We start from the raw sequence: 57,671 nt of genomic DNA, 5'->3' as shown, positions 1-57,671 counted from the left end.
GACACGGCAAAGGGACCGTGCTGCTTGGATGGGAAAACTCCTGTCGTCACTTGGACCAGTCCGGGCCCGACGAGCGATCGACTGAAAGAGTAGGCGGAAGTCCTCCAGGTCGACAAACACTCGGCTGGCTGCTTCAATTGCCCACTCCCATTTCCATTCCCGGTGGTTGCACTCTGTCTGTAGAATATTTCGGATATAGGCCACAATGCCAGGGGGAGTAGCAGCGTACAGCCATGCCGCCCGCGTGAATAGTTTGTTCAGCAGGTTTCTGCGCCTCTCCAACTGAAGAAGCTGAAAATCGCTCAAGAATTTGGAAGCTATACGATGAATGATCTCATTACCCAGCGAGCTGCAGGCCCGACCGTTTTGATCTACCGCCCCAAGATACAGCCGAAGGCCCGCAACCATTTTTACAGTAGTTCCTTTGATCACCTTGTCGCGCAATTCGTCCACAAGGCATATATAGTCACGGGCTATTGGTGTCGCCTTTTCAAAAGCTTCAACTATCCTTATCCCATCACGAAGGACACCATCGTCAGGATCGACAACGATCTCCTCAATACGCGGCCAGCCGCGCATGCGACTGGGAAGCTTCGATACAAAACGCATGGTGGAATAATTGAGTAGAACCCTATCGCCTTGGAGAAAAGAAGTATCCTCGGGCAGGATTTCTATTTTTGCCAAACCGCTGGCAGGACGGATACGCACTTCGATGTTCAATACCGTGTCCTGCTTGGGAGTGGACGGGAAATCGAAAATAGCACGTCGAAGCGGAGTCCGAGCCATCTCTGCAGGAGTAGGTTCCTGAGTGCCGGCTTGCCCTCCAGGGTGGGTTGAGAAAAGTTCTTCAGCGAAGCGATGTGCATAGCGGGCTTCCGGAGTTTCAGTGTGAGAGAATGCATGGCGATGCACGGCTTCTACGCTCCCGAGTCGTCGCACAACTTCTCGCACCAGTCGTGCCCGGCACGGAGTCACACCCTCCAATGGAATCGATCGAGAATCGTAAGGATCTTGGGTATTCTTGGGCGCCTCAGTTACGGACCCCTTGTAGAGATAGACGTGGAGATTTCGCTTGCCGGAATCCAGTTGGAACCGCCGCATTACTCTATCCCTGTGCTCCTCTCCTCCCAAAACCTCATGAGCCTTCAGTAGTGGAACCCATGAGAACCGTCCTCCTTCCTGGGCAAGAATGGAGATCTGCGGCATAGTATCAAGATAGGAAGGAATCTCAGCAAGTCTTTTTTGGCCGTAAATCAAGGCACCTTCCGAAATGGGATCATCGCAACTCGAGCTGAGCCAAAGGCGGCCGACCTCGGGCTCTAAGTGATTTCCTTCGATGTTCAGCCCACGGGATACCAGTGATTCCAAATTAGAGCCGAGCCAGGCGGGAATGGTGCGTGGTGCAAGCGAGCCGCAGACGATCATCCCGCGCAGCCGGCCTCCAGGGAAACGTTGAGCCATGTCGTGCACTTCCTGGGAAAGTATCTCTCCGATAGAGCCAGCCGTCGGCCTGCAGGAACTCAGATCGTAAGATTTCCTAAGGATCCGACGCAGTAAAGCGCACGATTCGCCCCTGATTTCATAGATACGCCGACAAAGATCGGGAGGTGGATTCCAAAGCGTCCAGCTGTGGCTTCGATTCCATGGCCGTGGAAGATCACTTGGATTCCACTGTGTCTCCGCTAAAGCTTGCCATATCTCAGGAAATTGAATGAAAGCCTGCCAGAAGGCACCTTCATCGATCTTTTCAAAATACTGTTCGATAAGTCCTCCCGCCCAGTCCATACCGGCCAGTGGCAGTGAGCCCCCTGGCCTGTCCCTCAGGGGTAGGACATAGTATCGATTCTGGTGCTCTCTTACACGCAGACGAAATGTAGTGAACTCGAGGGCGTCAGGCCCCAAATAGATCACATGGATATGGTCGTTTTGACCCATGTGCCATCGATCAGCCCTCGGTGGATAGACTTTAGCTAACCAGGCCAGGGCGGCAGCTACCGGACGCCACACCAGCATGGCCTCCGAACATTCCAGGGCGGCAAGCTCCCGCAGTAAAAGCTCCTGGCCAAATTCGTCCAGGTGGTTAGGGATTGCGATTACTGATGTCGGGAACTTTGCTTCGTCGCCTCCATGCTCTAATCGCTGCTCTCTGGGAAGACTGCCTGCTATCAATACCTTGATGTGGCTAGCAAGAATACGAGCCAGAGAAAAAGATACGCCGCGACCGGCATCCCAGCGGGTCATGCGGTCCCCCGCTTCAACCAGAGCCTTCCACACAACACATATGGGAGATCGCCGAATGGGCTCGCCGGGAACGATCCGCGCTTCAGCTGGCCACTCCAGACCTGCGTGTGTCCTTTCTCTGTATGCCTCTTCACCAGTAAGAATCCGACCAAAAGGATTCATCGGCAGTATGGCGCTTGTGGGATAGAATCCCAGTTCGCGGCAGCGCGCGTCGGGCAGGGCTAGGCAGTCCTGGAGGCCGAAAGCCGAAACGCCTACCACAGTTTTCATAAGACGCTCTCCAGAATGTCCTCGATCACAAGCATGATACCGTTCAGAGCCTCACTCCAGTACCGTTGGTCGATTGCTACCTGAACGAGATGAAGATCCCCGTTCATACCCGGATGCAGATCCGCTGCCATGGAATCCATGTCGCTTGCAACTACAAATCCGCGAAGAAGCGGAAACAGGGGGTCTCCCAGTTCATCGAGGATACGGAAATGCGCTTGCAGGGCATTCCCGGCAGAGAGGCCGATTTCCTTCCACGATGGGTGATCCTTTGCTGCCGCCGTGTGTACCGCCCAAATGATGAGAACCAGTCGTCGTCCACCATCGAGCGGAGTCAGAACGAAGTACAGGTGCCCACCTGTCCTTCCGAGCAATCGGGTGGCAGGGTGCTCTCCGGCATGCTCCGGATGTACAACCTCCAGAATAGACGCTCGGCTCCGAGGCCTGCTCCGCAGACCAACGAGAAAAGGTCCGGGTTCGGATCCGGCCAGAATGCGGCATCCCAAGCGTTGTTCAGCAACCAGGTTCACCGCCGATGCCAGCTGTTCTTCAACAAAAAGCTTGCGCTGTACCTCACACGACAAAGAGAACAGTGCCGCACATACCAAGAAGCGACAGACATCCGCCCAAGTTCGTGCCTGCCAATCCCACAGGCAATCCTCTTCTTCCTCTCGTTTCAATAATCGCACATAATGGTGCCAGATCGCTCGATAGCGGAGATCATTCTGAAGCACGTAATTGGGTTGTGGTACAGGGGGTGGAGCAGCAACGCCATCGAAAAGCGCCATTCGACTGAGCTCAGCGCAAAGATTCTGGTACTGGCGCACTGTGCATGCTCTTTGAGATTGTCTCAGCCCCGGGTTATCACCCACTTCCGTCCTATCATAGCGACGACCTTCCATGGCACACCGGACTATGAAATCCTTGAGCACCCTGTTTTCAAGCGTATCGAAGGACTCGCGCCGTGCTATCCCGAGTAATCTCTGGCGATTCGCTGCCGCTTTGAGAGCCATCGTATCTCCCGGTTGGCGTACCATCCATCGTAGACAGGCGGTGTCCGTTTCAGCTATGCGACCAGCAGGAAGCATAAGCCGTTCACGATAAAGAATTCTCCGGGCCGCAGCAACGATACTGGGTAAGCGGCTACGCATACGCTCGGCAATATCTACGATCAGCGCCTTGCGCGGCTGCTTAGCATCTTCAGCAACATCGAATATACTCTTGATCGCCTCTGCCCAAGAAAGTCGATTTTCGCCACCTGCCTTCTTTGCTTTGTCTAAGAGGTCATCGAAGAACTGTGACCAATCGATCACTATACTGGCGAGGCGTGTCCCCTCGTTCTCTTGATCCCCACCGTATTGCGAGGGAATGCGCTTAGCGCCTTGAGGTCTAAGGCGTATTGACTCCCGCAATGTCCCAATATGCACGCGAATCTCTGCTGTGGAATCTGTTGTCTCTGTGTTTCCTGCAGCCAATACTCCGTGGGGAGTCTCGTAAAGAAGGTATTCACCTGCACGTGTATCGAATGGGGGGCCGAAGGGGAGGAACCTCTCATGGCGCCGGGGAAGATAGAGTGTGGCTCTCCTCGACAAAGAGACCACAGGGCTACCCCAGAACTTGAAGGGACAGGAAAGGTCAGGTGTCTCTTCCCTGATCCCCCTAGACCATGGCCACAGATGGAGTTGGACGTCAATGGGCATATCTTGGGGCATCCTCCTCTTCTCTGCGAGTGACGCCCCGCCATTGAAACATCCCAACCATTCTGCTTTCATTTCGAGCCGATGAAAAGGTATCGCTGAGATCACGGTCGCCAAGTTCAGCGATAATCGCCTCCACCTCGCTCAGACATTCATTGGCATTATCAGTACTCAAGTCTATGCCCCGAATCTTGGGGATGATCTTCTGTTCGACCTGATCAGCGAAGGCAAGTTTGAACCTCTCACCGTCTTCTACACGAGGATAGTTTGCCACATAATGCCCGATTGCTTGTAGGACCCGAAAGCCGAAGGGGCGGCCCACTCGATTCAGTGCAGCATTGAGCCGGGTCGTCCAGTTGGAAACCTGTTCAGCCCATTCGTCGTTTCCCTTGAATTCTCGCAGCCATCCGCGCCATTGTTTGTAAGAAAGATACTTTTCACTTGCACCATGATTTCCATTGCCCTGCCTGACGACCCTGGCATTTTCATCCGGCTTTCCGAAACGAAGCACATTAGCACGATCGAGAACCTTATCGGACAGGGTCTGAGTCGTCTCATCTTCGTTCATAGTGCCCACGAAGAAGACATTGTGTGCCACCCACAGCCGGAAGCGTTGCTCTCCTGGACCTGCATCAAGTTCAATTTCGGCCTCGCTCCGCTTGGTGGATAAGGATGGGTCCTTCACCGCACGCCGCAACTCGAGCCGTGATAAAAACTCGCTGAAGTAGTATTCTGTTCGGGCAAGATTCATCTCATCAATGAGCACGAGCAAGAGTCGATCCCATGTCCATTTGCAGTCAAGCATAGGGAATTGATCTGCCGGGTAGTTGTAAGGATCCATACGCACCAGAGCACGGGAGAGCTCGGTTGCCTTATACTCCTTCTCAAGGTAGTTATAGAAACCGAACATATCCTGGGGCGAATCCCACCGAGGCTGAACAGCCATTACTAACCGGTGCATCCCCATGAGCTCCGCGTAGCGAACCGGTAATAAGGTCTTGCCGGTCCCCGATACTCCGGCCAATACCGTAATTGGATTGATATCATGGCACTTTAGAGATGTGTGAAATGCATCAATGATACGCGAAGGAAATACCAGCCCTTCATTTCTGAGTGCATTCCTGACCTGGTGAAGAAAGGTCGACTCATCCTGGTCATCTCTTATTCCCGTGAATACTTCCCTCTTGAGACATAGAGGTTCCTTTCTGAGAAGATCTGCATATGCACCAAGAGGATCTTCACCATCTCCCGACCCTGAACCCAGCTTTCCTTCCAGACGAAGGATTTCCTGTTCGAGAATGGCCTTCCGAGCATTCAATCCATCCACCTCGGTTTCGATGTGTTGCTGGTCTTTATGTAAGCTCGCAAGTTCACGGCTGACTCGCTCCGCTTCAGCCGTTGCTTGCCGAGCTTGCAGGGCTTGCTTTTCCACCTCCTTCTGGGCACTACGCGCTGATGCCTTGAGGTCTTCAATTTTTTGTTCCAAGCGTTCAGTAGAATGCTCGAGCGCATGCTGCTCCTGACGCAATGTATCTACAATCACACCCAGTTCAGCTTTTTCCTTTCGGACAAGCATAAGTTCCCGCGCGATTTGATCGGCTTCGATACGGCTCTGTCCAACTTCCTCTTTCAGGCGGTTTGCCTCAGCACGAGCTAACGCCGATTCACTTTCGAGATCGGCGATGGTTCTTTCCATTGCAGATTTTTCATTGGCGAGGCTGTTGAGCTTGACTTCCAATTCAGCCAGGTTCCGAAGGGTCTGTTGAGCATCTTCCAGGCGAGATTTTAATTCGGCCAACCGAGACTCTATGCTTTCTGCCTCGGCTCGCTTCGCATCCAGATCACCAATCTCTCGCTGCATCTTTTCCAGGCTTTGAGCAAGATGATGGCGTTGGTTTTCCAGTTCGCCCACTTCGTTGCGCAATGTCTGATTCTCCTGGTTCTTTATTGCACACTGCTGCTCAAGGTCGGCAAGGACGGATCGGATGCGCTCCTGGTCTTCTCGTTCCGTCTTGAGGCGTTCAAGTTCGGTCTTCTGACTTTGAATCCATTCTCGAAGAGCCTCTACGTCTTTTTCAAGTGCCAGCTTCCTCGCCTTCAGCGATGCCAGGTCTGAACCCGTTTCAGCCAAATCTCTCGCCCATATCTTCCAGGCGACATAGAACCCGAAAACTACCAACAAAATCAGGATCGTCATCGCTCCAGCCAGGATCCATAGGCTCGTGGGAAGGTAAGGTATGCTCACGCCATCCATATCATTTTCCTCTCTTTCTCACTCCTCACAGGTGCCATATTCGTCATACTACTGGTTTTTCCCACCGTTTTGTTCCTGCTTGATACGCTGATCGAGGCCCTTGAGAGTATCCTCCGTTGTCTGCAGACGGGACAAGAGGTCTTTCAACACAGCTATTTCGTTGGCAAGATCGGCGCGAGTTCTCGAAAAGTCTTCCACAGTTCGCCCCGCTTCGGTCGATTTTTCAGAAAATTTCGAGATAGCCCCATCGATCTTCGAAAGCTTGTCCTGCAGAGATCCAATATTTCCATCTAATGTTCCAACCGATTTATCAAGATTGTTTGCACCCTTGCCGAGAGAAGAAACGCTGTTCTCAAGACTGCTTGTTGAACTATCTACTGCCTGAGATAGGCGCTGGAGCCCTTTATCCACTCCAGCCGCTATTCTTTCGATCTGGCCTACGGACTCGGTCAGGGTCACATTGGCTTTTTGAAGCTCCTCTGATGTCTGCTGGGCGCTTCTTGCGGTACCCTGCAACTCTTTAATAGTCTTTGTCAGGCTTCCCGAATCACTTGAAAGGCCTTGGGCTTGTTTGGAGAAGTTTTGGGCTTCCTTCTGCAGACTCTCGATGCCCTGACTCAGGGATTTGCCTTGAGTTTTCAAGCTATCGACAGCGCTGTTCGCTTCTTTGCGAGATGCTTCGAGAGCGTCTGCAATAGTCCCGAAGCGTGTGGAGAGCGACTGGAGAGCGCCTGCGTCTTGACTCATCTGGTCAAGTATCTGCTTCTTATTCTGTTTCTGCTGTTCAAGTCCCGCAACGTCGGCCTGGAGCTTTGATATTTCCTGTTGCAGTTGGTCCCGCTGAGTCCTGAGCGTTTGTTCTTCCTTCCTTAGCGCTCCGACCTTCTGCTCAAGACTCTGCAACTCAGGTCGCTTTATCTGGATTTCCGTTTGAATGCTCGCGTAGGTATCTCGGGCATTTTTAGCTGCTTCCTGAGCTTCGCTGCTCGAAGCTTTGGCCTTGTCCAAGTCAGAGCGAGCGGCATCTCTTTGAGCGGTCAGGCTTTCAAAAACGGTCCGCGAGCTCTGGACCTTTCCCTCCAGTTCACTGATTTCAACCATCAGATTCTGGCGCCGGTCTTCGAGAGTAGGGAGCTCCTCCTGTATTTTTGAATAGGCCAGTCGGTCCCGCTCCAAAAGTCTTCGATCGGCATCGATCTGAGCACGTTCCTTCTCCAGATTCACTATTTTCCAGCCTGACAAGACCATCATCAGGACGACCACAAAAACCGCAGTGCCCATCAAAGCAACGGACGGAAAGGTTAGTATGTTCGTTCTCTTCTGCTCCGATCCAACTGCCGCTTGAGGCTGAACCTGGTTCGTCTGTCCATACATCGTTTCACTCATTTTCGCTCCATGCCTTTTGGATTTGTTCCACGCAACCCCGCATATCCTCTCGGAGCCTGTAGGTCCAGAACCTCATTACTTTCCAGCCCATACCGTGGAGTTGGAGATCGCGCCAGAGGTCATCCATCTTGCGGGTTCCATCGGGATTTCGGTGGCAGTCGCCATCCACCTCAATGTCGATCTTGAGCGGCCTTTCGCCCTGACGGATTAGAGCAAGATCCAGTCGCCTTCCGGACACCGGGAACTGAGGCCGAGGTTCAAGCCCCGCTTCAACGAGCGCCCGATAGAGTTTTTCTTCCCAAGGTGACTCATGGGGATGCCAGGGCCCGCTTTGGGCTATCCCAGGTGACCGTTCCCGCGGTGACGCCAGATCTTCAATATGCTGAATGCCACACTGTCTTGCCCATTCCCGGTTGCCCACAATATGCAACACGGCTCGAGCACGACTCACAGCCACGTTGAAAAGATTACCGGTTTCGCGCAGAAAGGATCTGGATCCTATCGGCATTTCGGGTCCTGCACAAAGACTGAATATGATGATGTCTCGTTCATCACCCTGGAAACCGTGGGCGGTATCCACATGGACTTTGGCCCGGAGGAGGGCCTCGTAGAGTCTGGGATCATCCTCAAAAAGAGCATCCCTCAAACGGTTTGCCTGCTGCCGAAAAGGGGTTACGACTCCGGCAGTTCCCAAGAAGTTGTTTTCCAGAAGCAGGGTTCGCATGATCTGCACAACTTCGCTCACCTCTTCACGGCAGGTACAGCCACTACCACCTCCGCTGCGTATTTCACCGTTTACCTCCGTCCAGTGGATTCCCGTGGACATACCTCGGGGTGGAGTGAGGCGCTGTTCTTCAGTGGCCACTCTCAGTCTGCCGTTGTAAAAGGTACGACTGGAGTAGTTGGCAATCTGCTCGGTGCTGCGATAGGTCTCACTGAGGAATACCGGTTCCACACCGTTTGTACCGGCAAAAAGGTCATAGAGAGAGCTTTCGGTGTAGGCAAATCGCATATCTTCTACTCGCTTGAGCCCCGCCTTCCTTCGAAGCATCGTGTCCCTGGCCGTGGTCAGGCGGGAGGCATAAGTTAGCTGGAAAGGGTCACCCACAACCCCTGCTCTTCGGGCTCGATAAAGAATGGGGATAGCGGATGGAATATCCGATTGGCTTGCTTCATCTACAATGGCCAGATCAAACAACCCGGCTATCAAAGGAATACGCGATCCGGCCGAGAGGCTTGTCACCGCCCAACAAGGAAACGCCTTGAGGATGTGAACTGCTCGTTCTTCAAGAACCCTTATAGTCTCCTGGCGGATAAACCCTTCGTCAAGCCCTGTGCGCATCGCATTCAATGCGGCACGCAAGCCATCCAACTGTTCACGGTTGATTGAACCGTCAAGGTTACATCGGCTGTCCAAGTCGAGAGGTATTGCCCGAAGCGCAATTTCTTCAATGCGTTTCGAGAGGCTGCCGACTTCAGCGGTTGTAGCCTCCGCCTGGGGCAATTCGCTCAGTCTTGCTTCAAATGGAATGCACTCGATCCTGAGGCGGACGTACTCCAAAGCTTTTTCCAAAAGAGACAGCTCGGGAGTCAGGCCCCTGAGGACCGATGGTCCGGGAAAAGCAGGCAGTGGTGAAACCTTCGGGATACCGCGCAGCTTACGACGGGCCACCCTGTACCAGGGGAAGATCATGCAGCCATGAAGCAAAAGACTGAACTTGGCTGAAAGAGTGTCTTCCTGTGACCGTGCATGCAGAGTCCGGACAGCCCGCATTACCTTCTGCATGGCTTTTGCGGGAAATTGTTCAGGTTCGGTATCGAGAAATAGAGCCATTTCTTGAGGGAGGCTTTTGGCAATATAGCTTCTTCGCTCTTCCAATTCCCCCAGGGTCATTGCAGTCTCCGCCGTCCGGCGAGCCACACCCACTTTTCTACCACGTTCGTCGAGCAGTGCGAGCAAATCTTCTCTAATCCGCTTAAATCGCTCACCGATCTCAGGTCGAGGTGGTGCATCAAGCATCTCACGAATGGCATCTGAAAAGGTATAATTCAAGCTGGGATCATCTTTAGAGTTGGTACGCACTATGAGCGGTCGCCCCTCGGAGTCGGAAAGCCGTCCGATCACCGCATCAATGGCCTTATGATTTCTGCTTGCAAATAGAACTGTCTGATCCCGTAGTCGGGCATTGGCCACAGTGCTACTGACTACTTGACTCTTGCCGGTGCCTGGAGGACCGGTAACAACGGTCACGTTTCTAACGAGGAGTGAGGCTGTTGCCAGCCGCTGCTCGGCGTTAAGGGTGCTGGTATCTGCAACGATAGCCTCATGAAGGAGATCTTCAATCGTCTCCTGAATACGGTCGGTGGCGAAAACATAACGAAGCGCCGTACGGTCCAGAACATCATCCGGGGCACGTTCAATGGCTGCGAGTTCTTTAAGCAGAGTGGCTGTGAACTTCGTCCTCTTGGCCAGCATCAGCACGGCTCGGTTATAGATGCCTGACGGAAAAGGCTCGGTGAGCGGATAGTCCGGCACGCTTTCGATGTGCAATGGTTCTCGAACTTTTTCAGTCATGAACGCCGACAGGGCAGCGACCAAGTTTTTAAGGCCAGGGATTCGCTCAACTCGTTCCAGAGCAGGCGGTTCATCGATGGGCCTACCCCGATTGAGAAAGCCACACGCAGAAAGGAAGCTTCGCTGTCGTTCCAGATTGCGGGCAAAGGCAAATTCAAGCCATCCCAGGTTCACCTCAGGACGGGGCTCATCGCAACTGACTATCAGGCCGTCCTGCGTGACAGTGGTCTCCACTGTGAAAAAGAAAATGGGGCGAATGACAGCAACACCCGGTTCACCCTCTCTTTCCTTGTAATACGCCTGAACAGGATAGCCGACCACCAAAGCATGATCCTCACTTCCCCCAGGCAAGGCGTTGAGTAGAGGCGCTAGATGTGGTCCCAGCGGGATAATGGTCTGCCATGGAATGCCAGGTTTTGGATGCCACCATCCGAGCCTACGAAGGTAGAGAAAACGTTTACCCAGCTCATTTTGAAATGCAGAAGCATCTGCACCCTCTTCATGGCAAATGCATTGGCGATAATAGGCAACCAACCTGCGAAAAGTGTCCCATCGTCCGGAAAAAACATAAGTGTGGTCTGTATCTGAATCAGGCTCGGTTTCTGATATAGTAGCCGAAGGGATAGCGCCTGCCGATCCATAGGATTTCCAGTCCAAGAGGTCAAGTGTCTCCTTGCTCAACGGCGGTAGAGCAGCAGGAGCTGAAGGCGGAACTGCTTCAGTAGTAGGATTTGCTGCCCAGCGGCCTCCTAAGAACTTCACTTTACCTTCGTTCAGCAAGCCACGAAGGATACTTCCGATTTCGTGGTCTGGAATGCGAAAACGGTGAGACCTCAGTCGAGCTCCCAGGTCTCTGGTGGAGAGGGGAAATGAAGAAGCATTTAGAACGCTTAGGAGTTTCTCTGTTGTGGAATACCTCAAGAAGTCCGTCATGTATCCTTTCATTCTTGATCCAGTAAAGACAAAATCCCCAATGTAATTTAGCCCAGCTCACTTTCGAGGATGAAGATGCCGGGTGAGGACGTTAAGCTGGAAACATTGAGTGAGGCCGTTATGTGCCAGCTCTTCGTTACCCCTATGCTGGGCTGATGAAAATCAGCCGCTACACAGACATGTGTTTGATCCGGTTTTTATGCCCTGAAAGGGCTCACATAGAACAATCTCGGGGTAAACATCTCGGGATAGGGAGATATAGAAAAGATACACTGAAAGGGTTACATAAAAGAAGATCAAATCATGGCCAGGTTTCTGTCGAAAGTCGAGAATCCTTTTATATAAACCTTCCAGGGTACGTTTTGCTCATAATCTTCTAACCCGGGGTGTGGCGCTCCCGCTGACTCCGGGCTATCCCATGCAGCTCTTACAGGGCATAAAAACCGGAAGAACCAATCCCCTCAATTCGACTTTATATTTTTCAATTGTTTGCATCACCCCGCTGCTCAAGTGGCGGCAGAAAAGACCGTACAAACAGCCAGAGTACGTTTTTTTACGATGCTTGACAATACTCTATCGAAGAACAATCAACCTGGACCTCTCTACAGGATCCGTCAGCATGTCATGAAAAAGCTCTGCAAACGTGCCGGCGTGAAGGCTTTCGGTTGGCATGCGATCAGGCATTTAACCGCCGTAATCCTGTACAAATCGGGAGAACCGGTGAGTAAGATCCAGAAGATCTTGAGGCACCAGCACCGACGACTACGGAACGGTATTTGGCGAGTCTCGGGATTTGGAACGGAGCAGATGAAGGAGGCTTTGGAGGTTCTTGGAAACCGTGGGCCAGCAAAGGAGATTCCCTTGCATCAAAAAGAAAAAGCCCTATGAGAGAGGGCTCACAGGGCTCAGGATATCCACTTGGGATATCCACCAGATCTCTTAAGGCTACTTCATGCAACAACCTGTTGTTTTCGTTTGGCGTCCCCAACCGGATTTGAACCGGTGTTGCCGGCGTGAAAGGCCGGTGTCCTGGACCGGGCTAGACGATGGGGACGTAAAGTGAGGATGCTTTTATCGAACCTCCCCTCACTTGTCAAGTCTTTTGTTTGGTGGGCCGTGCTGGATTCGAACCGGCGACTCTCTGCTTAAAAGGCAGATACTCTACCTGCTGAGTTAACGGCCCAATGTGATAATCACCCAAACAGAAGCTCGCTTTTAGCATTCTCATTTTCTTGTGTCAAGAAGGAAATGCTGATTTTTTTACCAGGCGGAAAACCCAACCATTGAAGACTGGGGAACTCAGGTTGACTTATCCTCAGATTTACAATAAGTTGAACGCATTGAAACTTGGAAATACCCAACAATAGTTCTCCAGAGAACTCAATCGGCTTTGCCGGGGTTTAGTATCGATACCGGGATCATTTTTTCGAAAAAGAGGAGGATTTACGAATGAAAAAAGTCACCTTGGGACCGCAAACGTTGCTCTACCCCATGCCTGCTTTTCTGATCGGTTCGAATATTGACGGGAAACCAAACTTCATGACGGCTGCCTGGAGCGGCATAGCGAACAGCAATCCGCCCATGGTGAGTGTGGCCCTCCAACATCATCGGCACACTTACAAAGGGATCAAGGAAAACGGTACTTTCTCCGTCAATGTTCCTTCTGCGGCTCTGGTGAAGGAAACCGATTATTGCGGAATCGTTTCGGGAACAAAAGAAGACAAAACAGCCGATTGCAACTTCAATGTTTTTTACGGCAAGTTGGGGAATGCGCCTCTCATCGAACAATGCCCGGTGAACCTTGAATGCAAGGTGGTCCATATTCTCAATCTCGGCAGCCATGCTTTCATCATCGGCCAGATCGAAGAGGTGCATGTTTCGGAAAACTGCCTCACGGACGGCCAACCCGATGTCTCGAAGATTGATCCCGTCGTCTTCTGCACGGGAGGAAGGAAAACCTACCGCGGACTGGGCGGAGAACTGGCAGCCGCTTTCAGCGTGGGAATGGAAATAAAGAAGTCCAAAGGTTAGAGGGCAAACCCAGGCAGGACGGCCACCGAGTCGCCCTGCCGCTCCCGGACCCGGCGGATTCAAACAAGATCATCGGAGTCCCTTTTGTATCGGGACGAGAAACCGCATGGTCCGCCGGCCATTGACCGGCAAAGCCATCTTTTCACCAAAAGATCAACCGGACCCTTTCTCACTCGAAGTTTCGCCCCAATCTTCTGCGTTCCCGCCCTCAACTCACGAGTTTTTCTCCTGCAGCCAGGCTTTCCAATGCGCTCCTGTCCAATATTTGGATCCTTCGTCCATCCACCTGAATGAATTCTTGCTGGCTCATTTTCGCCAGGATGCGCGACAGGGTCTCCGGGATTGTTCCCAGGAGACTCGCCAATTGTCCCTTGGTGATATCGAGATCGAAGGTGTCTGACGCGCGATTGCGTTCACTCAAACACAGCAGGTATGCGGCCAGCCTTCCCGGCACCTCTTTGAGGGAGAGATCTTCGATGAGATGAGTAAACTGCCTCAGGCGCTGTGCCAGTATCGCCAGCATGTTGGTCGCAAGCGACGGTTCCTTTCGAATCAGATCCATGAAGGCATCCCGGGGGAAAAACAGGACCCTTGACGGCTCGAGAGTTTCAGCGTGGGCAGGATACCGGCCTCCGGCAAATACGGGAACTTCCCCGAAGAATTCTCCTTTTCCGAAAATATGGAGGATCTGTTCCTTGCCTTCCAAAGAAAGTTTATAGACCTTGACCTTTCCGGAAACGATAACGTAGAAACCGGTGGCCCCGGCTCCTTCGGAAAAGAGCGTCTTCCCTTTTCTGCACTCCTGATCCACGCAAATATTCACCAGTTCATGGAGCTGTTCTCTCGGCAGGCCTTCAAAAAGGGGGATTCTTGCTACATGTTCCACCAACTCCATGAGTTTGTCTCCTTTTCCGCTGAAAAAAATTTTCGCCGATTTGACTCAAGTCAATGTGAAACCGCGCCTTCCGGATTATTTTCATAGTCAAGGGGAAGGAATTACAAAAAGGGTATGATTCTTTTCGTAATCGAGCGGACGCTCAACCCAAATGGATGAACGGAAGCATCGGCAACGCTCATCATACTCTTCCCGATAAAAATAAACTTCTTGATTTAGATCAAGGAACATTTGGAAACAGACCGGTACAATACTTCAAAAAATGAAGCAAGTGATGAATACGTTGAAGATGAGTTTTTAACCTCACAAATGACGGATAGAAAGGAGAAACACCATGTTTTGTTACCAATGTGAACAAGCGGCAAAAGGCGAAGGATGCACCAGGATAGGCGTATGCGGAAAACAACCCGATGTGGCTGCATTGCAGGACCTCCTGATTCATGCTCTCAAGGGTTTGTCTCTCTACGCCGTGGAAGGGCGCAAGGTGGGAGTGGAAGATCACGAGGCGGACGTTTTCACCTGCCAGGCGCTTTTTTCCACCTTGACCAACGTGAATTTCGATCCTGAAAGCCTGGTCAAGTTGGTCACACAAGCGGTTGAACTCAGAGACGCGCTTAAAGCGAAAGTAAAGGCCGCCGGCGGCAAAACGGATTTTTCCCAGGATGCAGCCAATTTCAAACCAGCTGACAATCTCGAAGGATTGCTGGCACAAGCGGAGAAAGTGGGACTCAAATCCGATCCCACCATCGACCCCGATATCCTCTCTTTGCAGCACACGTTGCTCTTTGGCATCAAGGGCATTGCAGCCTACGCCGACCACGCCCAGATCCTTGGACAGGAGGACAACTCGGTTTATGCTTTCCTGCACGAAGGATTGGCTGCAACCCTCAATAAGGAACTGGGATTGAACGACTGGCTCGGCCTGGTTCTCAAATGCGGCGAAGTGAACCTGCGGACCATGGAACTCCTGGATGCCGGAAATACAGGTACCTATGGCCATCCGGTTCCGACCAGGGTCCCCCTCGGCCCCAAAAAGGGAAAAGCCATTCTCGTTTCCGGTCACGATCTGAAAGACATGGCGGAACTTCTCAAACAGACCGAGGGCAAAGGGATCAACATCTACACACATGGTGAAATGCTTCCCACCCACGGGTACCCGGAACTCAAGAAGTACCCGCACTTTTATGGCCATTACGGGACGGCTTGGCAAAATCAACAAAAAGAGTTCGCCCAGTTTCCCGGTGCGATCCTTATGACCACCAACTGTATTCAGAAACCTCAAGGTTCTTACATCGACAATATCTTCACCACGGGGTTGGTGGAATGGCCGGGTGTGCCGCATGTGACCAACAAGGATTTTTCTGCGGTGATCAAGCGAGCTCTCGAACTTCCCGGTTTCCCTGAAGACGTGCCGGGCAAGGAAGTCATGGTCGGCTTCGGCAGAAACACCATCCTGGGGGTCGCCGACAAGGTGATCGAAGCGGTGAAAAACAAGGACATTCGCCATTTCTTCCTGGTGGCAGGCTGCGACGGGGCCAAACCGGGTCGAAACTACTACACCGAATTCGTGGAAAAAGTTCCCAAGGATTGTGTAGTCTTGACGCTGGCGTGTGGAAAATTCCGTTTCTTCGACAAGGACCTCGGCACGATATCCGGCTTGCCCCGCCTCATGGATGTCGGACAGTGCAACGACGCCTACTCCGCCATACAGGTGGCCATCGCCCTCTCCAAGGCCTTCAATGTCGGAGTGAATGAACTGCCGTTGTCCATGATCCTTTCCTGGTACGAACAAAAGGCCGTCGCCATTCTGCTGACGCTGCTCCACCTGGGAATCAAGGATATCCGCCTCGGACCTTCACTCCCGGCATTCACGACCCCCAACGTGCTGGATATCCTCGTGAAGAATTTTGACATCAAACCCATTTCTACTCCGGATCAAGACCTCAAGGCGATCCTGGGTTAAACAGAAAAAAGGGAGTGGGCCCGCAAGGTCCCACTCCTCTCGAGAACGAAGGCCGACGACTGGGAGCCTGTAAGGAGGAAAAAATGAAATGTCCTGGACAAGATAGCCGTTATTGGGAACCGGGCGCCATTTTCGAGGCGGAATGCCCCCAGTGTGGCCATCCCGTTGAATTCTTCAAAGATGAAGCCACCCGTAAGTGCAAGAACTGCGGACACAAATTCGCCAACCCCAAAATGGACTTCGGCTGTGCCTCCTACTGTAAATTTGCAGCCCAATGCCTTGGAAATCTTCCTCCGGAACTCATGGCACAGAGGGAGAACCTCCTGAAAGATCGTGTGGCATTGGAGATGAAACGCTATTTCAAAAAGGATTTCAAACGCATCGGCCATGCCAGCAAAGTGGCTCAATACGCGGAACGCATCGTCAGGGAAGAGCAGGGAGATCCAGCGGTGGTGCTCACCGCCGCCTATCTCCACGACATCGGCATCAAGGAAGCGGAACGCAAGTACAACAGCACGGCCGCAAGGTATCAGGAAGAAGAAGGTCCCCCCATCGCCCGAGATATTCTCACCCAATTGGGGGCGCGGGAAGAACTGATCCGGGAGGTGTGCGACATTGTCGCCCATCACCACCATCCCAGGGAGAAAGAGACAGTAAATTTCAAGTGCCTCTACGATGCGGACCTCATTGTCAACCTGGAGGAAAACCGCAAGGAAAAACCCATCGAACCGGAAAGATTGGCCCGATTGATTGAAAAGAGTTTTCTCACAAAGGCCGGCAGGAAACTGGCGGAAGAAGTGTTATCCCGGTGAGAGAGAAAGATGCCTTAACCCTTTCGGGCCGGCTGAAAACAGAGAACATTCATTCCTCGATCCCAAGAGGAATTTCAACATATAGAAAAGTCACTGGAGCAAGAAAATGAAAACGGTAAGAAAAATAATCCAAATCGACGAAGAATTGTGCGACGGCTGCGGAAAGTGTGTCCTTTCCTGTGCAGAGGGCGCCATTGAAGTCATCGACGGAAAAGCAAAGATAGTCAAGGATTCCTACTGCGACGGTCTGGGAGCCTGCCTGGGAGAATGCCCTCAGGGTGCACTCAAAATCATTGAACGTGAAGCAGACGAATTCGATCCCGAAGCGGTTGAACATTATCTGGAGGAGAAAGAAAAACAGGCAAAGGCAGGAACATTCGGCATGGCATCGGGCTGTCCATCCCGCAATGTCCAGATGTTTCCCGCATCCTGCGAGGAAGCCAACCGCCCCGTGGTCCAGGCGGGTGATTCCTCGGCCCTTTCGCACTGGCCCGTCCAGATCCGGTTGGTGCCTCCCAGCGCCCCTTTCCTGCAGAGGGCGGATCTTTTGGTGGCAGCGGGTTGTACCCCTCTGGCATATCCCAACTTCCACCGCGATTTTCTTAAAGGGAAAGCGGTAATGGTCGGATGTCCCAAATTTGACGACTCTCAGGAATATGTGAAGAAATTTGCCGATATCTTTCGCGCAGCCAACATACAAAGCATTACTGTAGTGGACATGGAAGTGCCCTGTTGCTCGGCGCTCCCCAACATCGTCAAGAAAGCCATGGATGAAGCGGGAAAAGAAATTCCTCTGGAAGAAATCGTTATCAGTGTCCGAGGAGAAATTCTGCGAAAAGAGAAACAGGTTGCATGATGAACCGCCGGTTCAGAATGTTTTGATGATATGAAAATAAACCGGGAGGAGGAAAATGAGAGTTCCCCCCTCTTCCCCCTTCCTATCAAATACTGCATACATCTCCCGGATGATGCACACACCGACGGTTCCTCGGTTCCAACCAGCGATTCTCATTTTGGATGTCTCTCATGATATTGGCATTTCCGACATCCCCCTCAATCCCTTTTCAAAAGGGGGAAGACTCTATCTTAAAAATTCCCCCCTCGAGGAGGACAGGGTGGTGTAGGTTTTTCAAAATGAGAATCGCTGAGTTCCAATGGATCAAATATTGCGTCCGGTCTCAAGCCCTCAACTTCTGAACCCGGGGAAAATCGTTTTCCAATTTCATTCTTGCAAAAGAACAAAAGATCATTATTATTTGAATCGATCATCCTTGCTTTTTTACCCTCTCACCCGATTGTGATCCCTATGCAAAATTTGATTTTTCTCAATTCATTCCAAAGGATTACAGGATTTTTAATCATACTGGGCATGGTTTTCACAACGCAGGCGTGCAGCAGGCAATCCTGTTATGCTCCCCCCCCGACGGCATCCTCCATTTCCGCCACTCCGGTCAAGCCCTCCGTCACACCTTCTGCGCCTTTACCCGAAAGCGCAACCTGCCCCCCCTCAGGAGCCTGGGTAGCCGAGAAATGCCTCACCAATCTCGATTCGCCAAGAACAGTGGTCCATGAAGTAGGGCCGCTTGAAACGATCTGGCGCTTGTCGAAAATGTACAATGTCCCCGCCGAATCTATTTATTCCGCAAATCATCTCAGGCCGGGCGAATCCATCCACATCGGTCAGAAACTGACTATTCCCAATGCCAAGATGCTGAGGAATGTGATTTCACTTTATCCCAACAACAAGTGGAAATATATCATCATACACCACACCGCAACGGACATCGGCAAAGCCTCGCTCATCAACCGGAACCATCAGGACCGTGGCTTCTGGAACGGGCTCGGGTATCATTTTTTGATCGACAACGGCACACTTGGAAAGGGGGATGGCCAGATAGAAGTCGCACCCCGCTGGATCAAACAGCAAAACGGGGCGCACTGCAAAGCGGGTGGAATGAACGAAAAAGGGATCGGTATCGCTCTTGTGGGCAACTTCAGCCAGGACGTCCCAACCCCCAGCCAGATGGATTCCCTGGTGTATCTCTTAAAAACACTCTGCAATTACTATAAAATTCCAGCATACCATGTCAAAGGACACAGAGACGTGGATGGTGCGAACACCGAGTGCCCGGGCAGCCGTTTTCCCTGGTACAGCGTCCGTCAGTGCCTCTCCACGTTTTAAATGCTTTCGGGTCTACAGAAGTCTTCCTGCCTTCTTGTGTGGCAGCAGTTCATCTTCAATTGCAGATCCCCAAGATGGCGCAGATGCCGCCCCATGGAGAAGAGAGGCGATTTTTGAACTCTCCATATTTTTGTATTTTCCAGGCGTTCTTTGCAATGAACGATAACCTTGCAGGAACCTTCAGCACATCGAGATCCATTCTAAGCGCTGCATTTCCTTCGGCTTTGAAGCCGCGCAGGCTCTTGCCTTGCAGCAGACTTTGCATTAGTATTGCTCTTTCGCTTATTTTTCTCTATACTTAACTAAAATTTGTTCATATTACTTTTATATGCTCATGTCAGAATGACTTGTAAAATCAATGAGGAGGATCCCATGAATGAGCTCTTGGCTCCGGGTGGGAGTTTAGAGATGGTCGAAGCGGTTTTCTCTCGGGGCGCCAATTCAGTTTATGTAGGTTCTAAGGGTTTCAGCCGCCGAAAATGTGCCTGGGAAATGGAAGATTCTCAGATCAAGGAAGCCATTGAGATCGCCAAACCCTACGAGGGGAAAGTACGCATAGCCCTCAATGCCGAGATTCCTCCCGAAAAGCAGATGGTTCTTCTTGGAAAAATCTCCAAATATGCATCCTGGGGTGCAGAGGGTGTGATTGTCAAGACCCCTGCCGTCATGCAGATGGTGAAAAAGAATTTTCCTGAGCTGCTCATTCACGCCAGTGTGGGATGTAATATCCAAACACCAGCCCAGATGAAGGAATATATGGGCTATGGGGCGACTCAGATCGTGGCCAGCACGGAAATCAACACATTGGAGAAGCTCAGGACGTTCAAGGAAGCGGCGGATGCTCTCGGTGTGGCTGTGGAAGTCCTCGTTCACGGCAATCGCTGTGTGGGCGGTGTCGGCAATTGCGCTTTTCATGAACTGATCAGCGACTCCTATATCAAACACGTTTATACGGATGAAGACGGCAATGAAATCGTGGAATATGAAGGCTGGCCCGACAGAAGCGGGAGCTGTTTCCGGCTGTGTCTGCTCACAGACGAACAAAGGCGTAAAGTGCTGAAGCAGCGGGGACGAAAGGATGGAGAAATCGAAGCCATCAATGACCGCATTCGCCGCCACCCCAATGTGGCATTTGTCATCAACGGCAAGGAGCTGTGGGACTATATGGACCTCGGGCTCAATACGCTGAAGGTCCAGGGGAGGGAATACGCTGTGAGTCTCATCAGCCGCATGGTATTCATCTACCGGTCCTTGATCGACGCCCACGGGAGAGGGGCAAGACATGATCAGCCCGACCTGATCCCTCTGCAGCAGGAACTGGAAGAAATCTGTCTCGACCGAGACCGGGTCCGCATGGAAAAGACCCGAGAATTGCACCGGAATATCAAAGGCCTTTATGCCTGACGGATGCCCTGTCTCCGGTAGAGACCTCCCGGTCTCCGCTGGAGATCGTTCTGCTCAACCTCCCCGTCTTCATGCCCCCGGCACTCACACAGAAGGTGAGTGCCCAAAACGACCTAAAGTGTTTTCAGCAAGGGCAATGACGCTCGAAACTCCTCGGTTCCCGCACGCCCAAGCAATTCAAAGATCACCATTTCCGTGGAGCTGATCACTGCCCCTGCCTTTTCCAGACGCCGCAATCCGATTTCCCGGTCGAAATCGCTTCGTGAAGCCACGGCATCTGCAGCAACATGCACCTTGTACCCCAAACGCAGAGCGTTCGCTCCCGTGTGGAAAATACAAACATGGGCCTCGATGCCTGCCAGAAGCAGTGTTCTACGTCCCGTTTCGGCAATGGCCCGGGCCATGGCTTCGTTTTCAAAACAACTGAATGCCAATTTATTCAGGATCTTGGGTTCGTTCACCTTTTGCAGGAGTTGAGGCAGAACCCCACCCAATTTGTCCGCATTGTGTACAGAAAAGAATACCGGAATATTCAGGAGATCCGAGATCTTCAAGAGGGCTGGAACATTCTTCAAAAGGCGGTCTTTGCCTTCGCAGGGGTTCAGCATCACTTTCTGAATATCCACGAGAAACAAAATGCAATCATCCCGATCCAAAAATTCTGCGTAACTATTCATCGGTTTCCCTTTTTTGTTCATACCGCCGGATGCCGTCCAGGGGGAAACGGCCTTCAAATCCGTTTCGCCAGCCAGCGGGCGATGTAAGAGCTGGAACCGGTGTGTGCGGCACAAAAATCCATGGCTGCGGCCTTCACGCGATCCCGTGCCCCCCTATCCATCAGCCATGCGTCCAATGCAGTCTCCAACTCTTTAAGCGAGAAGACCTTCTGTCCACATCCCGCACGCACGAGGCTCGCTTCCATTTCCCGAAAATTGGACAGGTGCGCCCCCCAGAGGGTCGGTTTTCCGCAGGCGACCGCCTCAAGGGGATTATGGCCTCCGAACGGAACGAGACTCCCTCCGATAAAAGCCACGTCCGCCAAGGCATAAAATATGCTCAGTTCTCCCAGTGTATCAAGAAGATAAACCTGCCTTTCTCTTGCCGATTCTCCCCGGGAACGCAAGGATGCCTCCAATCCATGCTTGCGGCAAAGGACAAGCAAATGGGGAATTCTTTCGATATGGCGTGGCGCCAAAACGAGCAGCAGATCAGGGTAGCGCACTCTCAACCGGGCATGGATTTCCAGGAGGATTTCCTCCTCCCCTTCATGAGTGCTCCCCGCAATCCAGGTGAGTCGCTGCCCATCTATTCCTGAACTCCTTCTCAAAAAAGAGAGATCCTCTTCAGAATGGTTTCTCAAAACGGAATCAAATTTGAGGTTTCCAGCGGCATGCACCTGTTCCGGAGCCACTCCCAGGACTTCGTATCGAAATTTATCGTCCAAAGATTGAGCGAAAATGAAGTCAAAACATCTGAAAAGCACGCGGACAAAAGGCGCCAGGCTTTTCAATCGACGGAAAGACTTCTGAGAAATCCTGCCGTTGACAAGCACGGTGAGAACACCCCGACGTTTCAAAGCATGGAGCAGGTTCGGCCAGATATCGGTTTCCACGAGCACAAAAAGATCCGGCTTGAGGTGGTCCACCAGGGAATGCATGCTCCATGGGAAATCGTGGGGAAGCGTAAAGAAAGCATTCACGGTGGGGCCAAGGCGGGCCCGGCCCATTTTGAGTCCCGTTTCGGTCGCGGCTGAAAAGAGGATCTCCAGATCCGGCCTTTCCCTTTTGATCGCATGCACAAGGGGGACGACCGAAAGCGTTTCTCCCACTGAAAGGGCATGAACCCACACTCGCCGTGGCCCATGGGGAAGGAACGGCGGACGCATTCCCAGGCGTGCCGGATAATTATCACGGTATTTGCCGTCTGTATGGACCCTCAGAAAATAGTAGAAAAATAAAACGGGCCAGAGAAGCGTGATGAAAATATTGTATAGATGATACCAGAGCCTTCTCTGCAATGGGGAAAGATGGGATGAATGGGAAGCGTGATCTAGCATGGCTGGTCTTTCAGCTTTTCAGTTTTCATGAGCATCACCAAGCCGGCTACACGCGCCCCCACACCCGGTTCGCCCAAATGGCTTCGAATTTTTGCCAGTTCCTGCCGTTGTGCATCCAGTTTTTTCGGATCCAGAAGCATTTCCAAGGCTTCTGCTGCAATGCGTTCGGCAGTGGCTTCGTGCTGAAGCAGCTCGGGAACGATGCCCCGCCCCGCAATCAGATTGGGAAGTCCCACATGTTTGACCTTGATCAGGTGTCGTCCCAAATAATAACTGAAGTGGGATACCTTGTAGACGATGATCATGGGAACGCCCAGGATGGCCGTCTCGAGTGTCACCGTCCCGGAGGCCGTTATGACCAGGTCGCAGCCGCGGATTACGCCATAGGTGTCCCCTTCCACCAGCCGGACGGGCAAACCCGAACGCAGTACTTCCCTTTCAAATGCCCGGCTATCCAGTGTGGGAGCAACGGGCAGAAGAAAAGAGATCTCGGGCAAGCGTCGAATCAGGAGGGAAGCCGTTTTCAGCATTTCGGGGAGAAGCGACCGGATTTCGGAATGTCGGCTGCCTGGAAGAAGCCCCACAAAAGGACCGGTTGAACGGGTTCGATAACGGCCTTCTCTCTCCTCCCGCGCAGCTTCCACAACGTCCAAAAGGGGATGGCCGAGAAAGTGCGCCTGCACCCCGTAGCGCCGGTAGAATTCCTCCTCGAAAGGCAGGATCACCACCATCTCGTCCACAAGGCGTTTCAGGGTATGCACCCTCCCCCTTCTCCATGCCCAGATCTGGGGGGGTATATAGTAGAGGACTTTGATCCCCAGCCGGTGCGCCTGGCGGGCAAGCAGGAAATTGAAGTCGGGAAAATCAATGAGAATCAGGAGATCGGGTCGCTCCTGAACGAGATGACGTTTGATCTTTCGCCACGCACACCAGATGACTTTGGCGTGTCGAAAAACTTCAAAGAGGCCGACCACGGCCATGTCTCGGTTGTCCACCAGAACGGAAGCCCCCGCCTGCTTCAGTTGAGGGCCTCCCAGGCATGTGATCTTCGAGGACGGTGCAATGGACTTGATGGCACGGACAAGCCCGGCGGCGTGCAGGTCTCCGGATGCCTCCCCAGCGCTCAGGAAGATTTTGATGGATGGTTTTTGGGAGAATGCCATTTTCCACGCATCTGTTCTTCGATTTGATGAGATATATCCAATGCCACGGCAAGGGCTCTCAGCCCCTGGACGCCGTCCACGAAAGGCTTCTCCCCCGTCCGCACGGACCTCAGAAAAGAGCTGATTTCTTCCTCGAGAGCGTCTTTTGCTTCGATTTCCAGCTCTTCGACGGAAATCTGCGGGTACCCCGCATCATCGGATTCCTCTTCCTTGTAAACGGCGTAAGCTCTTTTGTTGGCGTAATCAGCCGAAAGATAGCAGTCTTCCTGAAAAACCCTGAGCTTTCGCATATTTTTGAGGGACATCCGGCTCGCCGTGAGATTGGCCACGGCGCCGTTGACGAATTCCAGCCGGACACTGGCGATATCCGGCAGGGGGGTCAGGACCGATACGCCCGCAGCGTGAATGCGTTCCAGGGGGGATTGGATGATATGGAGCGCGATGTCGATATCATGAATCATGAGATCGAGGATAACATCCACCTCGAGGCCGCGTTCGTTGAACAAAGCCAGTCGGTGGGCCTCGATGAACATGGGGTTCCTGAGGCGCGGGTACAAGGCGACAAAGGAGGAATTGAAACGCTCCAGATGGCCCACCTGCAGAATACATCCCTTCTCCCGGGCCAATCGAATGAGCTGCTCCCCTTCTTCCAGGGTATGGGTCATGGGCTTTTCCAGCAGCACATGGACACCGGCAGCCAGGAATTCCCTGGCCACATCGTAATGATGAACGGTGGGGGTCACAATGCTCACGGCATCGACACGACCCAAAAGCCGGCGGTAGTCACTTACACCTTCCGTCTGCACTTCTGCCGCCACTTTTTTGGCCTGGGCTTCATTGATATCTGCAACAGCGACGAGATCGGCCTCCGGAAGGCGCGCGTATTTTTGCGCGTGAAACCGCCCCAAGTATCCCACGCCGATTACCCCCACCCGCAGAGCATCCGGTTTGGGCTTCCGGATGAACACTGCGCTCTGAACCTTCCGGGGGGGAACCTCACCCCTGCCAATCGTGTCCCGGGGGTGCACCACCGCCACATTTCGGGAATCGGCATCCTCGGAAATCTCTTCTTCATCTCTTCGAACCAGAAAAGTGATTCCAGCCGCATCGGCGACATCGATCATTCGATCAAGATCGAAAACCAGCGTTTTTCCTGCTTCGACCACCAGAACGCGAGCCCCTACACGTTTCATGGTTTCGATAGTGTCCAGGCCCACGGCCGGAACGTCAAATCGCAGATCCTGAATCGGCTTGCTCACCTTGACGACCACCGCTCCGCCACGGCACAAGCGTCCTCCACGAAGGATGGTCGCATCGGTGCCGTCGATGCCCTCAACAGCCAGGACCGCCTGGTTCTTGACCACCATGCACTGCCCGATATCCAGGTGCCCCACTGCTTTGGCCATGCGCCACCCGAAGGAAATATCGGCCAGTTCGCGGCGGTTGGGTTTGCGGCGGGTCAAGATGCCTTCGGGAGCCAGAAGGGATGGCAGAAACAGGGTCGAAGACTCGATGTATATCCCCTCCGATTCCAGTTCTTCGGCCAAGGCTCTCAGGAGGAAATCGTCCTTTTTGTTCAGGACCCGGTTCAACAGCTTGACTGCACGCCAATCCGGGCGTATGCGGGCATAAAGCTTCGTTTTGTTGATGGCCCCGGCCATGGCGGCATGAGAAATGCTGGTCTTCTTGAAAACCTTGATCAGGCGGTTGAGCTGCCCGAGCTTCAACAGGTGGAACTCGGTGACGTATTTTGCCAGCATGGGGTCGGTTTCACCTTCAAATCCCACAGCGACGACCTCAACACCGGCCTGGCTGGCTGCATGAGCAAAAAGGAGCGGAAATTGACCGCTCCCTGCAATGAGTCCCACCCGGCTATACGCTATATTCGGAGTATCCGTTTCTCTACCGCTCATACCGTGAATTTTGTAACCCCCCGTTTGGAATGCTCTTCCATGAACCGCACAAGGGTCTCGACTTCCGGAAGAAAATCAACCTCCTCGCGAACCTTCTCCACAGCATCTTTCAAGCTCAGGCCGGACCGGAAAAGGATCTTGTAACTCTTTTTCAAAGCATGAATGGCGTCTTTTGAAAAATGATTGCGGCGGAGCCCCACGAGATTGGGTCCGTAGAGCTTTGCAGGGGCACCAAATGCCAGCATATAGGGCGGCATATCCATGCGCAGGCCCGACTTGCCCCCGATGAATGCATGGGTTCCAATACGCACGAACTGATGGATTGCCACCAACCCCCCCAGAGTCGCATGATCATCCACCTGCACATGCCCTCCCAGAGTCGCGGCATTGGCCATTACCACATTGTCCCCAATGATACAGTCGTGCGCCACATGGGAATACGCCATGAAATAGCTCTGATTCCCAATGCGCGTACAACTCCTGCCATTGCAGGTACCACGGTGGACGGTCACGTTTTCGCGAAAGATGTTCCCATCCCCGATGATCACCTGAGTTTCTTCACCTTTATAGCTGATATCCTGGGGAGCACATCCGATGGAAACAAAAGGATAAACCTGGTTCCGTTCCCCGATTGTCGTCCATCCGTCGATGACCGCATGGGGGCCCACCACGGTGCCAGAGCCGATCGTGACGTTCGGCCCGATAACGCTGAAGGCTTGTATCGTCACATCCTCCGCCAACTGAGCCTTGGGGGACACGATGGCAGTGGGATGAATTTCCATAGCGTACTTCTCTCCTTGTAAATCGATTGAATGGTGGCTTGAGGATGAACACCCGCTTGTTTCAGCCGGCTTCACTCACTCTTTTCCGGCTTTCCCTGATCAATAGTCGCCATGAGCTCCGCCTCCGCCACAAGCTGATTGTCGACGTAGGCTTCCCCCTGCATCTTGAAAACGACTCCACGCTGTTTGAGCATTTTCAGCTTCAAAATCAACTGATCGCCGGGACGCACGGGTTTGCGGAACCGCACCTTGTCCATTCCCATGAAATAGACCGCATTGGATTTCAGTTCCGGCAGTTTTTCAAAAGCGAGAATTCCCCCCGCCTGGGCCAGCGCTTCCACGATGAGAACACCGGGCATAATGGGTTGAACGGGAAAATGGCCCTGAAAAAAGGGTTCGTTGATCGTTACATTCTTGAGCGCCACCAATTCTTCGGATGTGCTTTCCAGCACACGGTCCACCAGCAAAAATGGATAGCGGTGAGGTAAAATTTTAAGAATTTCCAGAATATCCATGATCATTCCCTGTGCAAAGATGCTTCGAGTTCAGCGATCTTCTTCTTGAGGTCCATGAGTTCATCCTTGTATTGTGGAAGGCGCCTCAAATTTCCCATGACCCTAAGCCATTCCCTGTGGGGCAGAGCAGGAATTCCCGCCACATCCTGGCCGGCCTTGATCGAACGGCTCACTCCCGCCTTGGCTCCAATGCGAACTCCATCGCCGATTTCTATGTGCCCGACGACTCCCACCTGGCCTGCCAAAATCACATGTTTTCCGAGGCGAGTGCTTCCGGAGATTCCAACCTGGGACACGATGATGGAATGCTCTCCCACCACGACATTGTGTGCCAGCATGACCAGATTGTCTATTTTCGTTCCCCGCTGCACCCATGTCCGCCCGAAAGTGGCCCGGTCGATGGTGCAGTTGGCACCAATTTCCACATCATCATCGATCTGAACGATCCCCACCTGGGGAATTTTCACGTGATGCCCCTCTTCATCCTGCGCGAATCCAAATCCGTCCGCTCCAATGACTGTCCCCGAGTGTATGGTGACCCGGTTTCCGATGCGACACCCATCCAAAATGGTTACACCCGGGTAAATGAGACAATCCTGCCCCAGGCTGACTCCGGCCCCGATATAGGCTCCCCCGTAAATACGGGTACCACGGCCGATCTCAGAATGATTCCCGATTTGCACTAGGGGACCGACGCGAACATCCTCCCCCAACTGAATGTTTTCTCCGAGGCAGACGCTATCATGAATTCCAGGGGGGAGAAAAGGCGGCTCCACGAAAAGCTGCCCAACCCTGGCCAGAGCAAGATAGGGCTGCTTGCATACCAGAAGGGGAAAATCGATGTCTTGAAGGGCTGGGGACACGATCAAAGCAGATGCTTTGGTTTGGGATAAAAGGGATAGGTACTTTTTATCGGAAATGAAGCTCAGCTGGCCGGGACAAGCATCCTCAAGGGAGCCCACTCCTTCGATGCGGATTTCCGGGTTTCCTTTGACGGCAGCTCTCAAATGCCCGGCCAGCTCCCCCAACGAAAATGACTTCTTCTTATTATTTCTGTTGTCACTCTCTGTCATGAACAAAATTCCGGTTCCAGTAGCCAACGACCAAAAACCGGAAGAGTTGAGGTCTATCAACTCTTCCGGTTCTGAAGCTCGCTGCCCGGTATCTATTTTTGTTGCCTATTTGTGGGGAGCTACTTTATCCAACTCGTCGATCACGCGCCTCGTCAAGTTTTCCTTGTCATCGGCAAAAACGATTCCGGCTTTTTCACGTTCAAAAATGTAATCGTACTTCTCTTCTTTTCCGATCCTCCGAACGATTTCAAGCACCTTGTCGACCAGAGGCCCTGTCAGTTCATTGGAAAGCTTGCTCATCTTCGCGTTGGATTCCATCAGGAGCTTCTCGCCTTCCTGCTGAAGAGCCTGAAGCTCCTTGATTTTCTTTGCCTTGGTCTTCTCGTCCAATACATCCTTCTTTTTGTCGAACTCTTCCTTGGCGGTTTTAAAGGCCTGCACCTTACGGTCGACATCCGCTTTGATGGAATCTCCCTCCCTCTTAAATTCTTCATTGGACTGCTTTCCCCAGCGGGATTGCTGCAAGACTGTCGGCAACTCAAAATATCCGATCTTGGGGGACGACGCAGCCCAAACGGTTGAAGAGGAAACAACAAAAATGCCAAGCACCAATAAGATCCACCAACCTGAGATTCTCTTTTTCATTCATTCCGCTCCTTAGAAAAATGCACCTGCTGAAAACTGCCATTTCGAATTGTCTTCGCCGGGTTCGGGGTCCAAATTGTAGCCCCACTCGATGCGAAGAGGTCCAAACGGAGAATTCCATCGAATGCCTGCACCGGCATCGGTCCTGAAATTCGACACATCAAATTCGTCAATATCGTTATAAGCGTTGCCCGCATCAAAAAAGACAACACCCCGTACACCCAGCTTTTCAATCAGTGGGAAAAGGACTTCAAAGTTGGCCACGCCATAGGTCAAGCCGCCAATGACCTCCCCCTGCTCATCCTTGGGGCCGACATCCCCCCAGTCGAACGCACGCAGTGAATTGATTCCGCCCAGGAAAAACCGTTCATAGATGGGGACGGGATTATCCGGATCCGTTTCGTCGATATACCCAAACTCCCCCCTCACAAATCCCACCAACTTCCAGTAAATCGGGAAATACCAACCCGAATGCACTTCGCTCTTGATAAAATCGCTGTCGCTGCCCAGGTACTGGGAGGAGAATTCCATAGAGACCGCATTGATGGTACCCTTGGTGGGCAGGAAGGGATGATTGGTCGTATCCCGCTCGACGCCCATGGTAATGCTGCTTTTGATGCGGCGTCCCTCCTGAGATTTGATGTACACTGAAGCCGTATCCGCTACATCCGTAACATCGGCATCTTCAAACGTGTAATAGGTATTCAACCGGCTGTAGTTTCCAAAGGGATAACCCGTCCGGATTCTAAACCCGATGGCATCCTTTGTAAAATCGTTGTATTCCCTGAGCCAGTCATAAACGTCGATCCCGGCAATGATATGCCTGTCGAAAAGCCACGGTTCCGTGAAGCTGGCGACATAACGCGAAGCGTCCTGGCCCAGATAGGCCTTGAAGCCCAGCGACTGCCCTCTTCCGAAGAGGTTGCGCTGCATGATTTCACCACTGGCAAAGAGCCCGTCGTCCGAAGAAAAACCGCCACCCACACTGATGGCTCCGGTGAGCTTTTCCTTCACCTTGACATTGAGATTCATGATATCGGATTGTTCCCCTCGAGAAGGAGTGATTTCCACATCTTCAAAATAGTCGAGCTTCTTGAGGTTCGTCATGCTCTCTTCCATTTTAGTCGAATTGAAGGTATCCCCTTCCGCCAGCTTCATTTCACGCCGAATCACCTTGTCTCGAGTCTTGGTGTTGCCGGTGATGTAGATTCTCCCGATATGCACCAGTTCCCCTTTTTTTATATTGTAGGTGATGTCTGCCGTCTGGTCTTCTGCGTTGCGCTTCACTTCGGGATCCACCTGCACGTAGGCATACCCTTCGTTCATGTAGCTCTTGCTGAGAAAGTCAATATCTTCACGCAGTTTTTCACGACTGAAATATTCACCGGATTTCGATTTCAGATCCTCTTTGATCTTTTCCTCATCCTTGATCAGGTCACCGGAAACCTTGACACTCGTAACCTTATACCGTTCCCCTTCATCTATGGGAATATTGATATAAAAACCATCATCGCGGCGGGTTATTTCAGGGGTGCCCACTTTGGCATCCATAAACCCTTTATCATGATAGAAGACGGTCAAACGATCCGTATCCGTTTCCATAATGTCTTTCTGCAGAATGCCTCGATCGGTGACCCAGGAGAGCACGCTCTTCTGTTTGGTCTGCATGATGCCACGAAGTTTGCGCCCCGAGAAACTCTTGTTCCCCGTAAAGGAAATCTTCTTGATGTAAACCTTATTCTTTTCATCGATGTCGAAGACCACCGTCGCTTTTCGGGGATCTTTGGGAAACTCGATCTGCGTCTTCACGTCGGCGTTGTAATAGCCTTTCTGGCTGTAAAGCTTCAAGATTTTCTGTACATCTTCGGCAACCACGTTCTTTTGCAGGATCGTGTACTGCCTGGTGCCGATAGCTGCGAGGATATCCTTTTCCTTGATCTTTTTGTTGCCCTTGATGCGCACTTCCTGGACCGTGGGATTTTCCTGCAATACGAAGGTCAGGACTTTGCCGGCCGATGTGTCGGTCACCTCCACGTCGACCTTCTCGAAATAACCCATCTTGTATATGGCTTTGATATCTTCGGCCACCTGTTCCGAACGGAGGAGTTCCCCCTTCTTGCTCTTGATATTCAACTTGATGGCTTCAGCTTCGATGCGCTCGTTGCCCTGGATCTTCACATCTGCAATGACCGCCTTGGCCAGAAGATGAACCGCCATCTGCTGTATGATCTGGTTGATAGCGGCGGCGAGGTTTTCCATTCCCTTTTCTTCGGCAAAAAGCGGTTCCGTTTTCTTGGCGCCTGAAACATCGATCAGTTTGGCATCCAGGCTGATGTTGTTGCCGATTTCGTTCAGGCTGCCCGTCACGACATACCCTGCGGAGAGCCGCCTTCCGATGGAGCGCGCCTGGTCTTCCATCTGCACGGATTCACCTGGTCGAACGATTTTTTCCACTTCCTGAGGATCGACGGTCTTAACGCCTTCCGCATTGAGTTGACGCACCAGCAGATCAATGATCGTTTTCTGTGTCTTGACCGTATCTTGTTTGCTATGGATCGTGAAAGGCAGTAATGCAACGCTTGGGGTGCTGTCCTGAGCCCACGAGATGGAACTCATCCCAATAAGACATAGAATCATCCACAACTTGCGCATGAAGTTTTCCCCCCCCCGTTATAGCCCGATTCCCCGACTGACCGGCCCTCGAAGGCCATCGCTCCTACCACTTCTGGATTTCAGGAGATTAAAGGCAAAATTTCTTATCATATCAATGGACGCAATGAATCATTCATAAACAGAACGCAGCTTTCGACAACGCTCATTCTTCCCTCAGTTGCCCATCCGCCAGTCGAAAAGTTCTTTGCATCATAGAAGCCAACTCCACATTATGAGTCACGATCACCATCGTCAAACCAAGCTCTTCATTGAGAGAGACCAACAGTTCATGCAGCGTCCGCCCCGTTCGGCTGTCCAGGTTACCGCTGGGCTCATCCGCCAGAAAGAGGCTCGGCCGCAGAAGAAGTGCACGCGCCACGGCTACTCGCTGCTGTTCTCCTCCTGAAAGTTCCCCCACCCGATGCCGAATACGGCTGGAGAGCCCCAAACGCTCCAGCAGAGCCAGAGACTGCGACTGGATCTCTCCCCGTGGCAAGCCCGCTATCAGACCGGGCATCATCACGTTTTCCAGGGCATTGAACTCCGGCAAAAGGTAATGAAACTGGAAAACAAAGCCGATGTGCCGATTTCGGAACCGCGCCAGTTCCCGCTCGTCGGAGAGAAAGATATCCTTCCCCCCATAGAGTACTTTTCCGCTGCTGGGTTTTTCCAATGTTCCTATGATGTGGAGCAGAGTGGACTTTCCGGCTCCCGAGGCACCGACGATGGCGATGCGTTCCCCTTTGCGCAGGACAAAATCCAGGTCCCTGAAAAGCTCGATGGAATGCACACCGCTGCCGAAAACCTTCGTGAGACCCAACGTTTGCACTTCTACGGGATGGTTTAGGTTATTCATAGCGAAGGGCTTCCGAGGGTTCCAGTTTCGCAGCCTTGCGCGAGGGATAAAGTGTTGCCGTCAGACTGATGAGGATCGCAGACAATGCGATCAATCCCACGTCCGCCGCTTCCATATTCACGGGGAGAGTCGAAAGAAAATAGACGTCTCGCGGCAGTTCAACGAATTGGTACTTTTTCAACAGGGTGCAGAGGCCGAATCCCCCCAGGAGCCCCAGGATCGTTCCCGACACACCTATAAGAAACCCTTCCAGCACAAAAATCTTTCGAATGCTGGCGGTCGTGGCCCCCATGGCCTTCATGATGGCAATGTCCCGCGTCTTTTCCATCACCAGCATGATGAGGGAACTCACGATATTGAACGCAGCCACCAGAATGATCAAGGTCAGAATGATGAACATCACCACTTTTTCGAGTTTGAGCGCAGAAAAAAGGTTCTGATTCATCTGCATCCAATCACGCACCCAGAAGGATTGCTTCAAACGGGACCGCAATGCATCCGCGACCTGGCGGGCCTTGTAAATGTCCTTCACTTTGACCTCGATGCCCGTCACGGAATCCCCGGTCCCCAGGAACTGCTGAGCGATCTCCATATTGATGTAGGCAAGCGTGCTGTCATATTCGTACATGCCCGCCTGGATGATCCCCACTACCTGAAAGAGTTTGCTCTTGGGGACCTGCCCCATGGGGGTGAGCCGCCCTGAAGGGGAAATAACGGTGACCCATTCGCCCTGCCGAACCCCCAGGTTGTTGGCCAACTCGCTTCCCAGAATGATTCCGGGCTGCGCCGCACCGGAGGCATCTCCGGCGCCTTCCGAAGGCTGCGGCGGCCGCAGATCCCCCAAACTGCCCCGAATCATATTGTCTTGAATATTGATGACCCTGAAGGCTGTCTGTGGATCGATACCCCGAAGAACAGCTCCCGAAACACTCTTACCGGAACTGATCATCACCTGGGTATAAATGAAAGGAGTGGCTGCAACCACCCCGGGTTCTTGTTCGATTTCAGCATTGATGTTGCGATAATCGGATATGGCGCCATTGAAGCTTCCCACCACGATGTGGGAAGTGATTCCAAGAATGCGGGTTCGAAGGTCTTCTTGAAAACCGTTCATGACCGCCAGCACCACGATAAGGGCCGTTACTCCCACTGCAACTCCGGCAATGGAAATGAGCGTGATGAGCGAAATAAAAGTCTGACGGCGCTTTGCCAGGAGGTAGCGCAGACTGACAAAAAGTTCAAACGTCATAGGTGTATCAGATCTTCTTTTCTGGCCTCAAGTGAGGGAAAAGGATCACGTCACGGATGGACGCCGAATCGGTGAACAACATCACCACCCTGTCAATGCCGATGCCTTCACCCGCTGCCGGAGGCATTCCATATTCCAGGGCACGGATATAGTCGTCATCCATATAATGGGCTTCTTCATCGCCCGCCTGCCGCGCCTGGAGCTGGTCGGAAAAACGCGCCCTTTGATCGCGGGGATCGTTCAACTCCGAAAAAGCGTTCGCCATCTCTCGGCCTGCCATAAAGAGTTCAAAACGGTCCGTAACATTCGGGTCCGCATCGCTCTTGCGGGAGAGAGGGGAAACCTCAACGGGATAGTGAGTGATGAAGGTGGGTTGGATGAGTTTCGGCTCCACGGCCACATCAAAAATTTTGGTCAGCAGTTTTCCCTGCCCTTCGAAACGATGCACCTCGATCCCCATGGACCTGGCCACATCGAAGATCTCTTTTGGATCTTCCAGGGCGGAACGCGGAACATTCCCCAGCTCCACAACGGCATCCAGCAGACGGTACCGCTTCCAGGGAGGCGTGAAGTCGATCTCCTGGCCCTGGTATTCGATTTGAAGTTTACCGCCATTTACCGTCTCTGCAAGTGTGACGAAGAGCTCTTCCGTGAGCGCCATCAGGTCTTCGTACGTTGCATAAGCCTGATAGAACTCCACCATGGTGAATTCGGGATTGTGCTGTGTGGAAATTCCTTCGTTGCGAAAGTTCCGATTGAGTTCAAAAACACGCTCGAATCCCCCTACGAGCAACCTCTTGAGATAGAGCTCCGGAGCGATGCGCAGGTAAAGATCCATGTCCAAAGCATTGTGGTAAGTCTTGAAAGGCTTGGCGGTGGCTCCACCGGGAACAGCCTGCATCATGGGGGTTTCCACCTCGAGAAATCCTCGGTCGCTCAGGAATTGCCGGATGGTCTGAACGATTTTCGCCCGTCTTCTGAAAGTTTCCCGAACCGATTCGTTGACGATGAGATCCACATAACGCTGGCGGTACCGTGTCTCGACGTCCTTGAGGCCGTGATATTTTTCCGGAAGCGGACGCAGATTCTTGTTAAGAAGATGGAGTTCCTTGACCGCAAGGGTCAATTCATCGGTCTTGGTGCGGAAAAGAGTCCCGGAAACACGGACAATGTCACCGATATCGAGCTTTTTGGCGAAGGCATAAAGTTCTTTTCCCAAATGATTCTGCTGCAGGTAGATCTGAATCTTCCCTTCTGCGTCCAGAAGATGCATGAAGGTGGATTTTCCAAAAGATCGCACGGAAAGAATGCGCCCGGCGATGGTAAAGGAGGAAGACGGCTCGGCTTCAAGCTCTTCACTGGTCTTGTCTTTGAAAGCCTCGATGAGATCTTTAATGTGATGGGGAACATTGTATCCATTGGGGTACAGAACCACCCCACCCTTTTCCATTTCCTCCGCCTTTTGAATCCGTTCCCGCATGACCACATTGAGATCGTCCATATCCGACACTTCCCCTCTCTATAGCAATAAAATCAGAATTTCAGCATCCTCTCAAGTGGACGAAAGTTAGATGATTTGTTGCAGCACGTCAAGCGTATTCCCTCGACCTCCGGCAATTCTCACTTTGAAGGGCGAAGTCCACCGTTCATTCCTTTTTGTTCCTTTCTTTAATGATGCCCAATGCGCTGAATGCCACGATCAGCGCACTGATGACCACAAGAACCCAATCCCCTTTCTGATAAAGCATCTTCATTCCATAAAGAAGGAGGATACATCCTGCCGCCAGACTGGCCCATCGAGTAGTGGGATTCATAACTTCTATCCGTCCTTTCTTAGAACTGGAGGGTTTTCGCCTCTGCACCTAAAAACTTTTGATTTTTTATAGATGTTTTCCGGAAGAAGGCAAAACAAAAAACGAGAGGCAGCCAATTTCACGAGAAGAGTATTGACAAAAGGATGGGAAAACGACTATCTAACATGCGAGCGGCATGCGGTCATGTTGCTCGCCGTCCACCGAAAAATGCGCCTGTAGCTCAGCTGGATAGAGCAACGGACTTCTAATCCGTAGGTCAGGGGTTCGAATCCCTTCAGGCGTGCCAGGGAATTCAAGGGGTTACAGGTTATACCTGTTTCCCCTTTTTTCGTTGCGTACACATTGCCTACATTCAATGCAGTTTTCCTCATCATTGCGTACATCCGTTTCCGGCAAGAGGTGTTTTTTCGTTTTCTTTGCGCAGAGCAGTGATCGAGACAGGAATTCCATACTCCGCCCCGCAGGGCGTTGATATCCTGGAAGTTTCCGAAAAATTCAAAGGGAGCGAAGAAAATGACCGAGAAATGCCCTTCGCCCCCTTGTCCTTGGAGGATGATCGGCCTGACGTGTCATGCCTTCCGTAGATTCAAGCACCCATTGAGGCAAATTCGAAGAGCTTCGCGGCAAAGGTATCGATCAGCTGACGGCCAACCAGTCTTTCTTTCCACTCAGAAGGTATTCCCTGCTCGCCGTAAAAGGCCCCTCCCAGTTGTCCAAAGACTGCTCCGGTGGTATCGGCATCGTCTCCAAGGTTGACCGCCATGAGACATCCCTCTTTGAAGGAATCGCTCCGATGGAAGGCCCAGAGTGCAGCTTCCAGGGACTGAACAACGTAGCCGGTCCCTTTGATCTCGGGAGGGTTCTTCAATTTAAAAGAGCCTCGTGCGATGGCATCGATTTCGGAGACCAGGGGGTGCCCGTCCCAGTACCCTGGCGCAGGGCTGTAGCGAGATGAAAGCAACTCTTCCTTCGTCGCTCCGTTCAGTGCTCCAACGATGAGCGCACCCAGATAGCGGCAGGCATCCACAGCCGTTGCCGCGCCGTGCGTCGTCTTAGAGCTCTCACCGGACTTCTCGATGGCCTCTTCGGGGTTGCATGCGTAGAAGAGGGGCACAGGTGCAAGACGCATGATGGAGCCGTTCCCAGCCGATCTGGGGTGGGTTGATCCGCAATAAGGTTCACCCATCCTTTCAAACTTCAAGAGAGCATCTCTCACCGTGTTCCCAATGTCGAAGCATCGTCCATTGCTGCTGAGATGCCCTTCCCTGTACCAGCGAAGATACCGTTCCATCTGATCCGCCGGATCGAAACTCCGCCGTTCAATGAGACTCTCGGCCAGACAAAGAGCCATCGAAGTATCGTCCGTCCATTCCCCCGGCTTCAGCCTGAAGGGGCCTTCCCCCACCATGTCCGTCAGAGGAGTGAAGGAACCCGGCGCCCGGAACTCCAGAGTCGTTCCCAAGGCATCCCCGACAGCCAATCCCATCAAGCACCCTCTATATCTCTCCAGTTTGTTCATGATTTCTCCTTTGCTATGAAAAGTTATACACTACAGGTCGAGAACTTCTTCCACCGACCGACCGGATTCCATGCGTGCGAAAAGGACGAAGGCTGTCTTTCGGTCAAACACTCCCAGATAAACCAAAGCTTCATCCTCCCTGTTTCTGATCACAAAGATCATCAGTTTTTCATTGACCTCCCGACCCAAGACAACCCAACGACTCGTCTGCAAGAAATGCTCGTACTCGGGGCCTATCGCAGCATGCACTGCTTCCAGGAGCTCCGCACTGATCTTTTGAATGAGAAAGAGGGCCGGCTTTTTCTTCTTCCTTTTGATTAGACAGGTTTGGGGTCCATAAGAAATTTCACCGCCGTATCGGTCGAGAAGATCCAGCAACCAGACGGCGTCTCCCTGGACGGGGGCGAGTGAAATTGGATCAAACGGATAGCCCTCTCCAAAATCATGGATCTCGAAATACGATTCATTGCTGGTGGGGTTTTCAAACATCTTTCGGATAAGGGTGATCGCTTTCTTTGGGACCTTGGGGTACCCCGCCTTGCGAATCGAATCCACTCGATCCCAGTCGATATTCACATTCTGATGCATCTTTGGAAATGGAATGACTTCGCTCATGATTTCCTCCCAGCATGACGACAACCGCTACGCATTTTTCACACGGACTCCGGAGCGATTCCTGTTCTTGGGTCGAGATTGTTCCTGCCAGTTCAAGAGCGCCCTCCAACACTGGAAATAAGCATTCTGCCGCTCATGATCCTTCTTCGAGAGAGAGCCTTTGAAGTTCTCATAGTCGAGAAGCATTGCCTCATCCGCGAGGTATCCGGCCCAATCCGACTGTTTGAGCACCGCCCTGAAGGCATAATCGGTTCCAGCATCGGTCTGGATACACAGCGTAAGATTTAGTTTTTTCCCGAGCCCGAGCAGATCCGACTTCTGCCTTGCCCGAACCATCACCTCATCGGCTTTGCACTCTTTCTTGACAACGCTGAAAAAACCATCCCGTGTGAAGACCCACATAATGGCACTCCTTTCCTTTCTGCCAATCGGCAGTCACTAAGTTTAAAGTTATCTGTGGTGGATGATTCTAAAAAAGAACTTACATGGCGGGGTGAAACGAGGCCGGACTGGCATGGAAGTCTACATGACGACCACAGCATCAAAAAAACGGCTCTCAAAATACTAATACGTCGAAAGTTTCGGTAAAAACCGTAGCCCAAAATCGGCAATTTATATTAATATTGTGTAAAATAAAATAATTATAGACAATTTGATTGAAAATATTTTCATTCGTTTTCATTTTTTTCGACCATTTTCAGAACCCACTGATTTGACATTATTTTCCACCATGCATGTCCAGCCGACCTTTTCGATGGATGGCCCAAGGAGAGCTTTGCTTGGCTGCCATTCAAGCAACCGCCAGCCACAGAGTCTTTCAGATTGGCGGACAAAAAGATCAAGCTGTCAACCACTGGCAAAGTGAAAAATGATTTTGGACATGTAGGTTGATGTCGGTAACCAATGTCTTTCAGACACTGCCCCATTGCTCAGGGCAATCGCATGAAATTCTTACGACGTGAGCAAATGCATCAGGTAGTCATTGTCCCAGCCAGCCCGCTTCCTGCTGGCCTTGACGCCGGTTTTTCGCGGAAGATCCTGATGGTAATAATTTTCGTCAAATTGTGACGGGTTTTCAGCAAGGTTCGAGGATCCGGAACCGACGAAAAATGCTCCACGATCGAAGTGCCATGGACTTTTCCATGTGCTCCCTTCCTTGGTATGAAATTCGCCCGGGAAATGCTACACATTTTGGCTCTCATGTCCAGAACAATTACGTGCGATTGGCCCTGAGGTATACCTCCAGGCGACAAGGCTCGACTCTCTCTTCAATGGTCTGAAGGCACAAGGGATCACGCAGAAGGCATTTGCCGAGAGCATTGGGATGAATCCGCGCCATCTGTCATCGATCAAATCAAGTGAGTTGAGCAACCGGTTCGACAATGGGCTGGGGGCTACCAAACTGGCCTGTCTGTGGGTCCTTGAGCATTTCAGGAAAATGGAGTAACCTCCATCTGGGTTGGACGTGCAGTCTCAGGAGGAAAAATGGTGGAATGTCGGAAGTGCAAAGGAAAGGGAACTATCCCCTGTGAAGATTGCGGCGGAATCGGTACTGTCCATCTCCCGGCGAGATCACTCGGGGAATGGCAGACCTATCCGCTTCCGCAGGCGTGTAAGCGGTGCGAAGGAGACGGGAAGATCGATTGCCCGGAGTGCAGTGGAAGCGGCACCACATAATGCGCTCTGTGGCACTGATCGGAGGTGTCATTCTATTCGGGTAACGGAGGACGGGGTTCATTGATCGATGGCCGGAACATGCAAATTTTGCAGGATCATTGCAGGAGAACTGGAGAGTCACAGGATCTTTGAGGATGACATATCCCTTGTCTTTCTGGATCATCGGCCGCTATTCCCCGGACACTGCCTCCTGATTCCAAAACACCACTATTCAACCATGCTCGATCTACCCGAGGAGATCATCGGTCCGCTGTTCTCCAATGCCAAACTGATGGCGAGAGCCGTTGAAGCAGGACTCTCGGCTGAAGGCTCCTTCGTTGCAGTCAATAACCGGATCAGCCAGAGCGTGCCCCATCTGCACATCCATATCGTCCCCAGGCGGAAGAAAGATGGACTGAAAGGATTCTTCTGGCCTCGCAATCCGTACAGGGATGAAGCCCACATCACAGAGGTCCAGGATGCTCTTCGTAGAACTGTGGAGCAGATTCGCTCAACACCAAGCCCCTGACTGGTGCTATCGTCATGACCTACATTCCCAAAGATGCGAAATGGCGCATCGCCGAGATCGTCGTGGAACACAGGATCGAAGCCGAGCCCCGCAATGTGGTCCACATCGACTTCATCCCCGTTCGGGCTGATTCTCCTGAGGACGCATTCAAGGGCGACGTGCATCCTGGAATTCCTGCAGCTTTGGCATCCACTTGGGATGCTCTATGGAGGTCCAAAGGATAGAATGACATCTCTACGCTGCATAACTTGCCTCAATCTTTTGGAAATTCAATACAGTCAGCGGGAACGCTTTCTACCAGCCAAACGCCATTGTCAGATCTGTAGAAGCTGAAACCATCCTTCTGCATACGGCCGGAATAGATGATCAGGATCACAGGCTTTCCGTGGCGGATTCCAACATTCGTCTTTTCCACAGACGAACATTGCGGACAGGGAAAAAGGCTCCTGTCCGTATCAAGCCGGATTGAATTTTCAAGTCTTTTTTGGGAAAGACTATTGTGCCCACTATAATCTCGCATACTTTCGTTGCCATTGCCGCCGCAAAGGCATTTGCACCTGCAGATGTTCCTCGCGGTTTTTACCTGGCATCGGTTGTCTGCTCGATTCTTCCCGATGCCGATGTCTTGGCCTTCCGCTTCGGTATTCCTTACCATCACCTCTTTGGACACAGAGGTTTTTTCCATTCGCTCACCTTTGCAGTGATCTTGAGCGGACTTGTTACGTTTGCATTGCTCCGGGATGCGGAGATTCTACCGAAGCGCTCGCTCTTCTATTTCCTGTTCTTTTTCCTTGTGACTGCAAGCCACGGGATATTGGATGCTTTGACTGATGGAGGCCTTGGGATCGCACTTTTTGCTCCCTTCGATAGCGAGAGGTACTTCTTCCCATGGACTCCGATCAAGGTTTCTCCCATCGGTCTCAAAGCATTCTTTAGTCATTGGGGTTACATGGTCCTGAAAAGTGAGCTTCTGTGGGTCTGGCTTCCATCGACCCTGCTCATGGTGCTCGCACTGTTCATTCGGGCTGCATTGCGAAGGCTCTGAAGATGATTAAGCGCCAGTCGCCGCACGGACATCCCTGCTTTCTATTCGAAGTGGTTCATGAACCTCATTCGAGCAGGCTACTGCCTTGTGCCCAACCCGTTCACTCCCAAACAGATCTCACGGGTATCGCTCGAGCCTGCGGATGTGGATGTAATCGTTTTCTGGACAGTAATCCACCGCCCGAAGCGCATGGATCTTAATGCTGGTCTTCGTAATTACGCAGCCATTTACCCATACGTTTTCGTAGGAGCGACATCCTGCCGCGACAAGGTGTGCGGTTGTCGGTTCTTATCACGGCTGGAAACCGTTCCTACAAAGAAATGGCCACATATTTACAGTTTTCGGTCCTTAGTCGTATCGAAAAGAGGAACCGAGCTGTCTTCACCGCCGATCGGCATGGGGATCTCCGTACAGCCGAGGATGATCCCTTGCGCTCCACGTACGATCAATTCATCGATGACATCCCATTCTTCGAAGTCGGCTTGACCACCCCCTTGTAATGTCGGCTGTTGTTTTTGGACCTCTCGCCCTGCGGGGACGACCGACAGGCAGGATACGATTCCTGTTCTTTGGCTTTCCCCCGTTGCGCATAAACTGTTTTCAAAGGGTTTTGTAGAATTTTTTTTACCCTCGAGCATTCCATGGAAGAGGCTTCCTGCTCCAGGGTTAATTACTTGTAATAATGGAATAAAAAGTTGAGAATTCCCTTCTCGAAATGCCTTCTCAGGAATTGACTATTCGGTAAAATGATCTTAACTTCTACTCATAAATGATTTATACTTTTTGTTTACTCTGTCAATAAGGTTCAGCAGAATCACTCATACCAGGCAGAGCAAGGTGGGGGAACAAGGTCAACAGATGCAATGCAATATGGTGGGGTTTGGTTGGCAACTTCATCTCCCTTACCAAAGGAGAGGAAAAATGAAAACCTATTCGTCTGAAACGTGTCTTCCCTTTAAATATTATTTCAACGGGGATGAGAGGCAACGAGATTACAGAAAATTTATGGGGGAGGAGGTTTCAGAGGACGAATTCAAGGAGCCTGATCTTTCGCTCGTGGATTCCATTGATGAGGAGGATCTGCAAGCGGAGTATGATGAAGAATTTGAAAGAAAGATAATATCCGAAGAGGAGGAAGAGGAGGAGGAAGAATCGCTGGCGGCTTCTACAGCGGATACTTTCGAAGAGGATCATGTAACATATTATCTCAAGGAAGTAGCAAGCTACCCGCTTTTGACTCAAGAACGTGAAATAGAATTGGCTCAAACGATTCGAAATGGGCAGGAACGCCTGGTTCAACTGGTACTGGAAAATTCTTCTCAAGATAAGCTGATTCGGGATTTACATCAAAAGGTCGATAAGCTCCTGGGGCATGAGAAGAGCTTTCCCGGCGTGCGCGACAAAATACTCAAAGTGATCCTGCGAACGTTGGAACGTGGAGTTCGTGACAACCCTGAAAATCCAATCTTCTCTCAAATGCTGAGCGAGATCAGGGCCATCATGAAGAGCATCGATTTGTCCAAACAGGAGATGGTCAAAGCCAATTTGCGATTGGTGTTGAGCATTGCAAAGCGTTACCGTGGGCGAGGGATGAGTTTCGACGATCTCATTCAGGAAGGAAATCTCGGGCTTCTCAAGGCGGTAGGACGTTTTGACCATACCAAGGGAAATCGTTTCAGTACTTATGCCACGTGGTGGGTGCGGCAGAGTATCATCCGGGGAATTTACGACAAAACGCGCACCATCCGTTTGCCCGTTCATTTCATTGAGATGAAAAACCTCTTCTTTAAGGTCTTCTATGAACTTTTGAAGGAATACGGGCGGGAACCGACGCCACAGGAAATTGCAGAGCGTGCCGATTTGCCGCTGGAGAAGGTTCAAATGGTTTTGACTCTTGCAGCTCAGCCGATTTCCCTTGAAACTCCCATTGGAGAAGACGAACAGAGGTTGGGAGATTTCATTGAAGATGAAAGGGCGGTATCCCCTGTAGATGAGTGTTCAGATAAAGAACTTGCCGAGGTGACGCGCGTCCTCTTGTCCAGCCTGCAGCCGAGGGAAGAAAAAATCTTGAGGCTCCGCTTTGGAATCGATGGGCAACCCGCTGAAACTCTGGAGAAAATTGGTCAAAGCTTTAAGGTTTCCAAAGAGCGTATTCGTCAGATTGAAAAGAAAGCGTTGAGAAAGCTCCGCAATCCCAACAGGCAGGCCTCGTTGAAGAATTTTCTGGAATAAGGGAGTAAAGTTAACTTCTTGCGGTGGGTAAAGTCTTTTCTTTGCCCACCGCAATTCTTTTCCTTAAAAATATCTCTCTACTCCTAAACAAAATAAGCGATTACCGGAATGATCCTCTTCCTGAAGATTCTCTTTCTGATCTGGTCCATCAATTTGGCCCCCCCGCTTCTTGCCCACTTCCTTCATGACAAGTGGAATGCTCCGCTGGACCGTGGGCGCACTTTTGGGGATGGTAAGCCCATCCTGGGACCCCATAAGACGATCAGAGGTGTTTATTCCGCAACACTGATGGGCTGGATGGTAGGCTTGATCTTTGGGTTCCCCTGGTATATTGGATTCCTGGCCGGGATACTCAGTATGGGAGGAGACCTCCTTTCGAGCTTTATCAAGAGGCGCCTTGGAATGGCGAGTGGGAGTATTTTCGCCGGATTGGATCAGGTATTCGAAGGAGTTTTCCCCTTTTTTGTCATTACCCCTTATTTTGACCTGAGCGCATGGGAAACTCTTCTGCTTCTCGCCTTTTTTTGTGTGGGCGCTTATGTTGGGTCATTGTTTTTTAAAGCGGTTTTATTGGACAAACCTTTTCCGAATTATCCCAGACCCGTGAATTCCTGGGTCCGTCTGCGAGAGTTCCGTTCTTGCCAGATTACTTCCAATCCCTTGCATCATTTCGTTAATTTCGAAGATTCCCTTTATTATCATATTCTCATGAAAACGGCTTTCAAAGCGTTGGGGATTTATGAAAAGGGCAAGCGCAATGCTCTGCAGATCAGAAAGCATGAGGTGACTTTCTCTTTTCCGGAGCTTCCGCCTTCTTTCGACGATTATAAGATCCTCTTTTTTTCCGATCTTCACCTGGACGGTCTGGAAGGTTTGACGGAAAACCTGCAGGTCGTGCTGCGAGAAGTGAACGCCGATCTCTGCATCCTGGGTGGGGACTTCCGGATGGAAACCCATGGTCCTTTTGCAGAAGCTTTGTCGCACCTTCGCCGGGTAATTCCCGAGATTCGAAGCAGGGATGGGATCCTGGGCGTTCTGGGCAATCATGACTGTGTTGAAATTGTCGGCCCCCTCCAAAAATGTGGAGTCTGTTTTCTGGTAAATGACGCCTTACCTATTGAACGAAACGGAGATCGCATCTGGATCGCGGGAGTGGACGATCCCCACTATTACAAGTGTCATGATCTGGCGCAGGCATTCGAAGATGTTCCTCGCGGGGAATTTTGCATCTTTGTGGCGCATTCCAACGAGGTCTACAAGGAAGCGGAGGCGTACGGGCCCAAACTGTATCTGTGTGGACACACGCACGCCGGCCAGATAAAGCTTCCTTATGTGGGGCCTGTTTTCACTCACAGCAGTGCGCCGCGGCGGTTCTGTGAGGGGAGCTGGAAATACGGGAACATGGCGGGTTATACCAGTTGCGGGGTCGGTGTTTCAGGGGTTCCGGTCCGTTTTGCCTGCAGCGGTGAAGTGCTGGTGATTCGATTGAAAAGAAGCGCGGCGTGACGGGTGCTTCCTGCTAAAACTGAAGCGGGAAGCCCCCTCCCGCAAGCCGCATCGTTCTTTCCCGAGCTTGTTTCCTCATTCCTTTCCATGAGCCGGGAGCTATCAGCCATTGGCCATCAACAACGGCGGATCGTACAGCTCGGGTGGCTCCAGATCCAGGAGCTGAAAACATGTCGCAGCAATGTTCGTAAGCTTTGGTTCCTTGATTTCGGGGTTGAAGCGAAGGGAGGCGCATTCCCCTGAGGGATCGTAGACGATAAACCACACCGGATTCAGTGTGTGGGCGGTTTTGGCCTTTGGCTTGCCTTCCTCGTTGTATTTGGGTTTGCCTGTTTTCTTGTCCAATTCATACATCTCTTCTGCATTGCCATGGTCTGCAGTGACGACCATGATGCCTCCCGCTTTTTGTGTCGCTTTCATAAGCCTTCCCAGGCAAAGATCCACCGTTTCCACGGCGATGCGCGCAGCCTGGAAAACCCCCGTATGTCCCACCATATCCCCATTGGCATAATTGAGCCGGATCATGTCGAATTTCCCCGAACCGATGGCTTCGACCACACGGTCCGTGATTTCCGCCGCCTTCATCCAGGGGCGTTCCTCGAAAGGCACCCTGTCTGAAGGCACTTCGACGTATTCCTCCAGGTTTGGATCGAGAAGCCCGGACCGGTTTCCATTCCAGAAGTAAGTCACATGACCGAATTTCTGGGTTTCGCTGATGGCCATCTGCCGCATGCCCGCCTTGCAGAGGAATTCCCCCATGGTGTTGCCGATGACGGGAGGTTCCACCAGGTAATTCTTTGGGATATGGGCTTCCGTATCGTATTCCATCATTCCGGCATAGGCGGCATTGGGATAAGGGATGCGCGGAAACTTATCGAAATCGGGCTCTTCGAAAGCGCGGCTGATCTCGATGGCGCGGTCCCCCCGGTAGTTGAAGAAGACGACGGAGTCTCCGTCTTTCACAGGGCCCACCGGGCCGGAACCGTCGGCAACGACAAAGGGAGGAAGATCTTGATCGATAATTCCCGGCTTCTCCTTGCGGTAGGTTTCGATGGCCTCCTGCGCTGAACCGAAAGTGCGTCCTTCGGCCGCCACATGGGTCTTCCAACCCAGCGCGACAATGTTCCAATCGGCCTCGTAGCGGTCCATGGTGACTTTCATCCGGCCGCCGCCACTGGCAATACGGTAATCCACGCCGGCCTGCCGGTTGATCTCTTTCAGGAAGGATTCGAAGGGAATGACATAATCCAGTGCGGAAGTCTCTCCCACATCCCTTCCATCCAACAGAATATGAATTCTGGCTCGCAAGACTTTGTCGTGGAGAGCCAGATGCTTGAGCATGGCTTTCAAATGGTCCAGGTGGCTGTGCACATTGCCATCCGAGAAAAGTCCAATAAAATGCATGGAACCATCGTGCTTGCGGCAAAAATCGATCAAGCGCCGCCAGCCTTTTCCCTCGAAAATGCTCCCGGATGCTATGGCCTCATTGACCAGTCGAGCCCCTTGAGGGAAAAAGCGTCCTGCGCCGATGGCATTGTGTCCCACTTCGGAATTTCCCATGTCGGAATCGGAAGGCAGGCCCACCGCGGTGCCATGAGCTTTCAACAACGTATAGTGGCAGTTGGCGAGAAGCCAGTCCAGGTGAGGAGTATAACCCTGAGAAACGGCATTTCCTTCAGGGTTCGCACGGTAACCGATTCCGTCCATGACGACAAAAGTCAGAGGGCGGGGACGCCGATGCTTGAAGAGAGTTTTATTTTTCATGGGTACCGACCTTTCTATTGGGTTCGAATATCACTTGCAAAAGTCTCTTTCAGCGGGAACTTTTGGGCTGTTCGCCGAGTATGAGAGTAATGTTTTTGCGACTTCCATCCCAGCGAACTACATCGAATTGGATGCGATCCCCCGGCCTGAACTTGCGTATATCCCGAATGACGGTATCGGCATCGCTCACTTTCTTGCCGTTCATCTTGACGATGATATCACCACCCACTACAACAATGTTGTTTCCGATCTGAGCGCGTGAAGTGCCGCCGCGAATTCCCGCCCTGTCGGCCGGACCTCTCGGGACCACTTCCACAACCATCACGCCGGAATCCACGGAAAGCTTCAATGCTTCGGCCATATCCGCCGAGAGGGTCATCAGGGAGATGCCCATCCATGGGTAGGCATAGTAGCCCTTGTTGATGAGTTCGTCGACGACCCGTTTTGCCGTGTCGATGGGAATGGCGAAGCCGATTCCCACATTGGCCCCTGTCGGGCTGAAAATGGCCGTGTTGATGCCGATCATTTTACCGGAGGAATCGATCAGGGGGCCCCCCGAGTTGCCGGGATTGATGGATGCATCGGTCTGAATGATGTCCTCCACCAGCCTTCCCGTCGTGGAGCGTAAGGTGCGCCCGATGGAACTGATGACACCGGTGGTGAGTGTCTGCCCCAGGCCGAAGGGATTTCCTATGGCGACGGCCTTTTGGCCGACCTTCAAGTTGGCTGAGGAACCCATGGGGATCACTACGAGATTTTCTCTTGTGGCGTCAATTTTTACGACGGCAATGTCCGTGTCGGGGTCGGAGCCGATGAGCCTGGCGGTATATTTCTTTCCGTCGGCCAGAGTCACCTCCAGCTTGCTGGCGTCTTCTATGACGTGGTGGTTGGTGAGAATATACCCCCTGGAATCGATGACCGATCCCGAACCAGCCCCTTGTCGAGGGACGACATTGAAAAAGAAATCGTGTTCCAGAACAGTGCTCGTAATGTTCACCACGCCTGGAGCCAGCCGCTCATACAACTCTATGTTGTTCTTTTCGTCCTCCGTCATGGCGGCAGCCGATCCCATCGCGCTTACGACGGCAAAACCCAGGACAAGATGCGTCACGAACCACTTCCTAAACGTACCTGCAGACATATCTCCCCTCCGCGTTTTTTCCATTCCCATCCATTGATCTTCGCAGATTTTTTTTACAGCCGCTTTCGATCCTCTTTCCCTGCTTCAGCGTGGAACTCCGTGGGGTTGCGCTCCAATTCCACGAAATACCGGAGCGTTTCAAGACCACAAAACCTTAACAACTTCATGGCGGATTGGCAAATTATAGCTTAGTGTTTTTGGCCATTAATGGTAGAGTGAATCTCCTGGCAAGGTTATCATGAGCACAAATAATGACTTATGAACGAAATTCTACATTGGAAGCGGATTTTTCCCCTGAGAAGGCTATCTGTTTTTATGCCTTTATCCGATTTTTTTAGAAAAATTGAAAGCCTGACGACTGTATCCGCCTGGACCTGGATCGCTCTCATCTATGCGGGGCAGGCAGTGGGTTCCTTGTTTGTTGCAAAACTGTACCGCATCGATCTGAAAGAACTTGCGTTTTCCATCTCCCTTCTTTTCATGGGGGCTTTCATTGCATGGATTTTTAGAGCCCACGAGCGGCGCAATCGATTGAATCCCTGGCACTGGTGGGTTCCTGGAATTCTCTATGCGGCATTTATTTTCTCTCTTTCCCAGCGGTCTTTTTCCAATGTGAGTCTTTCTTTCAATGCCAGTTTGTTCCATCCGTTGGAATATTTTACCCTTGGAATTTTTTTGTGCTGGGGCTGGTACCCCATCCTGAAAAAGCGAGGGAGATTGAATTTTGCGAGTAGAGTCCTCGCGGCAGGGATCCTTTGGGGTGTGTCGGACGAAATACACCAGGCTTTCGTTCCAGGCAGGACCCCCAGTTTTGTGGATCTGTCTCTGGATCTACTGGGGCTCAGTATGGGCATTGTCATTTTTCTGACGACAGCATACATTCAAAAAAAGATCAAACAAGAAGCTGTTGCACTGAATTGAAATTCAGAAATCCTGTGATATGAAAAACAAAAACAATTTTTCCGGCGGATGAAATCTTTGCCGCTGAGTCACATCATAGAAAAGCTCCAGCGGCTTTTGTGGAAGTTATGATGAACGATAAAAAATTTGCCTGGCAGTCCAAGTCCTTTGAATCTCAGGAAACTTTTTTTCGCCTGATCAAGCCGGAAGACTATGTGCGGGTTGGCATCAATCCTCAGGATGTGCCCATAGGCACATTTGCGGCAGAAGACCATCCCGGTTTTCTCCCCAGCCGGTTTGGGGGAAATGCCTATGGATTGGGTCTGGTCGAACAGAGTGTATTGAGCAGGGCGGATACGGATTTTCTGGAGAGCCTCGACTTTCAAGATTGCGAGGTGATCGGGAGGAACGCCAGGCATCTCAACACCATCTACCAAAAACTGGGACTTCTCATCCGTTTCAGCGAAGCAGGCAAACCCTATTTCCTCATTCCCATCAATCTTGTGGCGCACTCGCTCCAGGAGATCAAAACAAAAGCCGATGAAATCGAAGAACTCATCATCCAACACATCTTCGAAACGCGAACGGAGCGGTTGGATATCGGATTGCTTACGGCAAGCCACGATCTCATCGTTCATGAACTGAGGGCGCGACTGTCGAGCCATCGCATTTTCCTTTTTGAATCCATAGAAAAACTCCGTTCCTGGCGTATTCCCCTGGATGTTGTCATTCTTCCCAAAGATCCCTTTGAATATCTTCTGGAGCAGCAGCTTCCGGGGGCTTCCAAGCGTCCCATGAGCCGTAAGCGTCTTTCCTATTACGCCATGTATCTTGCCGGGAAGATTTACGACATCCTGGAACCCAATGGAAAGATCCATGTGCTGGCGCACTCTCCGGGGCCCCAGGAGGATCAGAGCTGCCATGTTCGGTTCAAGTCCGACGAGGATCTCAAGTTTTTCCTTCTTTTTTCCCATACCTTCAAGACAAAAAAGAAGTATGAAGGCCATTCCTTTCAAGACTCCATGGACATTCATATTTCGGATTTTCACTACTATCTGAACCGATTCGCTTTTTTCGATCCGCACCTCAAAGGCTTGCTCAACCACCACAAACCGGAAGAACTCTCCATCGAGGAAGTCAACGAGCTGCCCTATCTCAACCTCCGGCTGCCGCAAACCTACATGAAGAATCCGGAAAAGCAGTGGAAGAAGGTTTTCGAACTCTATTTCGTCTCCAAAACCCTGAAGCGAAAGTCTCCGAGGCACCATCACCAGTACTGGGAAGAGCGGCTGGAAATGGACCGGGAGCTGCCCGAGAGCCTTTTCGTCTTCGTGGGGACACCACGCCAGCCGGAAGTGGCCCTCGCCGGACTTGAAGAGGACATCAGAGCCTCTGGAATGGAAGGCTGCAGCTTGCCCCTCGTGGCCGAATATCGCAACACCTTTCGCTATGTGCTGGATGTTTTGAAGATTCTGATCGACATCAGAAACAATAAATTTCATGGACTTTCCGAGCTGGAGCGAACTCGGCTGAGCAATCCTTTTCGGAGTCAGAACGAACGGTTCAGCGCTGTGGTGAAGCTCCTCGGCCAACTGAGGCTATTGGAAAAGAGCCGCAATATTCTGAATCCCGATTCCATAGAGGGGCAATTCACTCCCATCCTGGAAAACATCCCCAAGCTTTCCCTGCACGGTTTTTCTCCCGCGCAGCTGAGGGAAATCCTCCTCATCGTGGTGGGTCACACGACCATGAGCCGCATCGTTTTCGGAAAGCTTCCGGCCAAGACGTTGAAGCCGATCACGGATAGGGCCAAGGAGGGGAATCACCAGGAAATTCTCGATCTTCTGCGCGTTTGCCGCCTCATGAGCATGGCCGAAATCGCGGGGGCTTTGGGAGACGCATTCACCCCGGCTCAGGCGAGGGAACTTTATCGACTCTACGACGATGCCATCAATGTGGCCACGGATTCCCAGCTGGATTGGGACAGACTCCACGACTTGCGCATCAGTGCTCTCGGAGGAGTGCAGAACAAAGCCATTCGCGAAATGATGAAGTTTTTCAACCTCTTCGAATTCCTGGACAACTGGAGGGAATTCATGCGCAAGAGCGCTTTTGAAAAAGAGGTGATCTGCGATTACCAGAACGATAAACTGCTCCACCTGGAAAGCGCCCTTGAACTGGCGAGGATTGCCGAGCAATTCAAACAGCTGTTCATGTCCAACTATATTTTCGGCCAGTCTTATTTTTTCCGGCAGTTCCTCGATTCGGAGTTTCACGGAACCGGCCATCTTTTCCCAAAGCTGGGGACTCGGGCAGGATTTATCCTGCTTTGGATCGCCGTGAACTCCTCGGAAAGGCATGTGATCAATTTCAATCCCATTCTTGCGGGAAGTCCGAGGGGCCGCCGCGAACCGCGTATCAATAAGATCAAGGAGACATTGCTGCGTATCCCGATCCAGGAACTGCGTCCCAGTTTTTTTGATGAAATCAAGGCAGCCCTCTCCGATGGCCGCCCCGCTTTCATCTTCGACAGCGGTTTGCGCATCATGCTCAATTCCGCTACCCACGCCATCGATATTTCCTATGTGGACGTCGATGAAAATATTCAGCAAATTGAAGCCTTGCTCTCCCATTTCGAATCCCAGAAGCTGAGAGGGATTTCCCTGAAGAATCTGCAAGAGATGGAACGGCGCTTTTCGGAACTGGCAAGCTTCCACCAGTACCTGCAACGGGAAGGCTGCACCCTCCAATGCGATCTTTTCGAGGGCAAGGATGGTCTAGATGCCAAAGACCGCGAAATCAGCAAGATAGAAGACCGCCTCAAATCCATTCTACAGAGCCAGATTTTCATCCCCGAAGAAATTTATGACAATATCAGCATCCTAGCCAAGCATTGTCCGGATATCCTGCGCTTTTTCCTGCCGGAATTCCATGCTCTTGGAAATCTCCTGGAAAACTGGCCCACCCGCCGGAAGCAATCTTTGGGGAGCTATGTCATGCGGTGTCTTGGAAAATTTCAGGCGCTGGTCCTCAAGGACCGGAATGCCTTTCAAGATCCCAACACGTTCTACCAGTTCGCCAAGCAGGAATTCGGCCCGCTTGCTGAAGAGGGAATCGGAGCCTCGCACGCCCAGATGGATATCCTGGAATACCTGGTGGAGCGCATTCAGCAGCAGGCCTCACTCTACCAGTCTTTCACCCTGGCACTTCTCTTTCAGGAGATCGGTAAAATCGAAGGCTATTGCGTCGATGCCCAGGAAGGGAACTCGACAGCCCACTGGACCCATGCGGAACAGGGGGCCTTCGTGCTCCAGGAGACCCATCTATTGGACAGGTATAAGCTGGATCCTCAAGTAAAGCGGATGGTGATCCACCTGGTCCGCCATCACGGTTTAGTCGGCCATGTCGTTCAGGGCGAAGAGCCCATCATCGCCCTTGAACGCTATACGGCGGAGCGTGACGAACTGCTGCTGGACGCATTTGTACTTCATTCCATACTGGCCGCTTCAGCCGTACAGGAAGGTCTCATGGTATCGGACCTTCTGGACAACTTCCTCTTCTACAGGTCTGTGGCCCTTGAAATCATCCGGTCTCGAAGCGATTGGAAAGAGTGGCTCAGAGCGTTCCTGAGAGAAAAGGGAGCGACAGTGCTACCTGATTTTCAGCTGATCTGCCCTGATCTGCAGGAGGTACTCTCGGATCAAATGCGTGCTTGTGGGTTTGTGGAGGGTGATCTGGAAGACCCGGCCCTCTGGCGGGGGCGGCAGCGAGCTGCCTTCGAACGCCTTTTGAGGCTTATGGGCGTCATGTGGGTGGATTATGCCGACCTGCAATTGCATCTCCTGAAAAGGCCCGTAAGTTTTATCTATCACAAGAAAAAACTCACAAGTGTCGGATTTGCGACTTTCGAAAAACAGCTTTTGCAGGCCAAAGAGCTTTTCGACATTCTTTCTTCTCTGAGCCACGAAGTCCGATTTTATCTCCTCTATTGCCTGGATCATCTTGGAGGAGGGATGCGGATCTACGATTTCACCCCCCTTTCCCGGTTCCTGGAAACGGAGGAATGCATCAAAATGCTCCTCATTGCTTTTCAGGCCTTTCACTATCATTTCGGAGTGGAAGAAAAAGGCGGTCTCATCAATTTAAGGGAGTTGAGCCGGAATATCGAACGGAGGCATGAAGTCCTCCTGAATGCTCTTCGCGAGTTCCCGTTTCCTCAGCACTGCATCGAGGATGGAAAGGCGATCCTTTTCCCGCAAGGCTACGGCCAGCTCTACTTTCACTCGAGCGCCAACGAAAAAGCCGTCCGGGCCAAATATCACGATGCCGTTCAGTTCGATCTCATGGTAAAGTCCCTGGCAAACATCTGGAATCATGCCGATCTGGTGAGGCGCTACCAGGGCATGATTCAGGAGCTCCAGGAAAAGCTGCCTTACGATACGAAAAATTTCGAAGAGGAGCTGGAAAAAGCTTTCGAGGAGCAGAAGAAGAAAATCAGTGAACAGATACTGAAGGCGTTTCAGTCTCGCCTGAACAAGGCTTCAAATTTTCTGGAATTTTACGAAATACAGAATGAAATGCAGGAAAAGATCAGGGACTTGCATCTCTCTGAGGAACAGCAGTTCCTTTTAAAAGAAATGTTCGAATTCCACCGTTCCCGATTGAGAGACATTTATCTGGGTTCCATTTACCTGGAAATCAATTCCCTCGACTCCAAGGAGAGCATCCTGAACTACTGGAAGAAACTGAAGTACGAACTCTTTTCTTACCGTTCCTATGTAGGCAAGGAATACGAATCCCTCATCGCCCAATACCTGGACCAAAAGATGAACGAGTGATCTTCCTGCCCCTGACTTCTCCCTCAGCCCCATGGCCTATCACGGCATGGAACATGCCTGTTTTAAAGCGATGATTTTGAACCTGAAAACACGGCTTTTCCCAGTTGACAGTTGGCACAGTTGGCAGTGCCCCCAGTTGGGGTAGTTGATCCAAGAATGGCGGCATCGCCGTGGAAGACGGTGTTATCCCTCTGTTTGAACACACTCCCTGCGTCGCTCCCAAAGATCCATCCTCATCAAAAAACATGTATTGCAGAAGGGTCGATGCTAACCCTCACCTCTGTCCTTTCCTGTAGGTTCCTCTCGAACAAATCTCTTTTGGTGAGCACTGCCTTGAAAAGGAGGTTTCCCCTTCGGATGGAGACTTCAAGATAAAGCCCCCGATCGATCCTTTCGCACAACTCGCCATGAAAAACGTTGGCATTGCCTGGAGAAGAGCTTTCCACACCGATCAAAACATCTTCGGGCCGGATGGCAATGTAGTCTTTATGTCCGTCGGGTGGCCTCGACAGGTGGAGTTCCAAATCATCCAGCAATGCTCTGGCGCCGTTGAAGCCTGCCCGAAAGACGTTCTTCATCCCTACGAACTCTGCTACGAAAGGTGAGGATGGCTTGTTGAAGACATCGGAAATGGGGCCGACCTGCTCGATTCTCCCATTGTTGATAATGGCCGACCGTTCACTGAGAAAAAGTGCTTCAGAAAAATCATGGGTGACCATCAGGAAGGTAATTTTGAGCTCCCTGTGCAGTTTTTTGAGCAGTTCACGGATCTCCTCCCGAAAATTGGGATCGAGGGCCGAGAGGGGCTCGTCGAGAAGGAGGAGAGACGGACGGACGGCAAGGGCACGGGCAAGGGCCACGCGCTGTTTTTCGCCACCACTCAGAGTGGGCGGAAAACGATTCAAGAGGGATCTTATCCCCAGACGCTCCACGAGCCAATCGACCCAGTCTGAAGATTCCTCGGGATCGATCTTCCTGTAACGGAGCCCATAGACAACATTTTCCTTCACCGACAGATGGGGAAAGAGGGCATAGTCCTGATATACGATTCCGACACCACGCTTTTCAGGCGGGAGGCGGGTGACATCCCGGCCGTCAAGGCAAATACAGCCGCCATTGATGGGTGATACTCCGGCAATGGCTTCGAGGATAAGGGTCTTTCCAGCTCCGGTGGGACCAAGAAGGGTGAAAAACTCCCCATTGCGGACGGAGAGATTAATATTGTACAGCGCAAAGCTGGAAAGCTCCATACTCAGCCCATCGATCTCGATCATGTAGACTTCTCCCTCACCGACGACACCAGCCTCAGAGCCAGGAACAGCAGAAGGCAGACGAAGATAAGCCACACCGCTACAGGCTGGGAATACCTGATCCCGTAGGCAGTGAAGCGCTCGTAAATCATCACGGGCGCAATCATCGGGTGATAAGCCACGATGATGACCGCACCGAACTCGCTGATGGCCCGCGCACAGCACAGGATCAAACCGACCAACATGCTCCGCCGGGCGAGAGGAAAAGTCACCCGAAAAAAAGTTTGCGCAAGGGAGGCTCCGAGGCTCCTCGAGACATTTTCCAGGCGTGCCGGAACAGCTTCGAATCCCGCCTTTACCGCGTTCACATAAAAGGGCAATCCGACGAAGGTGAGGACCGTTACGATGCCGGTAACGGTGCCCATGAGGTGAATGCCGGCTTCCTGCATGAGCCTGCCGAGCCAGTGATTCCTGCCCGCGAGGCTCAATATGGCTATTCCTATGATCGGGTGAGGGATCATGATGGGAAGATCGATGAGGCTTTCGATGAATCCTTTTCCATGAAACCGCCTGCGGGCAAGAAGGTAGGCAAACGGGGTCCCGATGATAAAAGAGACGATGGACGCAAGGCTCGAGGTGTAGATGCTGAGCCCGATAGAACGAATAACATCCGGATCTTCGAGCGCCTTCCAGAGATCGCGAAACGAAGGCTGCAAGATCATCTCAGTCAGGGGCAGCACAATGAACACCACAACAGTGGTACTGCAAATGAAAGCGGCCCAGAAGAAGGGATCGACTCGTCTGGGACGATCCTCAGCCCGCAATCCAGTTTCGTTTTTCAACGTTCCCCCTAATTCTTGATCTCTACCAGTTTCTGCAAGGATGCAGGCAGCTTATCTTTCATCTTCTTCGTGGGCACTCTGGCCGGGACAAATGGGGGCTGTCCCAGCTTTTCGAGGATCTGCGCTCCCCCCTCAGGGTCAAGCATGAATTCCACGAAGGCCAGGGCGGCCTCCCGGTTAGGGGCATTCTTGATGATCGTCACGCCGTAGGTGCACGAATCTCCCGTCCGCGTCACGGTCTTGCCGGGTTCGTCGCCGCTCACCTCCACTTTTGCCTGCTTGTAGAAATCATCATATTTGTAGTTGCCGAGGTTGATTTCATCGGGAAGCTTGATGTATTTGAGATCGTGCTGTACCGCCACGGAGAGGTATTCCCAAGCGTAATCCATATTTCCGGTCTTCAGGAGCGAAACCAGCTCCACCGATTTCGGGCGGATGTTTTCCTTCGGACGATTTGCGAGTAACCGGTCGTCGAGGCCCTGCTGCTTGTAATGCTTCTCTGCCAGTTGGAGGACCATAAGAGCCCTGTAGCCACAGGGATCCAAATTGGGATCGGAATGCCCCCAGACCACTCCCTCTCTACCCAGAATTTCGTACCAGTTGTCCGCATTCACTTGATCGGCGTACTTGCTTTTATCCGTGTAGCAGAGCACCAGCTGATTCGTGGCAAACCTGACATTCCAATCAGCATGCTGGGGAATCAGTATTTTGTCGATGACGGCAAAATCCGCTGAAGCCATAATATCCGCCGGTTTGTTCAATTCGGAAATCATGCGAGCCATCTTTGTACTGCCGCCGGCTTCCAGCAGCACATCCACCTTGGGATACTTTTCCTCGAAGAGCTTTTCCATCTTTTCAAACGGTACACTCAGACTGCCTGCAATGAAGACAATGAGTCTCCCTTGAGGTTCCGCTCCTGCAGGAAAAGCAAACGCCAGCATTGCAAAGAGAAACATGGCAAGGACCACTGCCTTCCCAGGAAACCTCTCATGCCTTGTCATTCCCATTTCGCACCCCTTTCCTTTCTTCCGTCAGATTCACCCACAAACGAGACAGCAGAGCCAACACATGTTTTTATGCCATAAAAGACATATATACTGCAACCCCAATCTTGCAACTACCCTTGGCTGATGAGCTTTTCTCTATTCGCATATATATTGTGCGGAAGAAGGGGGACTTTATCCCTCCCTCCTTGAGGGGGAGAGAGGGGTGTGGGTTTTTCAAAATGAGAATTGCTGTCCTGGAAAAATGCAATATTGACATGATCTATGCTATGATGTTTTTTGAAGAATGAACGCAGGAGCGCCAGCATCGGCACACAGGTATGGATTTTGTAAACCTGCTCCAAAAAGAGACGCCTTATGACTGAAACCGCCAAGAAAAGAGCCACATACGAGGACCTGTATTCCATCCCTGGGAACATGATCGGAGAAATCATCAAAGGAAAGCTCACAGTAACGCTCTTGAAAAGCGATGCTATCATGAACCATGAGCTATGATGCATGAGCTTTTTTCATATAAATTGTCATTCCGGGGGCGGCACCCCGCACGATGAAAACAGCCTCCGGACGTCTATTTTCTAAGTATAGGTCCACATTGAAAAGTGAACAAAATCCACTTGCCGTCACCCCGGCGAAAGCCGGGGTCCAGAAAAGCTTAATTGACCTGGATTCCGACTTTCGTCGGAATGACGCTGGATAGCCTCCACCGATTTTGTACACTTGTTTGTGTGGGGCTACACTAAGTGATACTCCAGCGCTAACATTGAAACGGGTTGATGCTATGGTGAAAAAGATTCGGAACTGCATCCGTGCCGATCGCATCTCATCGCTTTGGAGGATGATTCACCACCATGTACGGCATGCGTTTTCAATCTGCCTGCTGGTCCTTTCGTGCTCCTCCTGGGCCTGGTGCCCTGCAAACGCTGCTGAGGAAGCAATCAAAAAGACCCCGATAGACCGCCTCAACGAGCTCGGCTATGGTACCGTTTCGGGAAAACTGCAGCTGCTGACCATGGGGCGTGGAGGAAACCTGAGATCACCCGATATCGACGAGGACGCCTACTCTTCGTCCCTGGCCTTCAGCCTGAATTACAAGACTCCAACTTATCAGGGTGTTTCCCTGGGTGCGCAGTTCATCCATGCGTGGGACCTGGGGGAAGGCGGCACCATCGATATTGAGGAAGGCCCGGCATGGTTCCTTTCCAATAGCGGCTTTACGCTTCTAAACGATGCCCATATCGACTATAACTTTACCCATCTCGGTCTGGCAAAGACGCTGCTTCGGGTCGGACGCATCCCACTCAACCTGGACTTCGCACCCTCCTACGCCATCCGTCAAAAAGAGCAGGCCTATGAAGCAGTGACGCTCTCCAGCCAGGACATTCCCGGCGTGGACCTCAGCCTCGGGCACATTGAACGTTACAGCAGCTGGTCCTCCCGTACCCGGACGGATTCCAACGTTATCACCTATGAAT

46 protein-coding genes, 3 tRNA genes and 2 pseudogenes (2 of these 51 cut by a window edge) are annotated in these 57,671 nt (G+C 51.9%); 19 read left to right on the top strand and 32 right to left on the bottom strand.

The genetic code is table 11. The annotated features are described in order from the left end of the window. The 5 genes in view from QMG16_RS16845 to QMG16_RS16825 are tightly spaced (at most 48 nt apart) and all read right to left on the bottom strand, a layout consistent with a single transcriptional unit that may run on beyond the window. A protein-coding gene (locus QMG16_RS16845; RefSeq protein ID WP_281796111.1) for a hypothetical protein crosses the window boundary here: on the bottom strand, window positions 1-2,511 show its 5' portion. It extends 384 nt beyond the left edge of the window; 2,511 of the gene's 2,895 nt are visible here — the first part of the coding sequence; its start codon is at window positions 2,509-2,511; its stop codon lies off the left edge, out of view. After that, a complete protein-coding gene (locus QMG16_RS16840; protein WP_281796110.1) occupies window positions 2,508-4,208 on the bottom strand; it encodes a DUF2357 domain-containing protein in 1,701 nt (566 codons plus the stop codon). Before QMG16_RS16840 ends, QMG16_RS16845 begins: the two co-directional genes overlap by 4 nt. Beyond that, window positions 4,198-6,459, bottom strand: coding sequence for a DUF8727 domain-containing protein (locus QMG16_RS16835; protein WP_281796108.1), 2,262 nt, complete (start codon window positions 6,457-6,459; stop codon window positions 4,198-4,200). Before QMG16_RS16835 ends, QMG16_RS16840 begins: the two co-directional genes overlap by 11 nt. A gap of 48 nt (window positions 6,460-6,507) precedes the next feature. After that, window positions 6,508-7,845 (bottom strand): coiled-coil domain-containing protein, encoded by a 1,338-nt coding sequence (locus tag QMG16_RS16830; protein ID WP_281796106.1) that lies wholly within the window; start codon window positions 7,843-7,845, stop codon window positions 6,508-6,510. After that, window positions 7,838-10,741 (bottom strand): AAA domain-containing protein, encoded by a 2,904-nt coding sequence (locus QMG16_RS16825; RefSeq protein WP_281796104.1) that lies wholly within the window; start codon window positions 10,739-10,741, stop codon window positions 7,838-7,840. The genes QMG16_RS16830 and QMG16_RS16825 overlap by 8 nt, the downstream gene beginning before the upstream one ends. A gap of 1,170 nt (window positions 10,742-11,911) precedes the next feature. Between QMG16_RS16825 and QMG16_RS19700 the strand changes: the two genes are divergently transcribed. Then, window positions 11,912-12,241, top strand: coding sequence for a tyrosine-type recombinase/integrase (locus QMG16_RS19700; protein ID WP_373878687.1), 330 nt, complete (start codon window positions 11,912-11,914; stop codon window positions 12,239-12,241). An 88-nt stretch (window positions 12,242-12,329) separates the two neighbouring features. Here the strand turns inward: QMG16_RS19700 and QMG16_RS16820 are convergent. Together QMG16_RS16820 and QMG16_RS16815 are read right to left on the bottom strand one after the other, a co-directional pair. Then, a tRNA-Glu gene (locus tag QMG16_RS16820) sits at window positions 12,330-12,407 on the bottom strand. A 53-nt stretch (window positions 12,408-12,460) separates the two neighbouring features. Further along, a tRNA-Lys gene (locus QMG16_RS16815) sits at window positions 12,461-12,536 on the bottom strand. A gap of 266 nt (window positions 12,537-12,802) precedes the next feature. Between QMG16_RS16815 and QMG16_RS16810 the strand changes: the two genes are divergently transcribed. Further along, window positions 12,803-13,384, top strand: a complete 582-nt coding sequence (locus QMG16_RS16810) for a flavin reductase family protein (protein WP_281796101.1) — start codon at window positions 12,803-12,805, stop codon at window positions 13,382-13,384. Between the two features lie 208 nt (window positions 13,385-13,592). Here the strand turns inward: QMG16_RS16810 and QMG16_RS16805 are convergent, their stop codons facing one another. Further along, window positions 13,593-14,279 (bottom strand): Crp/Fnr family transcriptional regulator, encoded by a 687-nt coding sequence (locus tag QMG16_RS16805; RefSeq protein ID WP_281796099.1) that lies wholly within the window; start codon window positions 14,277-14,279, stop codon window positions 13,593-13,595. A gap of 334 nt (window positions 14,280-14,613) precedes the next feature. Here QMG16_RS16805 and hcp point away from each other — a divergent pair, with 334 nt between their 5' ends. From hcp to QMG16_RS16785, 4 genes are all read left to right on the top strand, one after another. Continuing rightward, window positions 14,614-16,242 (top strand): hydroxylamine reductase, encoded by a 1,629-nt coding sequence (gene hcp, locus QMG16_RS16800; protein WP_281796098.1) that lies wholly within the window; start codon window positions 14,614-14,616, stop codon window positions 16,240-16,242. An 83-nt stretch (window positions 16,243-16,325) separates the two neighbouring features. Next, complete coding sequence (locus tag QMG16_RS16795) at window positions 16,326-17,054, top strand: HD domain-containing protein (RefSeq protein WP_281796096.1); 729 nt, start codon at window positions 16,326-16,328, stop codon at window positions 17,052-17,054. A gap of 106 nt (window positions 17,055-17,160) precedes the next feature. Next, a complete protein-coding gene (locus QMG16_RS16790; RefSeq protein WP_281796095.1) occupies window positions 17,161-17,910 on the top strand; it encodes a 4Fe-4S binding protein in 750 nt (249 codons plus the stop codon). 513 nt (window positions 17,911-18,423) lie between these two features. Further along, window positions 18,424-19,236, top strand: a complete 813-nt coding sequence (locus QMG16_RS16785; protein ID WP_281796094.1) for an N-acetylmuramoyl-L-alanine amidase — start codon at window positions 18,424-18,426, stop codon at window positions 19,234-19,236. Window positions 19,237-19,291: 55 nt separating this feature from the next. Here QMG16_RS16785 and QMG16_RS16780 read toward each other — a convergent pair whose 3' ends face one another. Further along, complete coding sequence (locus QMG16_RS16780; RefSeq protein ID WP_281796093.1) at window positions 19,292-19,501, bottom strand: hypothetical protein; 210 nt, start codon at window positions 19,499-19,501, stop codon at window positions 19,292-19,294. A 107-nt stretch (window positions 19,502-19,608) separates the two neighbouring features. On the opposite strand from QMG16_RS16780, the gene QMG16_RS16775 reads away from it, so the two are divergent. Beyond that, on the top strand, window positions 19,609-20,640 hold the full coding sequence (locus QMG16_RS16775) for a peptidase U32 family protein (protein WP_281796092.1): 1,032 nt from the start codon (window positions 19,609-19,611) through the stop codon (window positions 20,638-20,640). Window positions 20,641-20,753: 113 nt separating this feature from the next. On the opposite strand, the gene QMG16_RS16770 is transcribed toward QMG16_RS16775, so the two are convergent. The 13 genes from QMG16_RS16770 to QMG16_RS16710 all read right to left on the bottom strand — a co-directional run bounded on the left by QMG16_RS16770 (window position 20,754) and on the right by QMG16_RS16710 (window position 35,358). Continuing rightward, window positions 20,754-21,317 carry an isochorismatase family protein gene (locus tag QMG16_RS16770; protein ID WP_281796091.1) on the bottom strand — a complete coding sequence of 188 codons (564 nt, stop codon included), beginning with the start codon at window positions 21,315-21,317 and terminating at the stop codon, window positions 20,754-20,756. 53 nt (window positions 21,318-21,370) lie between these two features. Further along, window positions 21,371-22,696, bottom strand: coding sequence for a 3-deoxy-D-manno-octulosonic acid transferase (locus QMG16_RS16765; protein ID WP_281796090.1), 1,326 nt, complete (start codon window positions 22,694-22,696; stop codon window positions 21,371-21,373). Further along, complete coding sequence (lpxB, locus tag QMG16_RS16760) at window positions 22,690-23,859, bottom strand: lipid-A-disaccharide synthase (protein ID WP_281796089.1); 1,170 nt, start codon at window positions 23,857-23,859, stop codon at window positions 22,690-22,692. The genes QMG16_RS16765 and lpxB overlap by 7 nt, the downstream gene beginning before the upstream one ends. Next, window positions 23,820-25,772 carry a UDP-2,3-diacylglucosamine diphosphatase LpxI domain-containing protein gene (gene lpxI / locus QMG16_RS16755; RefSeq protein ID WP_281796088.1) on the bottom strand — a complete coding sequence of 651 codons (1,953 nt, stop codon included), beginning with the start codon at window positions 25,770-25,772 and terminating at the stop codon, window positions 23,820-23,822. The genes lpxB and lpxI overlap by 40 nt, the downstream gene beginning before the upstream one ends. Further along, window positions 25,769-26,554: an acyl-ACP--UDP-N-acetylglucosamine O-acyltransferase gene (gene lpxA, locus QMG16_RS16750; RefSeq protein WP_281796085.1), complete on the bottom strand. Its 786-nt coding sequence runs from the start codon at window positions 26,552-26,554 to the stop codon at window positions 25,769-25,771. The genes lpxI and lpxA overlap by 4 nt, the downstream gene beginning before the upstream one ends. A 71-nt stretch (window positions 26,555-26,625) precedes the next feature. Further along, window positions 26,626-27,069, bottom strand: coding sequence for a 3-hydroxyacyl-ACP dehydratase FabZ (gene fabZ / locus QMG16_RS16745; protein ID WP_281796084.1), 444 nt, complete (start codon window positions 27,067-27,069; stop codon window positions 26,626-26,628). Window positions 27,070-27,071: 2 nt separating this feature from the next. Then, entirely contained in the window at window positions 27,072-28,142 is a 1,071-nt protein-coding gene (gene lpxD / locus QMG16_RS16740; RefSeq protein WP_281796082.1) for a UDP-3-O-(3-hydroxymyristoyl)glucosamine N-acyltransferase, read from the bottom strand. 105 nt (window positions 28,143-28,247) lie between these two features. Beyond that, the gene (locus QMG16_RS16735) at window positions 28,248-28,787 is read right to left on the bottom strand and encodes an OmpH/Skp family outer membrane protein (RefSeq protein WP_281796081.1); all 540 of its coding nucleotides are present in this window, start codon (window positions 28,785-28,787) and stop codon (window positions 28,248-28,250) included. A 12-nt stretch (window positions 28,788-28,799) separates the two neighbouring features. After that, window positions 28,800-31,439: an outer membrane protein assembly factor BamA gene (bamA, locus tag QMG16_RS16730; protein WP_281796080.1), complete on the bottom strand. Its 2,640-nt coding sequence runs from the start codon at window positions 31,437-31,439 to the stop codon at window positions 28,800-28,802. Between the two features lie 163 nt (window positions 31,440-31,602). After that, the gene (locus QMG16_RS16725; RefSeq protein WP_281796079.1) at window positions 31,603-32,295 is read right to left on the bottom strand and encodes an ABC transporter ATP-binding protein; all 693 of its coding nucleotides are present in this window, start codon (window positions 32,293-32,295) and stop codon (window positions 31,603-31,605) included. Then, complete coding sequence (locus tag QMG16_RS16720) at window positions 32,288-33,544, bottom strand: lipoprotein-releasing ABC transporter permease subunit (protein ID WP_281796076.1); 1,257 nt, start codon at window positions 33,542-33,544, stop codon at window positions 32,288-32,290. Before QMG16_RS16720 ends, QMG16_RS16725 begins: the two co-directional genes overlap by 8 nt. 7 nt (window positions 33,545-33,551) lie before the next feature. Next, the gene (lysS, locus tag QMG16_RS16715; RefSeq protein WP_281796075.1) at window positions 33,552-35,045 is read right to left on the bottom strand and encodes a lysine--tRNA ligase; all 1,494 of its coding nucleotides are present in this window, start codon (window positions 35,043-35,045) and stop codon (window positions 33,552-33,554) included. Between the two features lie 145 nt (window positions 35,046-35,190). Further along, on the bottom strand, window positions 35,191-35,358 hold the full coding sequence (locus tag QMG16_RS16710) for a hypothetical protein (RefSeq protein WP_281796074.1): 168 nt from the start codon (window positions 35,356-35,358) through the stop codon (window positions 35,191-35,193). A gap of 209 nt (window positions 35,359-35,567) precedes the next feature. On the opposite strand from QMG16_RS16710, the gene QMG16_RS16705 reads away from it, so the two are divergent. Beyond that, window positions 35,568-35,644: transfer RNA gene (locus QMG16_RS16705), tRNA-Arg, on the top strand. A gap of 300 nt (window positions 35,645-35,944) precedes the next feature. Here QMG16_RS16705 and QMG16_RS16700 read toward each other — a convergent pair. From QMG16_RS16700 to QMG16_RS16690, 3 genes are read right to left on the bottom strand one after another with little or no spacing between them, the layout of a single operon-like run. Then, entirely contained in the window at window positions 35,945-36,877 is a 933-nt protein-coding gene (locus QMG16_RS16700; protein ID WP_281796072.1) for an ADP-ribosylglycohydrolase family protein, read from the bottom strand. 30 nt (window positions 36,878-36,907) lie between these two features. After that, a complete protein-coding gene (locus QMG16_RS16695; RefSeq protein WP_281796070.1) occupies window positions 36,908-37,492 on the bottom strand; it encodes a hypothetical protein in 585 nt (194 codons plus the stop codon). A 27-nt stretch (window positions 37,493-37,519) separates the two neighbouring features. Further along, on the bottom strand, window positions 37,520-37,894 hold the full coding sequence (locus QMG16_RS16690) for a hypothetical protein (RefSeq protein WP_281796068.1): 375 nt from the start codon (window positions 37,892-37,894) through the stop codon (window positions 37,520-37,522). A gap of 1,083 nt (window positions 37,895-38,977) precedes the next feature. Here QMG16_RS16690 and QMG16_RS16685 point away from each other — a divergent pair. The 3 genes from QMG16_RS16685 to QMG16_RS16675 all read left to right on the top strand — a co-directional run bounded on the left by QMG16_RS16685 (window position 38,978) and on the right by QMG16_RS16675 (window position 39,901). Then, window positions 38,978-39,169, top strand: a complete 192-nt coding sequence (locus tag QMG16_RS16685; protein WP_281796066.1) for a hypothetical protein — start codon at window positions 38,978-38,980, stop codon at window positions 39,167-39,169. A 67-nt stretch (window positions 39,170-39,236) separates the two neighbouring features. After that, the gene (locus QMG16_RS16680) at window positions 39,237-39,677 is read left to right on the top strand and encodes an HIT family protein (RefSeq protein ID WP_281796063.1); all 441 of its coding nucleotides are present in this window, start codon (window positions 39,237-39,239) and stop codon (window positions 39,675-39,677) included. Between the two features lie 14 nt (window positions 39,678-39,691). Beyond that, complete coding sequence (locus QMG16_RS16675; protein ID WP_281796061.1) at window positions 39,692-39,901, top strand: hypothetical protein; 210 nt, start codon at window positions 39,692-39,694, stop codon at window positions 39,899-39,901. A 29-nt stretch (window positions 39,902-39,930) separates the two neighbouring features. Here QMG16_RS16675 and QMG16_RS19695 read toward each other — a convergent pair whose 3' ends face one another. After that, window positions 39,931-40,197 carry an RNA 2'-phosphotransferase gene (locus QMG16_RS19695; RefSeq protein WP_373878686.1) on the bottom strand — a complete coding sequence of 89 codons (267 nt, stop codon included), beginning with the start codon at window positions 40,195-40,197 and terminating at the stop codon, window positions 39,931-39,933. Here QMG16_RS19695 and QMG16_RS16670 point away from each other — a divergent pair. Next, the gene (locus QMG16_RS16670) at window positions 40,177-40,722 is read left to right on the top strand and encodes a metal-dependent hydrolase (RefSeq protein ID WP_281796059.1); all 546 of its coding nucleotides are present in this window, start codon (window positions 40,177-40,179) and stop codon (window positions 40,720-40,722) included. The genes QMG16_RS19695 and QMG16_RS16670 overlap by 21 nt on opposite strands. Window positions 40,723-40,779: 57 nt before the next feature. Next, a pseudogene (locus QMG16_RS19690) lies at window positions 40,780-40,890 on the top strand (DUF1848 family protein); the annotation flags it as partial. 164 nt (window positions 40,891-41,054) lie between these two features. Here the strand turns inward: QMG16_RS19690 and QMG16_RS19685 are convergent. Beyond that, window positions 41,055-41,183: pseudogene (locus tag QMG16_RS19685) on the bottom strand (aspartate racemase); the annotation flags it as partial. A gap of 460 nt (window positions 41,184-41,643) precedes the next feature. Here QMG16_RS19685 and QMG16_RS16660 point away from each other — a divergent pair. Together QMG16_RS16660 and QMG16_RS16655 are read left to right on the top strand one after the other, a co-directional pair. Continuing rightward, entirely contained in the window at window positions 41,644-42,954 is a 1,311-nt protein-coding gene (locus QMG16_RS16660; protein WP_281796056.1) for a sigma-70 family RNA polymerase sigma factor, read from the top strand. 108 nt (window positions 42,955-43,062) lie between these two features. Further along, window positions 43,063-44,460, top strand: a complete 1,398-nt coding sequence (locus QMG16_RS16655) for a CDP-archaeol synthase (RefSeq protein ID WP_281796055.1) — start codon at window positions 43,063-43,065, stop codon at window positions 44,458-44,460. 102 nt (window positions 44,461-44,562) lie between these two features. On the opposite strand, the gene gpmI is transcribed toward QMG16_RS16655, so the two are convergent. Both gpmI and QMG16_RS16645 read right to left on the bottom strand, forming a co-directional pair. Then, window positions 44,563-46,224 (bottom strand): 2,3-bisphosphoglycerate-independent phosphoglycerate mutase, encoded by a 1,662-nt coding sequence (gene gpmI / locus QMG16_RS16650; protein ID WP_281796053.1) that lies wholly within the window; start codon window positions 46,222-46,224, stop codon window positions 44,563-44,565. Between the two features lie 49 nt (window positions 46,225-46,273). Beyond that, a complete protein-coding gene (locus QMG16_RS16645) occupies window positions 46,274-47,365 on the bottom strand; it encodes a S1C family serine protease (protein ID WP_281796051.1) in 1,092 nt (363 codons plus the stop codon). A 315-nt stretch (window positions 47,366-47,680) separates the two neighbouring features. Between QMG16_RS16645 and QMG16_RS16640 the strand changes: the two genes are divergently transcribed. Both QMG16_RS16640 and QMG16_RS16635 read left to right on the top strand, forming a co-directional pair. After that, window positions 47,681-48,286 (top strand): VanZ family protein, encoded by a 606-nt coding sequence (locus tag QMG16_RS16640; RefSeq protein WP_281796049.1) that lies wholly within the window; start codon window positions 47,681-47,683, stop codon window positions 48,284-48,286. Window positions 48,287-48,393: 107 nt separating this feature from the next. Continuing rightward, the gene (locus tag QMG16_RS16635; RefSeq protein ID WP_281796047.1) at window positions 48,394-53,103 is read left to right on the top strand and encodes a hypothetical protein; all 4,710 of its coding nucleotides are present in this window, start codon (window positions 48,394-48,396) and stop codon (window positions 53,101-53,103) included. A 236-nt stretch (window positions 53,104-53,339) separates the two neighbouring features. Here QMG16_RS16635 and QMG16_RS16630 read toward each other — a convergent pair whose 3' ends face one another. Genes QMG16_RS16630 through wtpA form a run of 3 tightly spaced genes read right to left on the bottom strand, consistent with a single transcriptional unit; the run spans window position 53,340 to window position 56,202 of the window. Next, window positions 53,340-54,377 carry an ABC transporter ATP-binding protein gene (locus QMG16_RS16630; RefSeq protein WP_281796046.1) on the bottom strand — a complete coding sequence of 346 codons (1,038 nt, stop codon included), beginning with the start codon at window positions 54,375-54,377 and terminating at the stop codon, window positions 53,340-53,342. Further along, on the bottom strand, window positions 54,374-55,195 hold the full coding sequence (locus QMG16_RS16625) for an ABC transporter permease (RefSeq protein ID WP_281796044.1): 822 nt from the start codon (window positions 55,193-55,195) through the stop codon (window positions 54,374-54,376). Before QMG16_RS16625 ends, QMG16_RS16630 begins: the two co-directional genes overlap by 4 nt. 8 nt (window positions 55,196-55,203) lie before the next feature. Continuing rightward, on the bottom strand, window positions 55,204-56,202 hold the full coding sequence (gene wtpA / locus QMG16_RS16620; RefSeq protein ID WP_281796040.1) for a tungstate ABC transporter substrate-binding protein WtpA: 999 nt from the start codon (window positions 56,200-56,202) through the stop codon (window positions 55,204-55,206). Window positions 56,203-56,556: 354 nt separating this feature from the next. On the opposite strand from wtpA, the gene QMG16_RS16615 reads away from it, so the two are divergent. Together QMG16_RS16615 and QMG16_RS16610 are read left to right on the top strand one after the other, a co-directional pair. Next, entirely contained in the window at window positions 56,557-56,694 is a 138-nt protein-coding gene (locus QMG16_RS16615) for a hypothetical protein (protein ID WP_281796039.1), read from the top strand. A gap of 283 nt (window positions 56,695-56,977) precedes the next feature. After that, window positions 56,978-57,671: the 5' portion of an OprD family outer membrane porin gene (locus tag QMG16_RS16610; protein WP_281796037.1), read on the top strand. It continues 680 nt past the right edge of the window; 694 of the gene's 1,374 nt are visible here — the first part of the coding sequence; its start codon is at window positions 56,978-56,980; its stop codon lies off the right edge, out of view.

Origin of the sequence: Desulforhabdus amnigena (assembly GCF_027925305.1) — a bacterium.
In the GTDB taxonomy this organism is placed as follows: Bacteria; Desulfobacterota; Syntrophobacteria; order Syntrophobacterales; family Syntrophobacteraceae; genus Desulforhabdus; species Desulforhabdus amnigena.
The sequence above is the reverse complement of the archived record's forward strand: the minus strand, read 5'-3'. Positions and strand labels throughout refer to the sequence as shown.

Bases quoted from the DNA above. Each gene is read 5' to 3' on its own strand.
- QMG16_RS16840 (WP_281796110.1), bottom strand. From the start codon at position 4,208: ATGCCCATTGACGTCCAACTCCATCTGTGGCCATGGTCTAGGGGGATC.
- QMG16_RS16835 (WP_281796108.1), bottom strand. From the start codon at position 6,459: ATGGATGGCGTGAGCATACCTTACCTTCCCACGAGCCTATGGATCCTG.
- QMG16_RS16830 (WP_281796106.1), bottom strand. From the start codon at position 7,845: ATGAGTGAAACGATGTATGGACAGACGAACCAGGTTCAGCCTCAAGCG.
- QMG16_RS19700 (WP_373878687.1), top strand. From the start codon at position 11,912: ATGCTTGACAATACTCTATCGAAGAACAATCAACCTGGACCTCTCTAC.
- QMG16_RS16810 (WP_281796101.1), top strand. From the start codon at position 12,803: ATGAAAAAAGTCACCTTGGGACCGCAAACGTTGCTCTACCCCATGCCT.
- QMG16_RS16805 (WP_281796099.1), bottom strand. From the start codon at position 14,279: ATGGAGTTGGTGGAACATGTAGCAAGAATCCCCCTTTTTGAAGGCCTG.
- hcp (WP_281796098.1), top strand. From the start codon at position 14,614: ATGTTTTGTTACCAATGTGAACAAGCGGCAAAAGGCGAAGGATGCACC.
- QMG16_RS16795 (WP_281796096.1), top strand. From the start codon at position 16,326: ATGAAATGTCCTGGACAAGATAGCCGTTATTGGGAACCGGGCGCCATT.
- QMG16_RS16790 (WP_281796095.1), top strand. From the start codon at position 17,161: ATGAAAACGGTAAGAAAAATAATCCAAATCGACGAAGAATTGTGCGAC.
- QMG16_RS16785 (WP_281796094.1), top strand. From the start codon at position 18,424: ATGGTTTTCACAACGCAGGCGTGCAGCAGGCAATCCTGTTATGCTCCC.
- QMG16_RS16780 (WP_281796093.1), bottom strand. From the start codon at position 19,501: ATGCAAAGTCTGCTGCAAGGCAAGAGCCTGCGCGGCTTCAAAGCCGAA.
- QMG16_RS16775 (WP_281796092.1), top strand. From the start codon at position 19,609: ATGAATGAGCTCTTGGCTCCGGGTGGGAGTTTAGAGATGGTCGAAGCG.
- QMG16_RS16770 (WP_281796091.1), bottom strand. From the start codon at position 21,317: ATGAATAGTTACGCAGAATTTTTGGATCGGGATGATTGCATTTTGTTT.
- QMG16_RS16765 (WP_281796090.1), bottom strand. From the start codon at position 22,696: ATGCTAGATCACGCTTCCCATTCATCCCATCTTTCCCCATTGCAGAGA.
- lpxB (WP_281796089.1), bottom strand. From the start codon at position 23,859: ATGGCATTCTCCCAAAAACCATCCATCAAAATCTTCCTGAGCGCTGGG.
- lpxI (WP_281796088.1), bottom strand. From the start codon at position 25,772: ATGAGCGGTAGAGAAACGGATACTCCGAATATAGCGTATAGCCGGGTG.
- lpxA (WP_281796085.1), bottom strand. From the start codon at position 26,554: ATGGAAATTCATCCCACTGCCATCGTGTCCCCCAAGGCTCAGTTGGCG.
- fabZ (WP_281796084.1), bottom strand. From the start codon at position 27,069: ATGGATATTCTGGAAATTCTTAAAATTTTACCTCACCGCTATCCATTT.
- lpxD (WP_281796082.1), bottom strand. From the start codon at position 28,142: ATGACAGAGAGTGACAACAGAAATAATAAGAAGAAGTCATTTTCGTTG.
- QMG16_RS16735 (WP_281796081.1), bottom strand. From the start codon at position 28,787: ATGAAAAAGAGAATCTCAGGTTGGTGGATCTTATTGGTGCTTGGCATT.
- bamA (WP_281796080.1), bottom strand. From the start codon at position 31,439: ATGCGCAAGTTGTGGATGATTCTATGTCTTATTGGGATGAGTTCCATC.
- QMG16_RS16725 (WP_281796079.1), bottom strand. From the start codon at position 32,295: ATGAATAACCTAAACCATCCCGTAGAAGTGCAAACGTTGGGTCTCACG.
- QMG16_RS16720 (WP_281796076.1), bottom strand. From the start codon at position 33,544: ATGACGTTTGAACTTTTTGTCAGTCTGCGCTACCTCCTGGCAAAGCGC.
- lysS (WP_281796075.1), bottom strand. From the start codon at position 35,045: ATGGACGATCTCAATGTGGTCATGCGGGAACGGATTCAAAAGGCGGAG.
- QMG16_RS16710 (WP_281796074.1), bottom strand. From the start codon at position 35,358: ATGAATCCCACTACTCGATGGGCCAGTCTGGCGGCAGGATGTATCCTC.
- QMG16_RS16700 (WP_281796072.1), bottom strand. From the start codon at position 36,877: ATGAACAAACTGGAGAGATATAGAGGGTGCTTGATGGGATTGGCTGTC.
- QMG16_RS16695 (WP_281796070.1), bottom strand. From the start codon at position 37,492: ATGAGCGAAGTCATTCCATTTCCAAAGATGCATCAGAATGTGAATATC.
- QMG16_RS16690 (WP_281796068.1), bottom strand. From the start codon at position 37,894: ATGTGGGTCTTCACACGGGATGGTTTTTTCAGCGTTGTCAAGAAAGAG.
- QMG16_RS16685 (WP_281796066.1), top strand. From the start codon at position 38,978: ATGGTGGAATGTCGGAAGTGCAAAGGAAAGGGAACTATCCCCTGTGAA.
- QMG16_RS16680 (WP_281796063.1), top strand. From the start codon at position 39,237: ATGGCCGGAACATGCAAATTTTGCAGGATCATTGCAGGAGAACTGGAG.
- QMG16_RS16675 (WP_281796061.1), top strand. From the start codon at position 39,692: ATGACCTACATTCCCAAAGATGCGAAATGGCGCATCGCCGAGATCGTC.
- QMG16_RS19695 (WP_373878686.1), bottom strand. From the start codon at position 40,197: ATGCGAGATTATAGTGGGCACAATAGTCTTTCCCAAAAAAGACTTGAA.
- QMG16_RS16660 (WP_281796056.1), top strand. From the start codon at position 41,644: ATGAAAACCTATTCGTCTGAAACGTGTCTTCCCTTTAAATATTATTTC.
- QMG16_RS16655 (WP_281796055.1), top strand. From the start codon at position 43,063: ATGATCCTCTTCCTGAAGATTCTCTTTCTGATCTGGTCCATCAATTTG.
- gpmI (WP_281796053.1), bottom strand. From the start codon at position 46,224: ATGAAAAATAAAACTCTCTTCAAGCATCGGCGTCCCCGCCCTCTGACT.
- QMG16_RS16645 (WP_281796051.1), bottom strand. From the start codon at position 47,365: ATGTCTGCAGGTACGTTTAGGAAGTGGTTCGTGACGCATCTTGTCCTG.
- QMG16_RS16640 (WP_281796049.1), top strand. From the start codon at position 47,681: ATGCCTTTATCCGATTTTTTTAGAAAAATTGAAAGCCTGACGACTGTA.
- QMG16_RS16635 (WP_281796047.1), top strand. From the start codon at position 48,394: ATGATGAACGATAAAAAATTTGCCTGGCAGTCCAAGTCCTTTGAATCT.
- QMG16_RS16630 (WP_281796046.1), bottom strand. From the start codon at position 54,377: ATGATCGAGATCGATGGGCTGAGTATGGAGCTTTCCAGCTTTGCGCTG.
- wtpA (WP_281796040.1), bottom strand. From the start codon at position 56,202: ATGGGAATGACAAGGCATGAGAGGTTTCCTGGGAAGGCAGTGGTCCTT.
- QMG16_RS16615 (WP_281796039.1), top strand. From the start codon at position 56,557: ATGACTGAAACCGCCAAGAAAAGAGCCACATACGAGGACCTGTATTCC.